The following is a 47,073-nucleotide window of genomic DNA, read 5'->3' on the forward strand; positions in this document are numbered from 1 at the left end:
CCACCCCGGACACCCCCACCATCGAGACCCTCGCCGCCTCCCTCGGCGTCCCCGCCTCCGCCACCCTGAAGAACCTCCTGGTCAAGGTGGACGGCGAGATCGTCGCCGTCGGCGTTCCCGGCGACCGCGAGGTCGACCTGGACAAGGTCGAGGCGCACTTCGCCCCGGCCGTCGTCGAGATGGTCACCGAGGCCGACTTCGCCGGACGCCCCGATCTGGTCCGAGGCTACGTCGGCCCGCAGGGCCTGCCGAAGGTGAAGTACGTCGCCGACCCGCGCGTCGCCCCGGGTACCGCGTGGATCACCGGTGCCAACAAGGCCGACACGCATGCCAGGAACGTCGTCGCCGGCCGTGACTTCGAGGTCGACGCCTACCTCGACGTCGTCGTGGTGCAGGACGGCGACCCCTGCCCGAAGTGCGGTACCGGCATCGAGCTGGACCGCGCCATCGAGATCGGTCACATCTTCCAGCTCGGCCGCAAGTACACCGACGCCCTCAAACTCGACGTCCTCGGCCAGAACGGCAAGCCGGTCCGCGTCACCATGGGCTCCTACGGTGTCGGCGTCTCCCGCGCCGTCGCCGCGCTCGCCGAGCAGACCGCCGACGACAAGGGCCTGTGCTGGCCCAAGGAGATCGCCCCGGCCGACGTCCACGTGGTCGCCGCGGGCAAGGCCCGGCAGACCGAACTCGCCCTCGACATCTCGGACAAGCTCGCCGCCGCCGGAGTCCGCGTCCTCGTCGACGACCGCGCGGGCGTCTCACCGGGCGTGAAGTTCACGGACTCCGAGCTGATCGGCGTTCCGACCATCCTGGTCGCCGGGCGGCGCGCCGCCGAGGGCGTCGTCGAGCTGAAGGACCGCCGCACCGGCGAGCGCGAGGAGCTCCCGGTCGACGAGGCGATCGCCCGCCTCACCGCCTGACGCCCGGGGCGGGGGGGCGTTCACCGCGTGTGAGCGCCCCCGCCACCCCGGCCTCCCGGGCGCTCCGGGGACGCCCGAGGCGCCGTCGCCCGGGAGGACGGGCTACAGGCCCGGGAGGACGGGCTACAGCCAGCTCGCGAACTCCATCAGCAGCTCCCCGTCCCGCTCCCGGCCGACGCGGCGCGCCCGCACGCCCGACTCCACCGCCCGGAACAGGGTCCAGCCGCGCAGCCGCTCCTGGTCCACCTCCAGCGACTCCGCGAGCCGCTTCACGCGCCGCCGCGTCGTCGCCGCCCCGGACGGCGAGGCGATCAGGTCCTCCACCCGGTCGCGGACCAGCCGGGCGAGGTCGAACGCGCACTCGCCGACCACCGGGTCCGGGCCCACCGCGAGCCACGGCATCCGCTCCCCGGCCAGCACCTTGCTCTGGCGGAACGTGCCGTGCAGCAGCCGGTGCTCCGGCGGGGCGGCCAGCAGCGCGTCCCGTGCCGCGAGCGCCTCCTCGACCAGCGGCGCCACCTCGGCATCCCGCTCCGCCGTCGCCCGCATCGCCTCCGCCTGCCGCCCGGTCCGCGCGGCCACGGTCTCGAACGGGTGGGCCGCCGCGCCGGAGGGCGGCTCCACCCACAGCCGGCGCAGCGTCCCCGCCGCCTCCAGCAGCGCCTTCGCCTCGGGCAGCGACCGCACCGACACATCGGGGTGCAGCCGCTCCAGCAGCAGCACACCCGGCTCCGGGTCCTTCGGGCCGTGCGGCAGGTCCTCCTGGAGCAGCCGTACGGCACCGCGGCCGGCCCAGTGGGCGAGCGCGGCCCGCTCCGCCTCGGGGCGGGCCCTGCGCGGCGCCAGCTTCAGCACCGCGGGCGTACCGTCGGCGCGCCGCACCAGCAGCACCAGGCTGCTCCGGCCGCCCGGCGCCTGCACCCGCTCGACGGTCAACTCGCGTAGCGCCACCGCGTGACGGGCCTCCTCCGGCAGCCTCTCCAGCCAGGCGTCCCCCTCCGGTGCCGTCTCACCGAGCGACCTGACCAGACGCCGCGGCGGTTCGAGAGCCATACGCGAGTCGTTCCCCTTCTGTGTCCGCTACGTGGTGGGTGCGGCGGTCGCCGAGGGCGACGCCGGTGCACCGGCGTTCGCCGTCCGTTCGGCGAGCCCAGGGAAGGCTACGCTCTTCCCGCGCCAGCGCACCGCCCGCACCGCGGCCTCGCGCAGCGCGCCCGCGGCCTCCCGCCGCCGCTGCCCCGCCGAGGCCCGCACGAGGTCGGAGTAGACGCCCGCCACGCGGTCCTCCAGCTCCGCGGCGAGCCGGACGGCGGCCGCCGCGTCCGGCACCGCGAACGGCAGCGCGTAACCGGCCGCCGCGGCGACCGGCGCACCGCCCAGGTCCCGCACCTCGCGCACCAGGGCGTCCCGGCGGGCGCGGTGGGCGTCGTAGGCGGCGCGGGCCTCGCCGCGGCGCACCTCGTCGATTTGCCCACCGACCACCCCGTAGCCGTAGGCCGCCGCGTGCTCGGCGGCCAGCGCAGCCTGGAGCGCCTGAAGTTCCTGTGTCCGGTCCTCGCTCACCCGGCCGCCTCCGTCGTCAGCAGGTAGACATGTGCCGCGCCCGCCGCGGCCACCGAGGCCAGCAGCCGCGCCAGTTCGCCGTCCACGTCGGCGAGCGTCTCCGTGCGCCGGTCGGCCAGTTCCTTCTCGGCGCCGGCGAGCAGGGCCACGGCCGCCTTCTCGTCCGCGGGGACGACGGGGGAGGCGTCCGGAGCGGTCACGGGAGAGCCGGTGGGGGAGGCGCCGGGAGAGCCGGTGGGGGAGCTCGTCGGCGACACGGACGGCGAACCCGACACGCCGGATCCCGCGGGCCGCGCACCGAACGCCTCCGCGTGCCGCACGGTCTCCGCCCGCAGCGGCGCGAGCCGCGGAGCGAGCGACGGATGGGCGGTGAGGACCGCGTCGTAGCGCCGGGCCAGGTCCGTGCTGTCCCGGGCGGCCCGCGCGCGGACGCGCTGGGCGAGGGACGGGGCGCTGGACCTTCCGCCACCGGTGTCCTCGGCGGTGGCCGAGCAGCCCACCAGGAGCGTGGTGCCCGCGGCCGAGGCGAGCAGGGTTCTTCTGCGCGGTCCCGAGGGGATGCGCGGCGGCGGGGTGAACGGCACGGCAGACGTCCTCGGAGAGCTCGTACGGAGGGACGGAGGACCCACAGGTCCGTGATCACGGTACCCGCGTGTCCGCTCGGCACCACTCACCGGCACCGTGCGTACACAGGTGGACGGCAACACCCCTCGGGACCGGATACCCTTTGACCTGACGCGCGACCATCCCACAACAGCACACGCGGCCGAGGAGTCACCCGGATGAGCACCACCCAGAGCGAGAGGCTGCGAGACCTTCTGGAGCCGCTCGTCGCCTCTCAGGGCCTGGACCTCGAAGAGATCGCCGTGGACTCCGTCGGACGCAAGCGTGTGCTGCGCGTCGTCGTCGACTCCGACACCGGAGCGGACCTGGACAGGATCGCCGATGTGAGCCGCGCGCTCTCGGCGAAGCTCGACGAGACGGACGCGATGGGCGAGGGCGAGTACACCCTCGAGGTCGGCACCCCGGGCGCGGAGCGCCCGCTCAGCGAGCACCGGCACTACGTGCGCGCCGTCGGACGGCTGGTGCGCTTCCAGCTGGCCGAGGGCGGCGAGCTGGTCGCCAGGATCCTCACCGTCGACGACGACGGACTCGACCTGGAGGTGCCCGGGGTCAAGGGACGCAAGGCCACCACGCGCAGACTCGTGTTCGGCGAGATCACCAAGGCACGTGTGCAGGTCGAATTCAACCGCAAGGACAAGAACGAGGAGGAGGCGTAGCCGTGGACATCGACATGAGTGCCCTGCGGGGCTTGGTGCGGGAGAAGGAGATCTCCTTCGACCTGCTGGTCGAGGCGATCGAATCGGCCCTCCTCATCGCCTACCACCGCACCGAGGGAAGCCGCCGCCACGCGCGTGTCGAGCTCAACCGGAACACCGGGCACGTGACCGTGTGGGCGAAGGAGGACCCGGACGACCTCGAGGAGGGCCAGGAGCCCCGCGAGTTCGACGACACCCCGTCCGGCTTCGGCCGGATCGCCGCCACCACCGCCAAGCAGGTGATCCTGCAGCGGCTGCGCGACGCGGAGGACGACGCGACGCTCGGCGAGTACGCCGGCCGCGAGGGCGACATCGTCACGGGAGTGGTCCAGCAGGGGCGCGACCCGAAGAACGTGCTGGTGGACATCGGCAAGCTGGAGGCCATCCTGCCGGTGCAGGAACAGGTGCCCGGCGAGCAGTACCCGCACGGCATGCGGCTGCGCTCGTACGTCGTCCGGGTGGCCAAGGGCGTGCGTGGGCCGTCCGTGACGCTGTCGCGCACCCACCCCAACCTGGTCAAGAAGCTGTTCGCGCTGGAGGTACCGGAGATCGCCGACGGGTCCGTCGAGATCGCCGCGATCGCCCGCGAGGCCGGCCACCGCACCAAGATCGCCGTACGGTCCACCCGTTCGGGCCTGAACGCCAAGGGCGCCTGCATCGGCCCGATGGGCGGCCGGGTCCGCAACGTGATGGGCGAACTGAACGGCGAGAAGATCGACATCGTCGACTGGTCGGACGACCCGGCCGAGATGGTGGCGAACGCCCTGTCACCCGCGCGGGTGAGCAAGGTGGAGGTCGTCGACATGGCAGCCCGGTCCGCCCGGGTGACCGTGCCCGACTACCAGCTGTCCCTCGCGATCGGCAAGGAAGGGCAGAACGCCCGGCTCGCGGCGCGGCTCACGGGCTGGCGGATCGACATCCGGCCGGACACCGAGCAGGCCGGACCGCAGGGCGGGGAATAAATCCCGGCCGCTGGTCGCTCAGATCACGACAGGTTTCGCACCAGCCAACTGTTCGCCTCCTGCCCCGAGGGGGTGGGGTGCCTACGGGGAGGTAGACTTAAGAGTGTCTGGCCGGACACGGGCCCGGGCATGCCCCGAACGCACCTGTGTGGGGTGTCGGGAACGAGCGGCCAAGGCGGAACTGCTGCGGATCGTGGCGATCGAGGGCGAGTGCGTCCCCGATCCTCGCGGTACGCTGCCCGGCCGGGGTGCGTATGTACACCCCGTCCCGGTCTGTCTCGACCAGGCGGTGCGCCGCCGGGCGTTCACCAGGGCGCTGCGCGTCCCGGGAGCGCTCGACGTAATGGCGTTGCGCCGGTACGTCGAGCGGGCAAAGGTTGCCGAGCAGGCAGCACGGTAGGAACACAGAACCGCGCGGAACCCCGCGCGGTTGGTACCTCGCGAGTCGAAAGCAGGTCGAGATTGCGATGAGCACTCGATGAGTACGCGATGAGTACGCCCATGAACTAGCGACGGTCCGGCATCACCCGGACCTCAGAGGAGCGAAGTGGCTAAGGTCCGGGTCTACGAACTCGCCAAGGAGTTCGGTGTGGAGAGCAAGGTCGTCATGGCCAAGCTCCAGGAACTCGGTGAATTCGTCCGTTCGGCGTCTTCGACCATCGAAGCGCCCGTTGTACGCAAGCTGACCGACGCCTTCCAGGGCGGTGGCAACGGCAAGTCCGCCGGCAAGCCCGCCCCGCGCAAGGCGGCGCCCAGGCCCGCCGCGCCCTCCCCGGCGCAGGCGGCACGTCCGGCTGCTCCGAAGCCGGGCGCCCCCAAGCCCCCCGCCGCGCAGACGCCCGCGGCCCCGTCGGCGCCCGCGCCGGCCCCGGGTCCGCGTCCGGTGCCGGGTCCGAAGCCCGCGCCGCGTCCGGCCCCGGCTGCCCCGGAGTTCACCGCTCCGCCGGCCGCCCCGGCCGCGTCCGGCGGTCCCAAGCCCGGCGGTCCGCGTCCGGGCGGCCCGAAGCCGGGCGCCCGTCCGGCGGGCCAGCAGGGCGGTCAGGGTCAGCGTCCCGCAGGCCAGGGTCAGCGTCCCGGCGGCTCCGCGCCGCGTCCGGGTGCCCGCCCGGCCGGTCCGCGCCCGGGGAACAACCCCTTCACCTCCGGCGGCAACGCCGGCATGGCGCGCCCGCAGGCTCCCCGCCAGCAGGGTCCCCGTCCGCAGGCCCCCGGCGGCCAGGGCGGTCCCCGTCCGCAGGCTCCCGGTGGTCAGGGCGGTCCCCGTCCGCAGGCTCCGGGCGGTCAGCGTCCGAACCCGGGCTCGATGCCCCGCCCGCAGGGCGGCCCGCGTCCCGGCCCGGCCGGTCCGCGCCCGAACCCCGGCATGATGCCGCAGCGTCCCGCTGCCGGCCCGCGCCCCGGCCCCGGCGGTCGTGGTCCGGGCGGCGGTGCGGGTCGTCCCGGCGGCGGTCGTCCCGGTGGCGGCGGCGGTTTCGCCGGTCGTCCCGGTGGCGGCGGCGGTGCGGGTCGTCCCGGTGGCGGCGGCGGTTTCGCCGGTCGTCCCGGTGGCGGCGGCGGCTTCGGCGGTGGCGGCGGCCGTCCCGGCTTCGGCGGCCGTCCCGGCGGTCCCGGTGGCCGTGGTGGCACGCAGGGCGCCTTCGGCCGTCCCGGCGGTCCCGCGCGTCGCGGCCGCAAGTCGAAGCGGCAGAGGCGCCAGGAGTACGAGGCCATGCAGGCCCCGTCGGTCGGCGGTGTGATGCTGCCTCGCGGCAACGGCGAGGCCATTCGCCTGTCGCGCGGTGCCTCCCTCACCGACTTCGCGGAGAAGATCAACGCCAACCCGGCGTCGCTCGTCGCGGTCATGATGAACCTGGGCGAGATGGTCACGGCCACGCAGTCCGTCTCCGACGAGACGCTGCAGCTCCTCGCCGACGAGATGAACTACACCGTTCAGATCGTCAGCCCGGAGGAGGAGGACCGCGAGCTCCTCGAGTCCTTCGACATCGAGTTCGGTGAGGACGAGGGCGACGAGGAGGACCTGGTGGTCCGCCCGCCGGTCGTCACCGTCATGGGTCACGTCGACCACGGTAAGACCCGACTGCTCGACGCCATCCGCAAGACGAACGTCATCGCGGGCGAGGCCGGCGGCATCACCCAGCACATCGGTGCCTACCAGGTCTCGACCGAGGTCAACGACGAAGAGCGCAAGATCACCTTCATCGACACCCCGGGTCACGAGGCGTTCACCGCCATGCGTGCCCGTGGTGCGAAGTCGACCGACATCGCGATCCTGGTCGTCGCGGCCAACGACGGCGTCATGCCGCAGACGGTCGAGGCGCTCAACCACGCCAAGGCGGCCGACGTCCCGATCGTCGTCGCGGTCAACAAGATCGACGTCGAGGGAGCCGACCCGACCAAGGTGCGCGGTCAGCTGACCGAGTACGGCCTGGTGGCCGAGGAGTACGGCGGCGACACGATGTTCGTCGACATCTCCGCCAAGCAGGGTCTGCACATCGACAGCCTCCTGGAGGCCGTCGTCCTCACCGCGGACGCCTCGCTCGACCTGCGGGCCAACCCGAGTCAGGACGCGCAGGGCATCTCGATCGAGTCCCGTCTCGACCGCGGCCGCGGTGCCGTGGCGACCGTCCTCGTCCAGCGAGGCACGCTGCGGGTCGGCGACACGATGGTCGTGGGCGACGCCTACGGCCGAGTCCGCGCCATGCTCGACGACAACGGCAACAACGTCGCCGAGGCGGGTCCGTCGACGCCGGTCCAGGTCCTGGGCCTGACCAACGTCCCGGGTGCGGGCGACAACTTCCTGGTGGTCGACGAGGACCGTACGGCCCGTCAGATCGCCGAGAAGCGTGCCGCCCGCGAGCGCAACGCCGCGTTCGCCAAGCGCACGCGCCGCGTCTCCCTCGAGGACCTGGACAAGGTGCTCAAGGCCGGCGAGGTCCAGCAGCTCAACCTCATCATCAAGGGTGACGCTTCCGGTTCCGTCGAGGCGCTCGAGTCGTCCCTGCTCCAGCTGGACGTCGGCGAAGAGGTCGACATCCGCGTCCTGCACCGCGGTGTCGGTGCGGTCACGGAGTCGGACATCGACCTGGCGATGGGCTCGGACGCCATCGTGATCGGCTTCAACGTCCGTGCGGCGGGCCGCGCGGCGCAGATGGCCGAGCGCGAGGGCGTGGACGTCCGCTACTACTCGGTCATCTACCAGGCGATCGAGGAGATCGAGGCGGCCCTCAAGGGCATGCTCAAGCCGGAGTTCGAGGAGGTCGAGCTCGGTACGGCGGAGATCCGCGAGGTCTTCAAGTCGTCCAAGCTCGGCAACATCGCGGGTGTCCTCATCCGCTCGGGCGAGGTCAAGCGCAGCACCAAGGCGCGCCTCATCCGCGACGGCAAGGTCGTCGCGGAGAACCTCACCATCTCCGGTCTGCGCCGCTTCAAGGACGACGTCACCGAGATCCGCGAAGGCTTCGAGGGCGGTATCAACCTCGGAAACTTCAACGACATCAAGGTCGACGACGTCATCGCGACGTACGAGATGCGCGAGAAGCCGCGGGTGTAGCGCCCACGGTGCCTGCGCTGGCCGGCGGGAGCACGCTCCCGCCGGCCAGCGTCCCTTTTCCCGCCCCACCCCGACTCGGGGCGCGGGGCGGGGACGGACCGGTGGGCGGGTCCCGGAGTACCCGGAACCCGCACGCCGCAGGTGGTCCGCCGACCGGTGCTGTTCCCGGGGAAACCCGGTCGAGTCGCCGGCGGGTACGGGGTACCGTTCATGATGTCCCCGGCCGCACGGACCCGGGGCCATCGATCCCGGACCGGCGGGTGAACCGGTTGCACACATGTATGTGGGGACGCTGTCCTTCGACCTCCTCCTCGGTGACGTACGGTCGCTGAAGGAGAAGCGCTCCGTCGTCCGCCCCATCGTCGCCGAGCTCCAGCGCAAGTACGCGGTGAGCGCGGCCGAGGTGGACCATCTCGACCTCTACCGGCGTGCCGAGATCGGCATCGCCGCGGTCTCCGGCGACGCGGGGCACCTCACCGACGTACTCGACCGGTGCGAACGGCTGGTCGCCGGCCGCCCCGAGGTGGATCTGCTGTCCGTGCGGCGGCGCTTCCACGGCGAAGACGACTGACCAGAGAACAAGACAGGAAAGAACGGGAGCTGGACCAGTGGCCGACAACGCGCGGGCGAAAAGGCTGGCGGACCTCATCCGGGAGGTGGTGGCCCAGAAGCTGCAGCGTGGGATCAAGGACCCGCGGCTCGGCTCGCACGTCACCATCACGGACACCCGGGTCACGGGCGACCTCAGGGAGGCGACCGTCTTCTACACGGTCTACGGCGACGAGGAGGAGCGCAAGGCCGCCGCGGCCGGACTGGAGAGCGCCAAGGGCATCCTCCGCTCCGAGGTCGGCAGGGCCGCCGGCGTGAAGTTCACGCCGACCCTGAGCTTCGTCGCCGACGCCCTCCCCGACAACGCCCGTACCATCGAGGACCTCCTCGACAAGGCGCGCGCCTCCGACGCCGCGGTGCGCGAGAGCGCCACCGGCGCGCGGTACGCCGGTGAGGCCGACCCCTACCGGAAGCCCGCCTCCGACGAGACGGACGACACCGCCGAATGAACGACCGCAAGCCCACCCCGCCCGACGGCCTCGTCATCGTCGACAAGCCGTCGGGCTTCACTTCGCACGACGTCGTCGCCAAGATGCGCGGCATCGCGCGCACGCGCCGCGTCGGCCACGCCGGCACCCTCGACCCGATGGCGACCGGCGTGCTCGTGCTCGGCGTGGAGAAGGCCACCAAGCTCCTCGGCCATCTCGCGCTGACCGAGAAGGAGTACCTCGGCACCGTCCGCCTCGGGCAGAACACCGTCACCGACGACGCCGAGGGGGACATCACCTCCTCCGCCGACGCCTCCGGGATCACCCGCGAGGCCATCGACACCGGCATCGCCAAGCTGACCGGCGACATCATGCAGGTGCCGTCCAAGGTCAGCGCCATCAAGATCGACGGCGTGCGGTCGTACAAACGGGCCCGTGAGGGCGAGGAGTTCGACATCCCGGCCCGGCCGGTGACGGTCTCCTCGTTCACCGTGTACGACGTCCGGGAAGCCGTAGCCGAGGACGGCACCCCCGTCCTCGACCTGATCGTCTCCGTCGTGTGCTCCTCCGGCACCTACATCCGCGCCCTCGCCCGGGACCTCGGCGCCGACCTCGGCGTCGGCGGCCACCTCACCGCGCTGCGCCGCACCCGCGTGGGGCCGTACAAGATCGACACGGCGCGGACGCTGGACCAGCTCCAGAAGGAGCTGGCGATCATGCCGCTCGCCGAGGCGGCGGCTGCTGCCTTCCCGCGCTGGGACGTGGACACCCGGCGCGCCCGGCTGCTCACCAACGGCGTCCGCCTGGAGATGCCCGACACCTACGCGGGCGCCGGGCCCGTGGCCGTCTTCGGCCCGGAGAACCGCCTCCTCGCCCTCGTCGAGGCGCAGAAGGGCAAGGCGAAGAGCCTGGCCGTCTTCGGCTGACGAACCCGCGGGCCCGGGCCGCGCGCCCGGCCCCGGGCCGGTTCGCCCGTGGAGCGGCGAGCACGGGGCATCACCTGCCGCCGCTCCACGGTCCCCCCTCGGTTCCCCCACCCCTAGGGTGTATCCAGCGTCCCCCGTCCATTCACCCGTCCGGGCGGGCGCTCGGAGTGAAGCGGGGGAGCGCAGAGGGGCGCGTTCGTCGAGCGATCTTGTCCCGCCGATCACGGCCTGCCTACGGTCGAAGACACAGGCAGGCGCAGGGCGGGAGGAACGACCATGTCGGGACGGGGCACGCGCACACGCACCCGGGCCGGGCACGGCCGGCCGCGCCCGGACGCCACCGAGGGCGGACCGCACCAGGGCGAGGCGCGGCGCGGACAGGACCGGGACGGCCCGGCGGACAGCGCTCGGCGGGACACCGGCGGTGCCCACGACTGCGGTCCGCAGGACCACCCGACGCACCCGCAGGCCCTCGGACCCGCTCTCGTCCATCTCCGGGACCCGGCCGGCCGCCCCCGCGGCCTCGGCTTCGCGGCCGACCACCTCGGCACCCTGATCACCAGCCACGAAGCAGTCGACGGCCTGACCCGGCTCGTGGTGCACACCGCCGACGACCGCAGCTGCGTCGTGACCGCCGACGCGGTGACCGCGCTGCCCCACCGCGGCCTCGCCCTCGTCCGCACCGAGGGACTCGGCCTCGACCCGCTCCCGGTCACCGCTCGGGACCGCATCGACAGCGGCACGTACGTCCGCGTCCCCGCCGGCTGCTGGCGTGAGGCCCGGGTGCTCGGCGCGACCGGCGCCACCTACACCGCCGCCGACCGCGCCCATCCCGTCGGCGACGCCCTGGAACTGGCCATCGGCACGGCCGGCCGGGACGCGCTGCGACCCGGCGGTGGCGCGGCCGGCGGGCCCGTGCTCGACGCGGCGACCGGTGCGGCCGTCGGCGTCGTGGTCACCGCCCTGCGGGCCGGTGCCACCGCCGCCGGGCTCGCCGTGCCCCTGCGCCCCGCCGCGGACGGCCCGCTCGCCGACGTGCTCGCCCGCAACGCGGCCACCGTGCCCGCCTACGGTGCGGATCTCAACCCGGCCGGGATGCTGGAACTCACCGCCGTCTGCGTCGGCCAGGACGGCCCGCCCGGCGCGCTGCCCGGACACGGACCGTCCCCCCGGGGCGCCGCGGACCCCGTCGAACGAGCCGTGCCGGCCGCCGCGTTCGCCGCCTTCACCGCCGGGGACGCCGCCGTCCTCGCGCTCGTCGGCGCCCCCGGCAGCGGCCGTACCACCGAACTCGCGGCGCTCGCCGCCCGCCGCAGCCGTGACCCGCTGCCCGCGCCCACCCTGTGGCTGCGCGGCGCCGACCTCCACGAGGACGACACCGGCGTCGCCGACGCCGCCCGCCGGGCGCTGGCCCGTGCCGCCCGCATCGTCGCCGTCTCCCGCGGAGGCGACCCGGCGGATCTCGGCGACCTCGGCCCCGAACACCTGGCCCGTCTCGCCCGCACCGTCGGCCGGCCCCTGCTGCTCCTCCTCGACGGCCCCGAGGAGATGCCCCCGGTCCTCGCCCACCGCCTGCCCGCCTGGACCGAGGGCACCGCGGACTGGCTGCGCCGGACGGGTGCCCGGCTCGTGATCGCCTGCCGGCCGGAGTACTGGGAGGGCGCCGGCGCGCACTTCCCCCGCGAACTCCTGCACACGGCCGAGCCCCCCGGGGACGGGACGCTGCCGCCCTGCGTCCCGCTCGGCGACCTCGTCCCCGAGGAGGCCCGGCTGGCCCGGCAGCGCCACCGCGTCCCCGAGGACGCCCTCCCCGGCCCCGACGCCCGCCACCCCCTCACGCTGCGCCTGCTGGCCGAGGTGCGTGCCGCGCTGCCGGAGGTCTCCCGGGTCCGCGCCGACCGCCACGACGTCCTCTCCGCCCACCTGGACCTGATGTGCCTGCGCGTCGCGGTCCGGCTCGCCGCCGAGAACGAACTGCGTGGCACCGCCGTACGACGGCTCGCGGCCAAGGTCGCCGGGCAGGTCCACGAGGCCGCCCGCCGCAGCCTCGGCCCGGGCCAGGGGGAACTGGACCGGCAGGCGTTCGAGACGGTGTTCCCCTGGGGGCCGGCCCCGACCCGGCTCGGCGGCGGCACCGGCTGGGCGTCCGCCGTCCTCGCCGAGGGCCTCCTCGTCCCCGCGGGCGGCGGCTACCGCTTCGCCCACGAGGAACTCTCCGACTGGCTCCAGGGCACGCACCTCGACCTCGACGAGGCCCTGCGCGCGCTCGTCCACCGCGACCCGCGTGAGGCGCATCCGCTGCCCGTCCCGCACCACCGCATCGGCCCCGTGGTGCAGGCCATGCTCGTCCAGGCCCGCCAGCACGGCACCCGCCGGCTCGCGCTGCGCCTCGACGAGCTGACCGACGCCCTGGAGGCGGACCCGGACTCCTGGTGGGCCGCGCGGCTGGTCACCGAGGTCCTCGCCCGCGTCCCCGACGCCACTCCGTACCTCGGTGTGCTGGGCGACCTCGCCGACCGGATCGCCGCACGGCGGCTGCCCCCGGCGCGCTTCGGTCCCGCCTTCTGGAGCGGACTCCCGCTGCGTGACGCCGACCGCCTCGACCTGCTGCGCCGCCTCGTGCTCGCCGACACCACGCCGCAGGACGGCGGCGCCCCCCGCTTCCTCGACACCACGGCCCGGCTCCTGGCCGGCGACCCCGCCACCGTGCAGCCCCATCTCACCCACTGGTTCGACGACGAGCGGCCCCTGCCCGCCACCCCTCACGCCACGGTCGCCACCGCCGCGCAGGCCCTGCTGCACACCCACCGGCACGGCGCGCTCGACGACCTGACCGAGGTCCTGGTCGACAGCGCCCACCACCGCGCCGACGAACTCCTCGCCGTCCTCGCCGAGGACGAGCCCTCCGCGCTCTGCCGGGCCGTCGAGCGGTGGGCCCGCGACGAACGGCCGGACCGGCGGGTGGCGGCCGTGGCGTACGGGCTGCGCGCCGCACCGTACGTCCGCAGCGACGCCGACCGGGAACTGCTGCGCCACGCCGCCCTCGCCCTCCTGGCCGGGTCCGCCGACGCCACATTGCACGGTGGCGCGCTCGCCCTCCTGGTCCGCGACCCGCGCACCCGGGCCCGCCACCTTCCGGAGGCGCTGCGCCGGTTCGCCGCAGGCGATCCTCACCTGCCGCCCGGCGCCCTGCTCACCGCCTTGGCCACCCACCCGGAACCCGTCCTCGACGCTTTCCGGACCCGGCTCGCCGCGCCGAACGCCGGGGACGCGCTGCGTGCCCTCGCCGAGGTCGGCGAGGCCGGACCGGCCCGCCGCGTCGCGGCGCTGGTCCGGGAGGCCGTGGCGGCACGCCCGGACGTCGCCGAGGACGTCGCCGGATACGTCGACCGGTGCCTGAACCGTGGACCGTCCGCCCGCGCCGTGCTGCTTCCCCTGGTCACGGGTCTGCTGCACGGCGGGCCCGAGCGGGTGCGGGCCGCCCTCGCCGCCGTTCTGGCCACCCCCGGCGCCCCCGCCTCCCGACCCCTGCGCGCGGAACTGCGCGGGTTCCTGCTGGCCCACGAGCAGGAACCCGCCGTCCTCGCCGCGTTGCTCCACGCCGCCGTCTACCAGGGCGGCGACGAGTTGCGCGACCTCCTCCACCGCACCGGCCTGCTGCTCGTCCGTACGCCGGAGGGCGCCTCCCGCCTCGACCGCGGCCTGGTCGACCTCGCCCGTCACGTCCCCGGTTTCGCCGCGCTCATGGCCGGTTGGCTGTCGGGAACCCCGGGGGACTGGGCGGCGGTCGTCGGTCCCAGCACCCGTCGCGTGATCGAGAACCTGGCGAGCGGACGGGTCCTCGTGTGAAGAGTCCGCGTCACGTGCGCCCCGTCACAGCCACCATGCCGATGCCGGGCGGTGGCGCGCGGCATGGCACCCTTAGACCTGCGTAACCAGGCACCGAAACACCAACGGCAGATACAGACACGGGTTCGAGGAGCGGTCACAGTGCAGCGCTGGCGTGGCTTGGAGGACATCCCCCAGGACTGGGGGCGCAGCGTCGTCACCATCGGCTCCTACGACGGAGTGCACCGCGGCCACCAGCTGATCATCCGGCACGCCGTGGACCGCGCTCGCCAACTCGGTGTGCCCGCCGTCGTCGTCACCTTCGATCCGCACCCCAGCGAGGTCGTCCGCCCCGGCAGCCACCCGCCGTTGCTCGCCCCGCATCACCGCCGTGCCGAGCTGATGGCCGAGCTGGGTGTGGACGCGGTGCTGATCCTGCCGTTCACCACCGAGTTCTCGAAGCTGTCGCCGGCGGACTTCGTCGTCAAGGTCCTCGTCGACCGGCTGCACGCCAGAGCCGTGGTCGAGGGCCCCAACTTCCGCTTCGGCCACAAGGCCGCGGGCAACGTGGAGTTCCTCACCGAGCAGGGCAAGGAGCACGACTTCGAGGTGGAGGTCGTCGAACTCCACCTCACCGGCGCGGCGGGCGGGGGCCAGCCGTTCTCCTCCACGCTGACCCGCCGCCTGGTGGCCGAGGGGGACGTCGCCGGCGCCGCCGAGATCCTCGGCCGCCCGCACCGCGTGGAGGGCGTGGTGGTGCGCGGCGCCCAGCGCGGCCGTGAGCTGGGCTTCCCGACCGCCAACGTCGAGACGCTGCCGCACACCGCCATCCCCGCCGACGGTGTGTACGCCGGCTGGCTGCACACGGGCGGCGAGGCGATGCCGGCCGCGATCTCCGTCGGGACCAACCCGCAGTTCGACGGCACCGAGCGGACCGTGGAGGCGTACGCCATCGACCGGGTGGGTCTGGATCTGTACGGCCTGCACGTCGCCGTGGACTTCCTCGCCTATGTGCGCGGTCAAGCCCGCTTCGACACGCTGGACGCGCTGCTGGAGCAGATGGCCGAGGACGTCAAGCGCTGCCGGGAGCTGGTGGCGGAGGCCGACGCCGAGGTCCGGTAGGGACCTGTACGACGCCGAAGGGCGGCCGGTGCCTGCTGGGCACCGGCCGCCCTTTCGTCGTACGCCGGGTTACTGCTGCGGCGGCTCGGGCTGGGCCGGGGGCTGTTCTCCCGGCTGTGGGTAGCCGTACCCCTCCGGCGGGCCCGGCTGCTGCGGGGCCTGCTGCTGTCCCGGCTGCTGCGGTGCGGGGTGGGGGTGCGGCTGGTGGCCGCCGGGCTGGCCGGGCTGTGCCGGGAACGGGGCGGCGGGTTGGCCCGGCTGCGGCGGGTACGGCTGGCCCTGCGGCGGGTACGGCTGGCCAGCCTGCTGCGGGTACGGCTGGCCGGGCTGCTGGGGGTGCGGCTGCGGCGGGTACGGCTGGCCGGGTTGTCCCGGCTGTCCGTACGACGGACCGGGGTGCCCGGGTTGCGCGTACGGCCGGCCGGGCTGTCCCGGCTGCGCCGGCATCCCGTGCGGTGCGTACGGTTGACCCGGCTGCTGCGGTTGCGGGACCTGCTGGCCCGGGTACGGCTGGCCCGGCATCGGCTGACCCTGACCCGGCATCGGCTGACCCTGGCCCGGCATGGGCGGGGCCGCCACGGGCGGCGGATTGCCGTCGCTGGTCCACAGGCCGTGCGCCTGCTGGTGCCGGGTGAAGTCCTCGGCGATCATCGCGGCGAGATGGAAGTACGCCTCCCGCACCTTCGGCCGCATCATGTCCAGATCGACCTCCGCTCCCGCTGCGAGGTGCTCGTCGAACGGCACGACGACGACGCCGCGGCAGCGGGTCTCGAAGTGGCCCACGATGTCCTCGACCTTGATCATCTTGCCGGTCTCGCGCACGCCGGAGATGACGGTGATCGAGCGGGCGACCAGGTCCTGGTAGCCGTGCGCCGACAGCCAGTCCAGGGTCGTGCTGGCGCTGGACGCGCCGTCCACGGACGGCGTGGAGATGATGATGAGCTGGTCGGCCAGGTCCAGTACACCGCGCATGGCGCTGTAGAGCAGGCCCGTGCCCGAGTCGGTGAGGATGATCGGGTACTGCTTGCCCAGGACGTCGATGGCGCGCCGGTAGTCCTCGTCGTTGAAGGTCGTCGAGACGGCCGGGTCGACGTCATTGGCGATGATCTCCAGGCCGGACGGGGCCTGCGAGGTGAACCGCCGGATGTCCATGTACGAGTTGAGGTACGGGATCGCCTGGACGAGGTCGCGGATCGTCGCGCCGGTCTCGCGCCGCACCCGGCGGCCGAGTGTGCCGGCGTCCGGGTTGGCGTCGATGGCCAGGATCTTGTCCTGTCGCTCGGTGGCGAGCGTGGAACCCAGCGCGGTGGTGGTCGTGGTCTTGCCGACACCGCCCTTGAGGCTGATCACGGCGATGCGGTAGCAGGACAGCACCGGTGTGCGGATGAGGTCGAGCTTGCGCTGCCGCTCGGCCTCCTCCTTCTTTCCGCCCAGCTTGAACCGGCCCCCGCCCGCGGCCGGACGGCTGCTCTTGGTCCGCTGCTTCTTGTTGTTGAGCAGCCGGTCGGATGACAGTTCGACCGCCGCGGTGTAACCCAGCGGTGCGGCACCGGGGTTGGTGGGCTGGCGCTGGTCGTGCTGCACCGGCTGCGGCCAGGCCGCCCCGGTGCGCGGGTCGACGGGCGGCACCGGCGCGCCCGGCCCCGGCTGCGGTGCCTGCGGGGCGGCCTCGGGCGGCTGCGGCGCACCGTGCTGCTGCGCCGGGGGCGGGAAGCCGTGACCGTCCTGGGAGTCGGGCACCGGGGGCGGCGGGAAGCCGTACCCCGAGGGCGCCGGGCCGGTCGGCTGCTGTGCGGGTGCGCCCGGCGGCGGGAAGCCGTAGCCGGGCTGCGCCTCGGGCGCCGGGGCGGGCGGCCGAGGCGTGGCGGGCGGCGCGGTGGGCCGGCCGCCTTCCTGCGGGAATCCGGGGCCGGTGGGCGGCGGGCCCTGCGGGCCCGGGGCGGGCGGCGGGTTCCAGGCGGCCGGGGCGGGCTGCGGCGCCTGGGGAGGGAAGGGCTGCTGGGGCGCCTGCGGGTGTGCGGGCGCCGAGGGGTCCGGCTGCGGAGCCGCAGGGACCCCGCCCTGGTGCGGCACCGGGGCGGGGCCCTGGGGCTGCGGAGCTGCGGGGCCCGCCGGGTGCGGCTGCGCGGTCCAGTGGGCGGCCGGGGCCGGGGCGGCGGGCTCGTACGACGGCGGCAGCGGTGGAACGCCCTGCTGCGGCGCCGGCGACCCGGTCCGGTCCGGGGCGGGCTGCACGGCACGGGGGTCGGGGGCGGCGCCTTCGGTGACCGGCGCCTCGCCGGGGCTCGCGGGGGCGTCCGCGACGGAGGTGCCGACGGCGACGGGCGCGTCCGCCACGGGCGCGTCCGCCACGGGTGCGCCGGTGTCACCGGGTGCGACGGCTTCGGGTGCGTCGACGCCGTCGCCCTCGGCGGACGAGGGGGCGCCGGCGCCGGCCTCGGCGGTGTCCTGGGCGGTGCTGTCCGTGGCGCCCTCGGGGTCCTCGGCCGCGGCGACGTCCTCGCCCTCGCTCGTGGCGGGGTCCGCGACGTCGGCCGCGCCCGGGATGCCGTCGACAGAGAAGGCGTCCACGGGCGGGGTGTCGGCGGTGTCCGCGTGGGCGGCGGCCGGCCCGTCCGCCGACGCTCCGGCTCCGGCAGCCACGCCGGTCCCGACGGGCGCGGCAGGTCCTCCGGACTCGCCGGTGCCGGTGGTTTCGGCCGAGGCGGCGGGCGCGGGGGGCTCGGCGGGCTCCGCGGTGCCGGGGTGTCCGGCCGCGGCCGCGGGGTCCTGCGCCCCGTCGGAGGCCTCGGCGGGGCTCTCGCCACCCTGCTCGGCGGCGGCCCGCTCGTCGATCTCACGCTTGAGAGCCGACGCGGAGATGCGCATGGTCGCCCCGCTGACGAGGTCGCCGTTGCCCGGTTCCCCGGCCTCCGGCGGCACGGGCGCCGTGGCCGGTGCCGGCTGCGCGACGGGCGCGTCGGGCGCTGTGGGGGGAGCCGGTGCGAACGCCGCGTCGGGTCCGGCCGGAGGAGCGGACGCCTCAGGCGCGGGCGGGTACGCCGGAGGGTACGCCGCGTCGGGCGCGGGCGGGGGTGTGGGTGCCCAGGCCGGCTGGAAGCCGCTGCCCGGAGGCAGGTCGGGCACGGACACCGGTGGGCCCACGGGCGGAGGAGGCGTGGCCGGACCGGGCGCCGGCGGCGGCACGGGTGCCGGGGACGACGGCGCGGGCGTCTGACCCGACGCGTTCTGCGTGTACCAGGCGGGCGGCGCGTAGTCGATGGTGAACTCGCCCGTCATCTCGATGGCGGACTCCGCGTCGGTCTGGTCGTCGTCGGGTGTGTCCCAGCCCCCGCGGATCCCGTCCCGATCGCTGTTCACAGTTCCTCCTGGTGTGGTCGAACGCCCTCATGCAGTGCTGGGGGGTGACCGTTCCTGTCGTACATTCCCCGGGTTGTTCCCCCGGGCCGTTCCCCGGTGGCCCCGGACCCTGTCGTCGCGGGACGCGCAGGCCCCGCTCACGGGTACACGTGACGTGCCCTGCCCCAGCCTAATCACGAACACCGCGACCCCGGCAGGCCCGCCCACCTCTTTCCCCGCGCCCGAGGTGCCGCACCGCCCGGAGAACCGCCGCGAGACGCCCCTACGTTCACCGAACCGTGACGAGCGGCGGCCCCCAACCCGCCTCCGGCAGGGCATCGATGCGCCGCTCGGCGGCGGAACGGACGTGCTACGCACGGGAGATACGGTGCAAGACGAGGAGGAACGGGACAGGCAGGGTGAAGATGCGACGAGCCTCGTGAGACCGGGCAGAGCGGCGGAGGTGGGCGCCCGCCGCGGACCGTTCGGCAGCGGGGTCAGTCCATGCGCCGCGCCACGCCCAGCAGTCCGACCTCGGGATCCGTCGCCTGCGTCATCACGTACTGCCGGTCGCGGTCGGTGCACCACAGCGTGACGCCGTCCGGGAGCGAGGGCAGCGACTCGATCTCGGGGCGCGGCAGCCCGATCACCCGGCCGATCTCCGCCGCCTCGTCCGGCGACACCCGCTGCACCCCCACCAACCGGGCCTGCCGCATCAACCGCGGTGCGACGGGGCTGAGATACGGCAGCAGCGTGAGCACCGACTGCCAGGGCGCCGACGCCACACGCCCGCGCGGAGGGCGCATCCCGCAGTCCCGCACCACGAGGACCGGCGTGCCGGCGGACGCGCCCTGCGGAGGCACCCGGCCGACGTCGTACACCGCGAGGCCGTTCTGCCCGCCGCCCATGGCGTGCACCATCGGCATCCACGCCTGCGCGCGCCCCGTCTCCACGGCCACCCGGGCACCGGTCGCTGCCGCGCGCAGCGCGAGGACCTGCGCGGTCCACAGGCCGCCGATGAGCGCGATGTCGTACGGTGTGGGGCGGTTGACGCCGAGCACGGCGGGCCGGCCCTCGGTGTCCACCCCGACCACCACGCCGTCGTCGCCGATCGGCAAGGACAGCGCGTCGGCCTGCTCCACGGTCAGTGTGTGCCGCGGATGCCGCGGGCCCAGCAGGCCGAAGCCGGTGCGCAGACGCTCCCCGAAGGACGGGTCCGCGGCATGGGTCGTCGTCGCCATCAGCGGGCACCTCCGAGCGGCAGGGTCGCGAGGACGGCGGGCAGCTGTTCACGGTCCAGCCGGGCCAGACCGGTCTTCGCGGCCCGCGCCGCCTGCTCCAGTTCGCGGCGGGCGTCGGTCAACTCCTGGTTGCTGCGCCCGGTGATGCGCACGTGACCGGTGAGCGTCACGTCCTGCCGACCGCCCTTGGCGAGCGTCAGGCTGAACGTCGTGGCCAGTGCGGGAACCGAGGTCAGCTGCGCCACCAGCTGCGCCAGCGAGGTGCTCTCGCCGCCCAACTGCGGCCAGCGCCGCACCCAGTACGTGGTGTGCCGTCGGTTGTCGCAGCGCCAGCTGCGGCTGGACTCCTCCGTCCGCGGCTGCGGCGCCTCGCCGCGGCCGGCCTGCGCGGCCTGCGCGGTCACCATCGGGTTGGCACACGCGGAGGTGGCGATGGCCGCCGTCAACTCCTCCTCGTTCAGCACGTTCGCCCGGAACCCGGCGCCGGTCAGCCGGCTCGCCAGATGCTCCGCGGCCCGCGCCAGGCACTTCTGCGCACCGACCAGACCGCCGCCGCGTGCGGCGACCGCCTCCGGGCACAGCTCGGGATCCAGCTTCAGCGCGATCCAGGTGATGCGCACCGCGGGGGAGCCCGTCTGGGCCTGCAGCGGAGCGTAGTTGCTCACCACCACCGACTGCTGCGGCAGGTGCAGGGCGGGCGCGGGCTGCGTGTGCACCACGATCTGCGCCGACTCCAGCAGGATCCCGTCGACCTCCAGCACGTCCCGGACGACGGCGACGGGCAGCGGTCTGCGTCCGCGCTCGGCACGCAGCGCACCGGCGTCCGACTCCACCTGGAGCACGGCGGTCAGGAAACCTCCGTCGCCCACCATGCCGATCGGGCGCTGGTCGTGGTCGTCGCCGCGGCTGTGGCTGTAGGTGCGCAGATTCGGGTCGCACTCCACGGCCGGCGCGAGACCCGAGTCCGTGTCCGGCGGCACCACGGCGCCGGCGGCGCGGCGGCGTCGCGCCCGCAACGCCAGCAGCGTGCCCAGCCATTCGGGAAGGGAGCGGCCGCGGCGCCGTACCACGGCGAGCACGACGAGCAGCGCCGCGACCACGCCGGCCGGCACCAGCACGTACGTCCCGGCGATCCAGCCGCACACCACGACCGCCGCCGCGGCCTCCAGCAGCACCAGCCGCTGCACGGCGAACGAACCCCCGCGTCCGGAACGCGACTTCGGATGCGGGGTGACGGAGCCACGCTGGGACCCGGGGGCCGGGTGCCCGGCCCCTTGTGGGGAGGGGGAGGCCGCGCCGCGGCCCTGCGGCCGGCGCGGGCCGGCCGATCGTGAGCCCGATTGCGATCGCGACCGGGTCCGCGTCGCGGAAGCCATCACTCCAAAACCCCCGAAGTCTCCCGAAAACCCTTGCGCTGCGGTCTCGTCAAGTCCCGAGCACCCTACCCGTGCCATGGACACGGCCGCGCAACAGGCATAGTAGGGGGCGGCTCTGACAGTCGAGGCATCAGAGGCGAACGAGGACGGGGGACGGATCTGCACAGGTCCCCCACGGCTCCGCAACGGGGAGAGAGCGGACACAGATGGCATCACGGCGCGACGAACTCAACGCCTACACCTTCGCGAAGCGCCGCACGCTCGCGTCATTTCTGCAGCCTGCGCCCTCCGGCTCCGAGGAGGGCGCGCCCAAGCCGCTCGGCGCCCTGGTGCCCGGCCTTGTGATCGGCGTCGTGATCCTCGCGGTGTTCGGCGCGATCGGCATGTTCAGCCCGACCGCACCCAAGGGCTGGGACAGCCCCGGTGAACACGTCATCGTCGCCAGCAAGTCGACCACCCGCTACGTCGTTCTCAAGACCGGCAAGGAGACGCAGCTCCACCCGGTGCTGAACATGGCCTCCGCCAAGCTGCTGCTGGACCCGAGCAAGAACAGCGTCATCACCGTCGACGAGAAGGTCCTCGACAGCGGAAAACCCCCGCACGGCGCCACGATCGGCATCCCCTACGCCCCCGACCGCCTGCCGTCCTCCGCCGAGGCCGAGTCCGCCAAGCGCTGGGCGGTGTGCGAACGCCCCGGCGACGGCGGGCGCGCCATCCAGAAGGCGGCGTTCGTCCTCGCGAAGAAGGAGTGGGCCAGGACGGAGGGCGGCAGCCGGCTCACCGGCGGCGACCTGATGTACGTCGTCGGACCGGACGGCAGGACGCAGTACGTCGTCGACGCCGAGGGCACCAAGTACCAGCTGGCCGACCCGGCCGACAAGGAACTGCTCAAGGCCCTCGACACCCAGAGCCGCGCCCCGCAGCGCGTCTCCCAGGAGTGGCTCGACACCCTCCACACCGGCGACCCGGTCGCCGTCCCCGGCATCGACGGCACCCCCGGCGCGACCGCGGGCGCCTCCGCCGCCCTCGGCGAGTACGACAAGGTCGGCGAGGTCATCAAGGCCTACGACGGCCGGGTCATGCAGTACTACGTGGTGCTGCGGGGCAAGGTCGCCCGCATCTCGGAGTTCACCGCCACCCTCCTGCTCAACAGCGGCGACCTCGTCGCCGTCGGCCAGGCCGGTGAGGCCCAGCAGGTCAGCCCCGGCGCCGTGGCCGACAGCACCAGCTTCGACGGCACCAAGAACTGGCCGACGTACAGGCCGCGCACGGTCAACGACGGCGCGAGCACGACGTCGGGCCGCAACACCGTCTGCAACGTGCTGCGTTCGGTGAACGCGGGGAACGGCCGGACCACCCTGTCCACCTGGGTGGGCACCGACTTCCCCGCCCAGCTGCCCACCGGTTCCTCCAGCGCCTACGTCACCCCCGGCTCGGGCCAGCTCTACCGCCAGTTCCAGGGCACCGAGACCAAAGCCGGCGGCGTCTTCCTCGTCACCGACACCGGCCTGCGCTACGCCCTGCAGTCCAACAGCGACAGCGCCACCGACGACAAGGGCATCGGCACCTCGGCCGAGCAGCGCAAGCAGGAACTGAACGAGGCGAGGATCGCCCAGACCCGCCTCGGCTACGAGAAGGTCGACCCCGTCCCGATCCCGGTGGAGTGGTCGACGTTCCTGCCGACCGGCCCGCGCCTGTCCGAGGCGGCGGCGCGGCAGCCGCAGGGCTCCTAGGGCCGGACCACCAGACCACGGGACACGAGCGCACAGGACACGAGGGCCGGAGGGCGACGAACTCATGCTGAAGGCAAGGACGCGGGGGCGTGCGCGGGCCGCGTCGGCCCTGGCGGCGGGAACGGTGCTGACGACCGCCCTGGTCGCGCTGCCCGCGCCCGCGTGGGCGGAGGACGGCGGTCAGTGCACCTTCCCGTCGAAGCCCTACACGGCCCGCCCCTGGGCGTTGCAGCGCGTCAACCTCGACGAGCTGTGGGCGCAGTCAACCGGCAAGAACGTCCAGGTGGCCGTCATCGACACGGGTGTGGACATCAGGAACCCGCAGCTGAAGAAGGCGGTCGACGCGTCGAAGGGCGAGAACCTCCTGAAGAAGAAGAACGACAAGGGCGAGGACGTCGACCGGGGCAACGACCAGGGCACCACGGACACGGTCGGCCACGGCACCCGCGTCGCCGGCATCATCGCCGCCCGCCCGGCCAAGGGCACCGGGTTCGTCGGTCTCGCGCCCGACGCCACGATCATCCCCGTCAAGCAGAACGACGCCGAGGGCAACGGCACCGCGGCAACCCTCGCGACGGCCATCCGCGACGCGGTCGACAAGGGCGCCGACGTCATCAACATCTCCCAGGACACCGCCAACGCCGTCGAGCCCGACGCCCGGCTGAAGCAGGCGGTCGACTACGCCCTCGGCAAGCGGGTCGTGGTCGTCGCCTCCGCCGGAAACGACGGCCTCGGCGGCAACGTCAAGGTCACGTACCCGGCGTCGTACGACGGGGTGCTGGCGGTGGCCGCGTCCGACCGCAACAACGAACGCGCCGCCTTCTCCCAGTCGGGAGAATTCGTGGGCGTGGCCGCACCGGGCGTCGACATGATCTCCACCGTCCCGGGCGGCGGCCACTGCTCCGACAACGGCACCAGCTTCTCCGCGCCCTACGTGGCCGGTGTGGCGGCCCTGCTGAAGTCCAAGTACCCCGACTGGACGGCCCGGCAGGTCGTCGCCCAGATCGAGCAGACGGCCGAGCGCTCCATCCCCGGCCACGACCGCCTCGTCGGCTGGGGCGTCGTCGACCCCGTCAAGGCCCTCACGAACGTCGACCCGGCACACCCGGTCGAGTCGCCCCGGCCCGACAACGGCGTCACCGGCGCCGAGGCCCCCTACGTCGCTCCCCTCCACTTCGGCGAGACCGCCGACGAACGCAACACCCGCATGGCCACCTACGTCGTCGTCGGCGGCCTCGTCCTGGTCGCCGGCCTCGGCGGCACGGCGGTGGCACTCCGGGACGCCCGGCGGCGCCGCGAACGGCTGGCGGGCGGTCCGGGCCCCCGCTGACCGAGCCGACCGCCCGGCGACGACGCCCCGCTCAGCCCTGCCGCGGTGGTGGCGACCGCCTCGCTCTGGTCATCCAGCCCAGCTTGGCACGACCGACGCGGGCCCTGCCGTCGGGCTCAGTCGTCCTTCTTCAAACACGGCTGCTGCTTCTTGAGCGCTGCCGTGTAGCCGGACATCAGTTCCTTCATGGCTGTCTCGTCGCGTCGTCCGGGCTTCCAGTTCTCGATGAAGGTGCTGATGTCCTCCTCTTCGACGTCCGTGCCGCGGCACTGGATCAGCGATACGGCGGCATGGTCGCTGTAGGCGATCGAGCCCCCCTCCGCGGACTTCGGGTCCCCGGTACGCGCGCGGTGCAGGAGGATTCTCTGCGCCGAAGAGCCGATGGTGATGCGCTCCGTGCTGACGACCAACACCTCGGTGCTGTCGACTGAGACATGGCATAGCCCTGTTCCCTCGGCCGCGCCGTCGACCTGATTGTCCGACACCTTCTGACCAGATGCCGGCAGGAGTCGTGACAGCGGGCCGGTCGGGACAGGTACTCCGCAGAGTGCCTTCGGAATTGTGAACTCTTGCTTGGGCGGGTTCGACGAGCACCCAGCTGCCGTCATGGCGGCGCAGAGCACTGCAACGCTGCGCACAAAAAGGGTCTGAGGGTTCATTTGTGGCTGCTCCTCACGCCACCTGGAGCGCCTCGTTCCTGCGGCGCATCCATGTAGGTGGAGGTCAGGCCTTCTACGGCGGACACGAGGCCCGGCTCCACCGCCCAGAGGTTGGCGCTGACGGGGTTGCCTCGGCGCGCGATGTCCGGCACGGCAGGCTGCTGCTTCGGGGACGCCTCGCTCGTCATCTGCAGGCGATAGAGGGGAAAATACGTGGTCTGATATCGCGATGCTGCACACCACCGTCGGCACGGTGAACGCGCATCGCTGGTCGCCCGACGAGTAGCCTTCTGCAACCAGGGAACGACAAGGCAGTGAGTCGCCCCCCGCAGTAGGCTTTCTGGGGCGCTCAACCGCGGCCCTCCGATGTCCACTGCGCGCCGTCCGTGTGACTGACACCTGCCGATGTGCGAGCGGCCCGGCGGAGGTCCTTGGCGGTCTCGGCATCGATGTCCTGATTGTTCACCAATGCGTGATCGACGGCAGCCCCGGCAGAGTCGATGGCGGCTGTGCGACCCTGTGTGTAGTTTGTGCTGGCCTCGCTCTGGGCTTCTGTCACCGTGTCCTTCTCGATGCTCTTCATGACGGATTCCTGGATGTCCTCCGAGGCCCATTCCAAGGCGGTGCCGGCGATGGGGACACGTTCGCCTGCCTTCTCGATGCCCATGCCCAGGACGCGGTTCACCCATTTCTGCTTGTCGGCCGCTGCATCGTTGTACTCCTGGTCCGACGCCGTGTGGTACTCGTAGATCGCGTGGGCCCGGGCATCGCTCATGATGCCCGCGATCGCCGACCCGGGAGCGACGGCGGCACCCACGCGTCCGTCGAGCGACGCCGTCGAGTCGCTGTCGCCGTTGATGACGTGGTCCACCACGTCCGCCGTGTAGGCCTGCTGCGCGGTGGTGACGGTGGCGTAGGCGTCGGGGTCCTGGCCCACCTCGGCGAGGAATCGGTTGACGTTGCCCGAGTCGAGGTCGGCCGCGGCCCCGAAGGTGGGGAGGAGGTCACTGCTGGGATCCTCCCGGTACATCGCCCGCTGCATGTCCCCCATGTACTCCGCCGAGATGTCGCCGAGGCTCGCGCGCAGGCCGTAGAGGGGGCCGGTGTCCTCGTCGATGTCCCCGTTCTCGTTGTGCCGGATCAGCTCGGGGTGCCGGCCGAACCTGTCGACGATCTCGCGGACCAGGCCGGCCCGGGCCTCCGTGTGCTTGACGGCGTCGGCGGTGTCGTCGCTGTCGTACGGGCGGCCCGTCGTCGCCGCTTCAAGGGCGTGGCCGAGGGCCTGGGGGCCCAAGGCGAGGGCCGCACGCCTCTTGTCCTCGTCGGCAAGGGTGTTGACGTCGTTGGTGTCGACCGACCACTCGAAGTCCTCGTCGGTGAACAGATCGAGGTAGGACGTGAAGCCGGGGTCGCCGCCCTGCTTCACCGTGCCGTCCCGGTTGTACGCGGTCGGCGGCTCGGTGAAGAGCTTCTCCGCGGCCTCGGGACTGTGCCCGAGCGCCTCCAGGACGCTGTTGACCGGGGAGAAGCCGGTGCCGAGGTCGCCCGACGGGTTGAAGCCGTAGGTGTCGGGCATGCCCGCCTGCCTGCCGTGCAGGAAGAAGTCCGGGTCCTCCTGGTGGACCTGGGTGATGTGCTCGGCGATGGGGGTGAGGAACCGGGCGTCGTAGTCGCCGTAGCGCAGCAGACCGCCGAGGACCTGGTAGCCGTAGGGCTTGTCGAACTGGCCGGGGGCCCAGCTGATCTGCTGGGTGCCCAGGCGCCGGAACTCCGCGTTCCAGCTGTCGGGCAGGTGGTGCCGGTGATCGGGGTCGGTGGCGTTGGCCAGTGTGTAGCCCATGGCCTTCTGCAGGTCCTGCACCGCGGCCAGCCGGTGCTTGGAGGCGTCCGGACCGGTGCCGTCGATGGCCATGTCGGCGTAGAACTGCAGCGCCTTCTCGGGCCCGCCGAGCCCCTGGTAGAACTCGGTGGCGAACTCGCCGTCCTTCTCGTCGGAGTTGTAGGTCAGCAGGTCGTCGAACTCGCGCAGCTCGGCGTCGGTCATCCTGTGGCCCTTGCGGGCCAGTTCGAGGGCGCGCTCGACCTCGGCGTCGTTCAGGGACCCGTAGTGGGAGTGTCCGGCGTTGTGGGCGTCGTTGCCGTGGCTCTTGCCCAGGGCGCGGGCGACGGAGGAGTCGATCTCCCGGGCGTGGCCGAGGATCAGGTTGATCCGGTCCTCCAGTTCCTGCCGGGCGTCCAGCTGTTCCTGGGTGCGTTCGTCCGTGTCGCCGCGCACATGCGGGAAGAAGCAGCGGACCTTGCCGTCCCCGAGTTCCTGGACGCGGATCCCGAGTGTCGCGGCATCGTCCTGCGCCGCCTGCCGGAGTTGCTTCTGGAGCGCGGTGAGTTCCGTGTGCCCGTCGTCGAGCACCTGGTGGATGCTGTCCGCCTCGGTGTGGAGGTCCGCGATCTCCTCGGCCGTCCTGGTGATGAACTCGCGGGTCACCGTGGCGTTGACGCCGGCCCACCGGGCCCGGTCCGACTTGGCCTGCATGCCCTGCCGGGCGTCGTCCGCCGCCTTCTTCAGCGCGGCGACGGTCTTCTTCCAGTCCGCCACGGCGGTGCCGAGCCTGCCGAGGTCGACCTCGACGAGGTCCGTGAAGCTCAGAGCCATTGCGGATCCCCCTACTTGAAGTACTCGTCCAGCTGCGACACGGACACGGTCGAGCCGTCGCTGCCGCGGAGCACGGTCCCGATACGGGCGTCGTCCTGCGCATGGAGCCTGCGGCTGTAGTCGAGGTGGTCGGAGATGTGCGCACAGGCCTGCAGCACCGACTTCAGCTGCGACGACCAGACCTCGACGGTCTTGTGCAGAGCGGCGCCGGTGGCGAAGTTGTGCGTGTCCAGGGCGGAGGCCGCCTGCGCGGTGGAGCCCGCCCCGTCCTTGCCCGCTCCCGCCGTGGAGATGTCGGCCTCCTTGCGGACGTCCTCGAACAGCAGGTGGGCGTCGTGGCCGACGGCACCCAGGTCGTCCTGGTGCACGACCAGGTCACCGCCTCCGCCTCCGCCTCCGCCGTCCGCGGGCAGCTGGTTGAGGCGCATGTGCGTGGACTGCCGTTCGGCGGCCTGTGCCTTCAGTTGCTCCCACTCGTCCCATGCCATGTGCAGGACCTTCCCCGTGAGTGTGGCGTGCGTCCGTACGATGATGTGCGTGTGCGACCGTGGCGTGCTCGTCGTGCCGCCGCTCATGTCGCCCAGTGCCGCAGGGAGAACAACGAGCACGCTAGCAAGCCGAGTTGCCGGCGGCCCGGACGGGCGCGGAGCCGTGACGGCCGGAGTGTGGAAATTTGATGGAGAGCCGCGGGGCGCGGCGGGCGGCGCGCTCCGGCGGCGGCGCCGGAGTGGTGTGGCCTCGGGGAGCGACGCGGTCCCGACTGCCATGGCTGACCGGCAAATCAGGCGATCTGCGGCAGCTGTGTCGAACCGGTAACTGAGTTGGGTCACACCTCGGTTGGTGCGATTGTTCGGGTTGACTAAAGTGGTGAACGCGTTGTCGGTCGCGGCTCGCTTTGCGATCGTACGGCGGGTGGTTACAACGGCCGGGCCGGACATCGGCACGGGACCGTACGGGGAAACGGGGAGGAGCGTCGTGCTTGTGAACGGCATGGCGGGGAGCGTCTCGGCGACCAGCGCGGCCGACCGGCCGCCAAGGCTCTGAACAGGTCTGCCCGGTTTTCGCATCAGCCTCGTCACAAGTCACCGTGACGACTTCAGCGGTCGGCCCGGCGGCGGAACGATCGACTGGAGCCCCGCGTACCAGGTGACGAGGCGGCTCACCGAGCTCGGCGACGAGCACCGGCAGCAGCGGCGGTGAGCCGGAACAACTGCATCAGGAAACAGACGAGGAAAGGCAGGAGGCTGGTCATGGCCGGCTCGCAGAAGCTCCAAGACGAAGCAGTCATCGCGCTCCAGAAGCAGATGGCCGAGAAGTACGAGAACACCCTCAAGCGGGTGCACCGCCTCCAGGGTGTCATCGACGGCCTCGAGGGCCAGTGGCACGGCATCGGTCGCGCCGAGTTCGACCGGAAGCAGATCGAGATCAACGAGTCGATCCAGAACATCGGCAACATCCTCGGCCAGGTCATCGACTCCATGACCAAGACCCGCAACATCAAGGACAGCAAGGAGGACGAGGTCCGCGCTGCCGCTGCCCGCATCGACATCGCCGACGGCGCCTCCACGACTCCCCCGTCCGCGCTCAGCTCCTACTGAGCCGAGCGGTCGTCACCTCACCAGGCACACACCAGCGAGACAAGGTAGGCAGGCATGAGCCGTAACGCCGACGGGCTGCAAGTAACGTACGACGGCCTGGACACGGCCGCGACCACGATCGGCAACGAGGCCAAGGCCCTCGAGCAGGACCTCCAGGAACTGCGGCGCATGGTCGTCCAGAGCCAGGAGTACTGGGCGGGCGAGGCCCAGGGCACCTTCCACCAGAAGCTGCAGCGCTGGGACAAGGAAGCCAACGACATCCACCAGGCGCTGACCGGCATCGGACACGTGGTCCACCAGGCCGGCGGCGACTACATGGAAGGCGACAAGAAGGCGGCCTCCTACTTCCAGTAGGACTCGGCCGATACGACAGCACCGGGGTGGGCGCGCACGGGAGGCGCCCACCCCGGCGTCATGTCCGGGCCCCCTTGCCGGCTCCGGGGCCGGGGGAGGCCCTCCCGGCCCGTCCTGGGCCCGTTTCACGGCCTTCGGCGGGTCCCAAGGACCCGCGGCGGGCCGACGGGGCGGCTACGGCAGGCCCGGGGCACGCGCAGGCGTCCGGTACAGCCGCGAGGTCCGCGGTGAGGCGAGGCACCGGGGCCGCACGTGCCGCGGCGGGCGGCCCCGGACCGGTGGTGCGTCAGGCCTGAGGGTCGTCGGCCAGACCGACCTGCACCAGCGGCCGTCCCCGCTTGCGCGACACGAACACGCCCCGCCCCGCCGGCATCGCCCGCGGGCGCACCCCGCCCAGCAGATCGCCCTCGGCCGGGTCACCGGCCAGGACCACGCCCTGGGCGCCGAGTTCCTTGATGCGCTGCATGAAGTTCTCGTACCCGGCGCGCCCGGCGCCGGCCGTGGAGCGGGCGATGATGAAGCGGACGCCGACGTCGCGGGCGAACGGCAGCATCTCCGTCAGACCCGCCAGCGGGTTGCCGCTGGAGGTGGAGACGAGGTCGTAGTCGTCGATCACGACGAACACCGTCGGCCCGCGCCACCAGCTGCGGTCGCGCAGTTGCTCCGGCGTGACGTCCGCGGTCGGTGTCCGCCGCTGCATCAGGTCGGCCAGCGCGTCCATGTGGTGCTGCATCTGGTTCGACATCGGGACGTACTCCGCCAGGTGCGAGGGCGGGGTCACGCCCAGCAGCGAGCGGCGGTTGTCGATGACGAACAGCTTGCAGTCGTTGCCGTCGTAGCGCTCGGCGAGCCCCTTGATGAGCACCCGCAGCACATTCGACTTGCCGGACTCGCTCTCGCCGAAGACGAGGAAGAACGGGTCCTGCTCGAAGTCCACGAAGACCGGTTCGAGGTTGTCCTCGTCGATGGCGAACGAGACGCCGCGGTCCGCGAAGCGGTTGCCGGGTGGCAGCTGGGCCGCCGGGAACGAGCGGGGGAGCAGGCGGACCTCCGGCGCACCGGGCTGCTGCCAGTGCCGCGTGACCTCGGCTGCCAGGGCCTGCGTGGCCTCCGCCAGGTCGGTGTCCGAGGACAGGCCGTCGATGCGCGGGACCGCTGCCATGAAGTGCTGCTTCTGCGGGGTCTGGCCGCGGCCGGGCACGCCCGTGGGCACGTTGGCCGCGACCTTGCGGTCGAACTCCGAGTCCATCGGGTCGCCGAGCCGCAGCTCCAGGCGGTTCATCAGATGGTCCTTGAGGTTGGAGCGGACCTCCATGGAACGGGACGCCGTGAGGATCACGTGGATGCCGTAGCCGAGACCGCGCGCCGCGATGTCCACGACCAGCGGCTCCAGCGCCTCGTAGTCCGTGCGGAAGTTGCCCCAGCCGTCGATGATCAGGAAGACGTCGCCCCAGGGCTGGTCGGTCACCGAGATGTCGCCGCGCGCGCGCCGGGTGCGGAACTCGGCGATGGAGGAGATGCCCGCCGAGCGGAAGTACTCCTCGCGGCGGGTCAGCACGCCGTACACCTCGGCCGTCGTCCGGCGCACCTTCTCCGGGTCCAGACGGGAGGCGACCCCGCCGACGTGCGGCAGACCGGCCACCGACGCCAGACCGCCGCCGCCGAAGTCCAGGGCGTACACCTGCACTTCGTGCGGCGTGTGGGTGAGCGCGAAGGACGCGACGATCGAGCGGAGCAGCGTCGACTTGCCGGACTGCGGGCCGCCGAGGATCTGCATGTGGCCGGCGGCGCCGCCGAAGTCCACCCACAGCGGGTCGCGACGCTGCTCGTACGGCTTGTCGACGATGCCGACGGGGACGACCAGCCGGCCCGCGCCCTCGTAGCCCGGCTGGGTCATGCCACGGCCGGGCACCGGCGCCAGGCCGGGCAGCAGCGCGTCCAGCGACGGGGGGCTGTCCAGCGGCGGCAGCCACACCTGGTGGGCCGCCGGCCCCTGCGCCTCCAGACGCCGCACGATCACGTCGAGGACCGTGTCCGCGAGCGCCTCGTCCTTCTCGTCGGGCTCCGGCTCCTGCCGCTGCTGCGGCATCGCCACGTACTGCACGGGCACCTCGGCCGCGGTGAACAGCACCGGCCTGCGGTCGACCGGCAGCGGCCCGCCGAGCGCGGCGGCCTGCTGGGAGCCGGAGCGGTACACACCGGAGACGTAGGCGGCCTTGAAGCGGACCATCTCGCCGGTGCCGAACTTCAGGAAGCCCGACCCCGGCACGTTCGGCAGCTCGTAGGCGTCCGGGACGCCGAGCGCGGCCCGCGACTCCGCCGCGGAGAACGTCCGCAGACCGATGCGGTACGACAGGTAGGTCTCCAGGCCGCGGAGGCGGCCCTCCTCCAGACGCTGCGACGCCAGCAGCAGGTGCACGCCCAGGGAGCGGCCGATACGGCCGATCTGCACGAACATCTCGATGAAGTCCGGCTTGGCGGTCAGCAGTTCGCTGAACTCGTCGATGACGAGGACGAGGGACGGGATCGGCTGGAGCGGGGCGCCCGCCGCACGCGCCTTCTCGTAGTCGTGGATGTTGGCGTAGTTGCCCGCGTCGCGCAGCATCTCCTGGCGGCGGTTGAGTTCGCCCCGGATGGAGTCGCCCATGCGGTCGACCAGGGTCAGGTCGTCGGCGAGGTTGGTGATGACGGCCGCCACGTGCGGCATCTGGGACATGCCCGCGAACGTCGCACCGCCCTTGAAGTCGGCGAGGACGAAGTTCAGCGTCTCCGAGGAGTGCGTCACCGCCAGGCCGAGCACCAGCGTGCGCAGCAGCTCCGACTTGCCGGAACCGGTCGCGCCGACGCACAGGCCGTGCGGGCCCATGCCCTCCTGCGCGGCCTCCTTCAGGTCCAGCATCACCGGCCGGCCGTCCTCGCCGAGACCGATCGGCACACGCAGGCGCTCCGCCTGCGACCGCGGGCGCCAGGTCCGCTTCGGGTCGACGGAGGCCGCGTCACCGAGGTTCAGCAGGTCGGTGAACTCCAGGTTCGCCAGGAGCGGTTCGTCGTCGTCGCCACCCGTTCCCACGCGCAGCGGCGCGAGTTGCCGCGCGAGTGCCTCGGCGGCCTCGTACGACAGCACGTCCGGAGTGCCCTCGTAGACCATGCCGTGCGCCGACTCCAGCCGCAGCTCCCCGGGGCGTACGACCACCGAGAGGTCGCCGTGGCCCGCGGCGAGGTCGCCGGGCGCGACCTCGACGACGGTGACGCCCTGCAGACCCTCGGGGCCGGCCAGCATCGCCGCCGGCGGCAGGGACACACCGTCGAGGACGACCACCAGGTGCGGCTGATCGGGAACGGGCGGCGCGGCCGGATGGAAGCGCGGGCGGCCCTGCAGACGGGCGGCGAGCCGCTCCTCCAGCTCCATCGGGTCGGTGGAGATCAGGCGCATGCTGCCGGCGCCGTCCGCGAGCCCCGATGTCTGCACGTGCGGCAGCCACTTGGCCCACTCCCACTCGGGTGCGGACTCCCGGCCGGTGGCGACGGCGACGACCAGGTCCTCGGGGGAGTGCAGGGAGACCAGGGAGGCGGTCAGGGCGCGGGCCGTGCCGCGCACGGTCTGCGGGTCGCCGCTGATCGTCACGTGGTAGAAGGCGCGCAGCGACACCGCCATCGGCAGGTCGTCGAGGGTGCTGTGGGTGGCCAGGAAACGCTGCATGGCGCCCGCGGTCAGCGGCTCCAGCTCGTCGACCGGCGCTGTCTGCGGCGGGACCAGCGCGGTGGCCAGGGCCTGCGGGCCCAGTCCCACCCGCACCTGCCCGAAGTCCTCGTCGGCGGTGCGCCGTTCCCACACCCGGCTGCCCTCGGCGACCAGCGCCCACAGTTGCTCCGGTGAAGGATGCAGGTAGTACTGGGCGTCGCGCTGCGCCCCGGCGGTCTCCACCGCTCCGCGCCGGGTCTGCGACAGGTACCGCAGGTAGTCGCGGCGCAGATCGGCCATCTGCCCCTGGCTGCCCCGGCGGTAGCGCACCAGCATGGAGATGCCCATCGCGATCGTGGACGCCACCATCACCATGCCCATGATCTTCATGAACGGCTGGGCCTGCGGATTGAAGAAGAACACCACGGAGCCGCCCATTCCGAGCATGGGCAGGAGCTGCATCAGAGCGCCCTCCTGCTGCCCGCGCGGAAGTTCCGGCGGCGGCTGGAGCACGACCTCGTCCGTGGGCACTTCCTTCGGCAGTGCCCGTGGCGGGCGCTTGACGACGATGTGGCTCACTACGCACCAATTCCCTTGCCGGACCGAGATTTTTCGTCCACCGCCCCGTGTCAGGCGGACGTCGATCGCGAAGCGCGATCCTACTGACAACCGTCGACACCGACGGGCGGTAGGGTGCCCGTGAGACGTGTGAACAGTTGCGAACCGCCCCTGGAAAAAGGGGCAATCCGCAACGGTTCGAATCAAGTGCCGTCCCGTGAGCCCCGGGCGCAGCCGCAGGGCCGACCGGTGGCGGGAGCGGCGCGGCACGACCTACACAGGATCTTTACCGGTGGAGCGGGTGCGGCGGTTCCGCGCAGCGCCCACCACCGACGAGGGGGAACACCAGGTGAGCATGACGGCCTCCGCGCCGGCCGGCGCGACCCGCGGACCGGGCACCGGCGCCCCTTCCGGGGCGGGCACGGGCTTCGGCTTCTGCCGGGTCACCATCGTGGCGCCCGACAGCCGCATCGACGTGGCGCTGCCCGACGACGTCCCGGTCGCCGACCTGTACCCGGAGATCCTGAGGCTCTCCCGGCAGAGCCCCGACGAGGGCGCGCCCGTCGGCTACCACCTGGTCCGCCGCGACGGCACCGTCCTCGACGGCGCCCGCTCCTTCACCGCCCAGCGCATCCTCGACGGCGAACTGCTCACGCTGCGCCCGTTCGCCGAGTCGCTGCCGCCCGCGGTCCTGGACGACGTCTCGGAGGCGGTCGCCTCCGCCGTCACCCGCGACCGCACCCTGTGGAACGGCGACCTGACCCGCGCCGCCGGGCTCGTCGCCGGCGGCATCCTGCCGGCGCTGCTGGCGTTCGTGGCCTGGAGCTCGCAGATCCGCCACGACATGCACAGCCTCCAGGGCATCCTGGCCGGCGTCACCGGCCTCCTGCTGGTCCTCATCGCCGGCGTACGGGCACGTGTCTACGACGACCGCGGCTCCGCGGTCGCCCTCGGCCTCGGCGCCCTGCCGAACGTCGCCGTCGCCGGCTCGGGGCTGCTGCCGCTCGCCGCAGGCCAGGGCATCGGACGGCTCCAGTTCCTGCTCGCCTGCACGGCGGTCCTGATCGCCTCCGTGGTCCTCACCCTGGTCTCGCCCGGCGGCGACGGCCCCTTCGTGGCGTTCGTCCTCGCCTCCGCGATCGGCCTGGTCACCACCTTCGTCGCGATCCTGACCGACCTGAGGCCCATCGAGACGGCCGCGATCTGCGCGCCCCTGTCCGTCGTCGCGCTGGCGTTCCTGCCGGGTCTGTCCATGCGGTTCGCCCGGCTGCCCATCGGCTTCGAGCCGCCCAGCCCCGCGCGCGGCGGCTACGGCACCGCGGAGTCCGGCGACCAGGGCCCCATCGACGCCGAGCGCATCGCCGCCCAGGCCCGCCGCGGCCACGAACTCCTCATCGGCCTGGTCGGCGGCTGCGCGCTGGTCGCCGTGGGCGCCTCCATCGTGCTCGGCTTCTCCAGCAACCTCTGGGCCCAGTTGCTCGCCCTCGCCACGGGCGTGGGCATGCTGATGCGCGCCCACCTGTTCCGCTACACCGCGCAGGTCGCCGCCACCCTGGCCGCAGGCCTCTCCGCCGTCGTCTTCCTCGGCCTCGGGCTCGCCCTGAACCCGCCGCGGGACTACCTCGTCGACGCGTTCCAGGGCGACACCACCGCCCTCGACATCCGCAGCGTCTGGCTCGTCGCGGCCGTCGCCGCCGCGACCGCGCTGGTCACCGCGATCGCCCTGATCACCCCCGAGCGCGGCGTCACCCCTTTCTGGGGACGCTTCCTGGAGATCGCCGAGAGCTTCGTCCTGCTGACGCTGATCCCGCTGGCCCTCGCCGTCTTCGATGTCTATGCGCGGGCGCGCGCGATGACGAGCTAGTGCCGCGGCAGGCAACGTTCGCCCCGTCGCGACGCCCGGCACGCACTCTCGCTGCACCGGACGAAAGCCCGAGTACATCCAGTACGAGGGCTTCCGGCCGGCACACCGGGAGCACGCACCGGACGCCGCTCCTCGACGGGCGAACGTTGCCTGCCGCGGCACCAGCGCCGAGCCCACCGGCGCTGCGACCGGCCGCCGTGGCCGCGGGTACAGGAAGGGGCGGTACGCGCGCGTACCGCCCCTTCCCCGTCCTCCGTCCGCCCGCTCCCGCGCCCGATGGGCTCGACGGGGCCCCGGCCCGGCGCGGCCCCTGGGATCACCGCGGGGCGGGCCCCTCGCCGCCGGGTGGCGACTCGAGATCGAACTCGCCGTCCCGGGCCCCCAGCACGAAGGCCCGCCACTCCGCCTCGGTGTACCGCAGCACCGTGCCGGGATCCAGGGAGGAGCGCATGGCGACGGCGCCACCGGGCAGGTGGGCGATCTCGACCCGCTCCTCGTGCCCCTCGGTCCCGGGCGCGCTCTCCCACTCCGCACCGGAGATGTCGAGTGCGTACAGTTCGTCCCGCTCCCGTGTCTTGCGCGCCTCGATCTCCTCAGCCGTCTCCGCCATGCCCCAGCGACCCCTTCCGGACGTACGAACGGTGCTGGTCCTCACCCTAGTGGCCGCCCCCGTCCGGCCGGGCGGTTCACCGGACCGGGGCAACGACCCCGGCCCCGGCCTGGTACCCTCAGTGACGGCCGTTCGTGTACGCGCCCCCGGAAGCCCTCCAGGGCCCTGGTGGCCGCGCCCAGCGGATCCCGCCTCCGAGTAACGGAAGCTCCCCCGAGATGCAGACCGGGGGCACTCGGTGGCCGCTCACAGACTATGAGGAGTACGCGTGTCGCTCGACGCCGCCACGAAGAAGCAGATCATCTCCGAGTTCGGTACCAAGGAGGGTGACACCGGCTCCCCCGAGGTCCAGGTCGCCCTTCTGTCCCGCCGGATCTCCGACCTGACGGAGCACCTCAAGACCCACAAGCACGACCACCACTCCCGCCGCGGTCTGCTGATCCTGGTCGGCCAGCGCCGCCGCCTGCTGCAGTACCTCGCCAAGAAGGACATCCAGCGCTTCCGCGCGCTGGTCGAGCGCCTCGGCATCCGCCGCGGTGCGGCGGGCGCCAAGTAGCACGCCGTGAAGGGAGCGGTTCCCGGGAGGATCGGGAGCCGCTCCCTTTGCCGTACGTGCGGGGACATGCGGAGTGTCACTCACGCTTTGTAGTGTGGTAGCACAACGCCATACGCACGACATCGAACGAACGACGCGACCGCGCGAGACGACCGCGCGGCGCACGACAAGGAGAAGCGCACGTCGCCGCCGCCGGTCCTCGGTAGTGGCCCCCGGGGGAAGCGAGCCCCGGGTGCTTCGATCGAAGACCGGCACGCACCAGAAGCGACGCTTCTCCGCCACCGTCCCCCGCCACACGGGCGAGGAGGGACGAAAGACGACAAGCAACGGAGAAAACGCTAGTGGAGAACGAGACCCACTACGCCGAGGCCGTGATCGACAACGGCACATTCGGCACCCGCACCATCCGCTTCGAGACGGGCCGCCTGGCCAAGCAGGCCGCCGGCTCCGCCGTCGCGTACCTGGACGACGACACCATGGTGCTGTCGGCCACCACCGCCTCCAAGCAGCCCAAGGACCAGCTCGACTTCTTCCCCCTCACGGTGGACGTCGAGGAGCGGATGTACGCCGCCGGCAAGATCCCCGGCAGCTTCTTCCGCCGTGAGGGCCGTCCCTCCGAGGACGCCATCCTCACCTGCCGCCTGATCGACCGCCCGCTGCGCCCGTCCTTCAAGAAGGGCCTGCGCAACGAGATCCAGGTCGTCTGCACGGTCATGGCGCTCAACCCCGACCACCTGTACGACGTCGTGGCGATCAACGCCGCGTCCGCGTCCACGCAGCTGGCCGGCCTGCCCTTCTCCGGCCCGATCGGCGGCGTCCGCGTCGCGCTGATCCGCGGCCAGTGGGTCGCCTTCCCGACGCACACCGAGCTCGAGGACGCCGTCTTCGACATGGTCGTCGCGGGGCGTGCCCTGGAGGACGGCGACGTCGCGATCATGATGGTGGAGGCCGAGGCCACCGACGGGACCATCAAGCTGGTCGAGGGCGGCGCCGAGGCTCCCACCGAGGAGATCGTGGCCGCCGGCCTGGAGGCCGCGAAGCCCTTCATCAAGGTCCTGTGCAAGGCCCAGTCGGACCTCGCCGCCAAGGCCGCCAAGCCGACCGGTGAGTTCCCGATCTTCCTCGACCACCAGGACGACGTCCTGGAGGCCCTGACGGCCGCGGTCAAGCCGGAGCTCGCCCAGGCGCTCACCATCGCCGGCAAGCAGGAGCGCGAGGCCGAGCTGGACCGCGTCAAGGCTCTCGCCGCCGAGAAGCTCCTGCCGGAGTTCGAGGGCCGCGAGAAGGAGATCTCCGCCGCGTACCGCTCCCTGACCAAGACCCTGGTCCGCGAGCGCGTCATCAAGGAGAAGAAGCGCATCGACGGCCGCGGTGTCACCGACATCCGCACCCTGGCCGCCGAGGTCGAGGCCATCCCGCGGGTCCACGGCTCCGCCCTGTTCGAGCGCGGTGAGACCCAGATCCTGGGCGTCACCACCCTGAACATGCTCCGCATGGAGCAGCAGCTGGACACCCTCTCGCCGGTGACCCGCAAGCGCTACATGCACAACTACAACTTCCCGCCGTACTCCACCGGCGAGACCGGCCGCGTCGGCTCCCCGAAGCGCCGCGAGATCGGCCACGGCGCCCTCGCCGAGCGCGCCCTGGTGCCCGTCCTGCCGACGCGCGAGGAGTTCCCCTACGCGATCCGCCAGGTCTCCGAGGCCCTCGGCTCCAACGGCTCGACGTCGATGGGCTCCGTCTGCGCCTCCACCATGTCGCTGCTGAACGCCGGTGTGCCGCTGAAGGCCCCGGTCGCCGGTATCGCCATGGGCCTGATCTCCCAGGAGATCGACGGCGAGACGCACTACGTCACCCTCACCGACATCCTCGGTGCGGAGGACGCGTTCGGCGACATGGACTTCAAGGTCGCCGGCACCAAGGAGTTCGTGACCGCCCTCCAGCTCGACACCAAGCTGGACGGCATCCCCGCCTCCGTCCTGGCCGCGGCCCTCAAGCAGGCCCGCGACGCCCGCCTGCACATCCTCGACGTGATGATGGAGGCCATCGACCGGCCCGACGAGATGAGCCCGCACGCCCCGCGGATCATCACCGTCAAGATCCCGGTCGACAAGATCGGTGAGGTCATCGGCCCCAAGGGCAAGATGATCAACCAGATCCAGGAGGACACCGGCGCCGAGATCACCATCGAGGACGACGGCACGATCTACATCGGTGCCGCCGACGGTCCGTCCGCCGAGGCCGCCCGCACCACGATCAACGGCATCGCCAACCCGACGATGCCGGAGGTCGGCGAGCGCTACCTGGGCACGGTCGTCAAGACCACGACGTTCGGCGCCTTCGTCTCGCTGCTGCCCGGCAAGGACGGTCTGCTGCACATCTCGCAGATCCGCAAGCTGGCCGGCGGCAAGCGCGTGGAGAACGTCGAGGACGTCCTCGGTGTGGGCCAGAAGGTCCAGGTCGAGATCGCCGAGATCGACTCCCGGGGCAAGCTCTCGCTCGTCCCGGTCATCGAGGGCGAGGACGACGAGCAGAAGGACGACACCGACAAGTGACGTCTCGCGGCTCCAAGGCGACGGCCCGCCCCTCTTCGGAGGCGCGGGCCGTCGCCCGTACCCAAACGCTCATCAAGGGCACCGACGGCACCGGCACCGTCCGCAGGACCGTCCTCCCCGGCGGCCTGCGCATCGTCACCGAGACCCTGCCCTCCGTACGCTCGGCGACCTTCGGTATCTGGGCGCACGTCGGCTCCCGCGACGAGACCCCGTCCCTGAACGGCGCCACGCACTACCTGGAGCACCTGCTCTTCAAGGGCACCTCGCGCCGCAGCGCACTCGACATCTCCTCCGCCCTCGACGCCGTCGGCGGCGAGATGAACGCGTTCACGGCGAAGGAGTACACGTGCTACTACGCGCGCGTGCTCGACACCGACCTGCCGCTGGCCATCGACGTCGTCTGCGACATGCTGACCGGTTCCCGGATCCTCGAGGAGGACGTCGACGTCGAGCGCGGCGCGATCCTCGAGGAGATCGCGATGACCGAGGACGACCCGGGCGACTGCGTGCACGACCTGTTCGCGCACACCATGTTCGGCGACAACCCCCTCGGCCGTCCGGTCCTCGGCACCGTCGACACGGTCAACGCCCTCACCGCCGACCGCATCCGCCGCTTCTACCGCAAGCACTACGACCCGACCCACCTGGTCGTGGCGTGTGCCGGCAACGTCGACCACGCCAAGGTCGTCCGGCAGGTCCGCGCGGCCTTCGAGAAGGCGGGCGCCCTCAGGGACTCCGCGGCGCAGCCCATCGACCCGCGCTCCGGCCGGCGCTCCCTGCGCACCGCGGGCCGCGTCGAGCTGCTCGCCCGCAGGACCGAGCAGGCGCACGTCGTCCTCGGCATGCCCGGCCTGGCCCGCACCGACGACCGCCGCTGGGCGCTCGGGGTGCTGAACACGGCGCTCGGCGGCGGCATGTCGTCGAGGCTGTTCCAGGAGGTCCGCGAGAAGCGCGGCATGGCCTACAGCGTGTACTCGTACACCTCCGGCTTCGCCGACTGCGGCCTCTTCGGCGTGTACGCGGGGTGCAGGCCCTCGCAGGTCCACGACGTGCTGAAGATCTGCCGCGACGAACTGGACCACGTCGCCGAGCACGGCCTGTCCGACGACGAGATCGGCCGCGCCGTCGGCCAGCTCCGGGGATCCACCGTCCTCGGTCTGGAGGACACCGGTGCGCTCATGAACCGCATCGGCAAGAGCGAGCTCTGCTGGGGCGAGCAGATGTCCGTCGACGACATGCTGGCCCGGATCGCCGAGGTCACCCCCGACGAGGTCCGCTCGGTCGCCCGTGCCGTCCTCGGGCAGCGGCCGTCGCTGTCCGTCATCGGACCGTTGAAGGACAAACAGGCCTCCCGACTGCACGACGCGGTCGCCTGAACCCTCCGGTCAATCCCCGTCGGTCGTAAGGAAGCAACAGACATGAGCAAGCTGCGTGTGGCGGTCCTCGGAGCCAAGGGCCGGATCGGTTCCGAGGCGGTCAAGGCGGTCGAGGCCGCCGAGGACATGGAGCTGGTCGCCGCCCTCGGCCGCGGAGACCGGCTGGAGGCGCTGGAGGAGTCCGGCGCCCAGGTCGCGGTCGAACTGACCACCCCCGACTCGGTCATGGACAACCTCGACCACTGCCTGCGCCACGGCATCCACGCCGTCGTCGGGACGACCGGCTGGACCGACGAGCGCCTCGCACAGCTGGGGGACTGGCTCACCCGGTCCCCCGGAACGGGCGTGCTCATCGCACCGAACTTCTCCATCGGCGCCGTGCTGACGATGAAGTTCGCCCAGCTGGCCGCCCCGTACTTCGAGTCCGTCGAGGTCGTCGAGCTGCACCACCCGAACAAGGTGGACGCCCCGTCCGGCACCGCCACGCGTACCGCCCAGCTCATCGCCGCGGCCCGCCGCGAGGCCGGAACGGCACCCGCGCCGGACGCCACCGCCACCGCCCTGGAGGGGGCGCGCGGCGCGAACGTCGACGGGGTCCCGGTGCACGCGGTCCGCCTGCGAGGCCTCCTGGCCCACCAGGAGGTCCTGCTCGGCGGCGAGGGGGAGACGCTGACCATCCGTCACGACTCACTGCACCACAGCAGCTTCATGCCGGGCATCCTGCTGGGCGCCCGCCGCGTCGTGACCACTCCGGGCCTCACCTTCGGCCTGGAACACTTCCTGGACCTGAGCTGAGCAGCGGATCATCATGCGCGCGAAGATCTCCTACGCCGTCACGGCCGCCGTCCTGGTCTTCTACTTCGTCCTGGTCGGCAGCCGCGGAGTGATGCTCATCCAGTCCGGCACACTCCTCACCGTCACCTTCGGGGCCGCGGTGCTGATCCTGCCGGTGATCGGTGTGTGGTTCCTGTGGAAGAACACCCGGTTCGTACACAAGGCCAACCAGCTCGCCGCCGAGCTCGACGCCGAGGGCGGCCTGCCCGTCGACGAACTGGTCCGCACCCCGAGCGGCCGGATCGACCGCGACTCCGCCGACGAGGTCTTCACCCGGCGCAAGGCCGAGACGGAGGCGGCCCCCGACGACTGGCGCAGCTGGTTCCGGCTCGCCGTCGCCTACCACGATGCCCGCGACACCCCGCGGGCCCGGAGGGCGATGCAGCGGGCGATCGCCCTGCACGAGGGCCGACAGCCGGCGGCCTGAGCCTTCCGGGCGACCGCCCGGCCCCGGTACGCCCGCCGCGCGCACCACCGGTGCACGCACGCGACGCCGTACGGGGCCGTCCCGCCGGTTACGTGGAAGGGGCCGGTCCGCACCCGAGCGGACCGGCCCCTTCCACGTACCGGCGCGGGATCAGCCGCGCGCGTTCTCCGCGGCCCACGCCTCGATCGTGTCCGCGGCCCGTTCGAAGGCCTCCGCCCGCGCCAGGAAGTCCGCGTTGTGCGTCGTCATCAGAGCCGGCGCGTCCTGCGCGCGGCCCCGCCCGACGAGCAGCAGCGCCTGACCCTGGACCGTGCGCGGCAGCCCCAGCCAGCGCACGGGCTGCTGCACCGTGCGGACGCTGGCCACCTGGTCCCACGGGACGGTCCGCGTGACGAAGAAGCCCACCTGCCGGAGGCCCTGGCCGCTCACCCACACGCCCATCCGCAGCAGCCGCAGGGCCGCGGCGATCACCACCGCAGCAACGCCGAAGACGGCACCGGCGCCGCCCGGCGTGCCGGTCAGCGCGATGACGACGGCCGCGAACAGCACGTAGGAGGAGAGCAGCAGGCTCAGGGCCGCCGCCCCCACGCGCCACGGTCCGGGCCGGTAGGGGCGCCGCCAGAGGTCACGGTCCTCGTACGGCAGCGGGACGTCGTCCGCCGCGTCGAAGGTACGGTCGGCCGTCAGGAAGGGCAGGGGCACGGCTGGTCCTCACTCGTCCAGGCATGGGCTGTGCCCGGTGAGGCTATCCGCCTGTGCCCTCGCTCACCACCATCGGGGCCCGAGGAACGCTCAGTGTCCCTGGGACGCCTGTGACTGCTGGGGCGAGGTGGAGGAGCGGTCGACGGACAGCGCCGGCATCCCGAGAAGCAGGGACCCGACCAGTCCGGCGACGATGGTCAGGCCCAGGAGCCAGCGTCCGGCCGACCGCCCGAACCCGGGCCGCTCGCGGGGCGGGGGAGCGACATTGCTGCGGAACCCGTCCGCCTCGGCGGACAAGGTGAACGGGACGGGGGCATACCGACCGGCCATCTGCGGGTTTCTCCCTTCCAGGTGCTTCGACGCGTGCGGATGCCTCCGGACGCGAACGGTGCGTCGTCATCCATGGAGACGTGTGAACGCCCCTTCGGGTGCCGTTCTGTCGCGGACGTCACCGGCATCATCGGCTTCGCGGGCTTCGCGGGCTTCGCGGGCTTCGCGGGCTTCGCGGGCTTCGCGGGCTTCGCGGGAATCGCCCGTCTTCGCTGGGTGCCCGCACCGAACGCCCGTGCTGTCACCGGTGAGCCGTAGAGTGGCGTCGCCAAGAGACGAGACGGGAAGGCCCTCCACCACCGTGACCGACACCCCCACCGACGACCTCAAGCCCAGCTACCGCGGCGACGTCACCGTCGAGCTGGTCAAGCACACCGCGTCGGACGCCGACGTGCTCTTCGCCGCCCGCGTCTCCACCAAGGGCGAGCAGTCCCTGGAGGAACTGGACAAGGACCCCGAGCGCTCCAAGGGCCTGATCAACTATCTGATGCGGGACCGGCACGGCAGCCCCTTCGAGCACAACTCGATGACCTTCTTCATCAGCGCCCCGATCTTCGTCTTCCGCGAGTTCATGCGTCATCGCGTCGGCTGGTCCTACAACGAGGAGAGCGGGCGCTACCGCGAGCTGCAGCCCGTGTTCTACGTGCCCGACGAGTCCCGCAAGCTGGTCCAGGAGGGCCGCCCCGGCCAGTACCGGTTCGTCGAGGGGACCCAGGCCCAGCAGGAGCTGGTCGGTCGGGTCATGGAGGACTCCTACCGGCAGTCGTACGAGGCCTACCAGGAGATGCTCGCCGCCGGCGTCGCCCGCGAGGTCGCCCGGGCGGTCCTGCCCGTCGGCCTGTTCTCCTCGATGTACGCCACCTGCAACGCCCGCTCCCTGATGCACTTCCTCGGCCTGCGCACCCAGCACGAGCTGGCGAAGGTGCCGTCCTTCCCGCAGCGGGAGATCGAGATGGTGGGCGAGCGGATGGAGACCGAGTGGGCCCGGCTCATGCCGCTCACCCACGCCGCCTTCAACGCGAACGGCCGTGTGGCACCGTGACGCACTCCCTTTCGACGGCCGGGCACGGATGTACGGTTCAGCCTCGTGAAGTGTCCGTATTGCGGCATTTGGAGAAGTTCATCTAGCCTGATCAAACGGACCCGGCACTGCTTGAACCCCCGAGCAGGCAGTGCCGGGCTCCATCTTTGTCCTGACTTTCCCGATACCCCGAGGGCAGACCACGTGGTGAGCAACGAGTAGCGTGTAACCCATGGCTCCGACCTCCACTCCGCAGACCCCCTTCGGGCGGGTCCTCACCGCCATGGTCACGCCTTTCACGGCGGACGGCGCACTCGACCTCGACGGCGCCCAGCGGCTCGCCACCCACCTGGTGGACGCAGGCAACGACGGCCTGATCATCAACGGCACCACCGGCGAGTCCCCGACGACCAGCGACACGGAGAAAGCGGAGCTCGTACGAGCGGTCCTGGAGGCGGTCGGCGACCGGGCCCACGTCGTCGCCGGTGTCGGCACCAACGACACCCGTCACAGCATCGAACTGGCCCGCGCCGCCGAGAAGACCGGCGCACACGGGCTGCTCGTCGTCACGCCGTACTACAACAAGCCCCCGCAGGAAGGCCTGTACCAGCACTTCAAGGCCGTCGCCGACGCCGCCGACCTGCCGGTGATGCTCTACGACATCCCCGGCCGCAGCGGCGTACCGATCAGCACCGAGACGCTCGTCCGTCTCGCCGCGCACCCGCGGATCGTCGCCAACAAGGACGCCAAGGGCGATCTCGGTCGCGCCAGCTGGGCCATCGCCCGCTCCGGCCTCGCCTGGTACTCCGGCGACGACATGCTGAACCTGCCCCTGCTGTCCGTGGGCGCGGTCGGCTTCGTCTCGGTCGTCGGCCACGTCGTCACCCCGGACCTGCGCGCCCTGGTCGAGGCGTACATCTCCGGAGACGTACAGAAGGCCACGGAGATCCACCAGAAGCTGCTTCCCGTCTACACGGGCATGTTCCGCACCCAGGGCGTCATGACGGCCAAGGCCGCCCTCGCCCTGCGGGGTCTGCCCGCCGGCCCTCTGCGCGCGCCCATGGTGGAGTGTTCGCCCGAGGAGATCGGGCAACTCAAGATCGATCTTGCCGCGGGCGGGGTACAGCTCTGACATCGGACTTCGCGCGCGCAGGCACGCACACGCACTTCACAACTGAATAGGCGGGCCACCGGTGCCCGCACCCCACAACAACAACTGCTTCTGCACGAACGTCATGCGCGCCACGTGCCCGACCGGTACGTGGCGTGCATGGTGAGGAGAGTCTTTTGAGTCATCCGCATCCTGAACTCGGTCCGCCGCCCCCGCTCCCCGAGGGCGGCCTGCGGGTCACGCCCCTCGGCGGCCTCGGCGAGATCGGCCGCAACATGACGGTCTTCGAGTACGGCGGCCGCCTGCTGATCGTCGACTGCGGAGTGCTCTTCCCCGAGGAGGAGCAGCCCGGCATCGACCTGATCCTGCCGGACTTCACGTCCATCCGGGACCGCCTCGACGACGTCGAGGGGATCGTCCTCACCCACGGGCACGAGGACCACATCGGCGGCGTGCCCTTCCTGCTCCGCGAGAAGCCCGACATCCCGCTGATCGGCTCCAAGCTGACGCTGGCGCTGATCGAGGCGAAGCTCCAGGAGCACCGCATCCGCCCGTACACCCTGGAGGTGGCGGAGGGACACCGCGAGCGCGTCGGCCCCTTCGACTGCGAGTTCGTCGCCGTCAACCACTCCATTCCGGACGCCCTCGCAGTCGCCATCCGCACGCCCGCCGGCATGGCGGTCCACACCGGTGACTTCAAGATGGACCAGCTCCCGCTGGACAGTCGCCTCACGGACCTCCACGCGTTCGCACGTCTGAGTGAAGAAGGCATCGACCTCCTCCTCTCCGACTCCACCAACGCCGAGGTCCCCGGCTTCACGCCGCACGAGCGGGACATCTCCAACGTCCTGCGCCAGGTCTTCGCCGGTGCCCGCAAGCGCATCATCGTGGCCAGCTTCGCCAGCCACGTCCACCGCATCCAGCAGATCCTGGACGCCGCGCACGAGTACGGCCGCCGTGTCGCCTTCGTGGGCCGCTCGATGGTCCGCAACATGGGCATCGCCCGGGACCTGGGCTACCTGAAGGTCCCCCCGGGCCTGGTCGTGGACGTCAAGACGCTGGACGACCTCCCTGACCACGAGGTGGTCCTGGTCTGCACCGGCTCCCAGGGCGAGCCGATGGCGGCACTGTCGAGGATGGCGAACAGGGACCACCAGATCCGGATCGTCCAGGGCGACACGGTGATCCTGGCCTCGTCGCTGATCCCCGGCAACGAGAACGCGGTCTACCGCGTGATCAACGGCCTGACCCGCTGGGGCGCCAACGTCGTCCACAAGGGCAACGCCAAGGTCCACGTCTCGGGTCACGCCTCGGCCGGCGAACTGCTGTACTTCTACAACATCTGCCGCCCGAAGAACCTGATGCCGGTCCACGGCGAATGGCGCCACCTGCGCGCCAACGCCGAACTCGGCGCGCTCACCGGTGTCCCGCACGACCGCATCGTCATCGCCGAGGACGGCGTCACCGTCGACCTCGTCGAGGGCAAGGCCAGGATCTCCGGCAAGGTCCAAGCGGGATACGTCTACGTCGACGGCCTGTCCGTGGGTGACGTCGGCGAGCCGGCGCTGAAGGACAGGAAGATCCTCGGCGAGGAAGGGATCATCTCGGTCTTCGTCGTCGTGGACTCCTCGACCGGCAAGATCACCGGCGGCCCGCACATCCAGGCCCGGGGTTCCGGTATCGACGACGCGGCCTTCGACGGGGTCGTTCCCAAGATCTCCGAGGTGCTGGAGCGCTCGGCCCAGGACGGTGTGGTCGAACCGCACCAGCTGCAGCAGCTGGTCCGCCGAACCCTCGGGAAGTGGGTCTCGGACACCTACCGCCGCAGGCCGATGATCCTCCCTGTCGTGGTGGAGGTCTGACGCTCCGACAGGCGGGAACACGCAGTGCGTCCGAGCGGGGCGGCCCCCATTGCCGCGGGGCGCCCCCCGCCCCCA

37 protein-coding genes (1 of these 37 cut by a window edge) are annotated in these 47,073 nt (G+C 72.4%); 24 read left to right on the top strand and 13 right to left on the bottom strand.

All coding sequences use genetic code 11. The features are described from left to right. On the top strand, nt 1-920 hold the 3' portion of the coding sequence (locus JS756_RS27910) for a proline--tRNA ligase (protein ID WP_205386000.1). Its footprint begins 781 nt before the window's first position; only the last 920 of its 1,701 coding nucleotides appear in the window; the start codon falls outside the window, past its left edge; it ends in the stop codon at nt 918-920. A gap of 123 nt (nt 921-1,043) precedes the next feature. On the opposite strand, the gene JS756_RS27915 is transcribed toward JS756_RS27910, so the two are convergent. Genes JS756_RS27915 through JS756_RS27925 form a run of 3 tightly spaced genes read right to left on the bottom strand, consistent with a single transcriptional unit; the run spans nt 1,044 to nt 3,067 of the window. Next, nucleotides 1,044-1,973: an aminoglycoside phosphotransferase family protein gene (locus JS756_RS27915; RefSeq protein ID WP_205386001.1), complete on the bottom strand. Its 930-nt coding sequence runs from the start codon at nt 1,971-1,973 to the stop codon at nt 1,044-1,046. Between the two features lie 27 nt (nt 1,974-2,000). Then, nucleotides 2,001-2,483 carry a ferritin-like domain-containing protein gene (locus JS756_RS27920; protein WP_205386002.1) on the bottom strand — a complete coding sequence of 161 codons (483 nt, stop codon included), beginning with the start codon at nt 2,481-2,483 and terminating at the stop codon, nt 2,001-2,003. Further along, entirely contained in the window at nt 2,480-3,067 is a 588-nt protein-coding gene (locus tag JS756_RS27925; protein WP_205386003.1) for a hypothetical protein, read from the bottom strand. Before JS756_RS27925 ends, JS756_RS27920 begins: the two co-directional genes overlap by 4 nt. Nucleotides 3,068-3,265: 198 nt before the next feature. Here JS756_RS27925 and rimP point away from each other — a divergent pair, with 198 nt between their 5' ends. From rimP to JS756_RS27970, 9 genes are all read left to right on the top strand, one after another. Further along, nucleotides 3,266-3,763: a ribosome maturation factor RimP gene (rimP, locus tag JS756_RS27930; RefSeq protein ID WP_205386004.1), complete on the top strand. Its 498-nt coding sequence runs from the start codon at nt 3,266-3,268 to the stop codon at nt 3,761-3,763. A 2-nt stretch (nt 3,764-3,765) separates the two neighbouring features. Continuing rightward, nucleotides 3,766-4,764 carry a transcription termination factor NusA gene (gene nusA / locus JS756_RS27935; protein ID WP_205386005.1) on the top strand — a complete coding sequence of 333 codons (999 nt, stop codon included), beginning with the start codon at nt 3,766-3,768 and terminating at the stop codon, nt 4,762-4,764. A gap of 103 nt (nt 4,765-4,867) precedes the next feature. Continuing rightward, nucleotides 4,868-5,164, top strand: coding sequence for a YlxR family protein (locus JS756_RS27940; protein ID WP_205386006.1), 297 nt, complete (start codon nt 4,868-4,870; stop codon nt 5,162-5,164). A 147-nt stretch (nt 5,165-5,311) separates the two neighbouring features. After that, a complete protein-coding gene (gene infB, locus JS756_RS37865) occupies nt 5,312-8,314 on the top strand; it encodes a translation initiation factor IF-2 (RefSeq protein WP_205386007.1) in 3,003 nt (1,000 codons plus the stop codon). Nucleotides 8,315-8,591: 277 nt separating this feature from the next. Next, a complete protein-coding gene (locus JS756_RS27950) occupies nt 8,592-8,885 on the top strand; it encodes a DUF503 domain-containing protein (protein ID WP_205386008.1) in 294 nt (97 codons plus the stop codon). Nucleotides 8,886-8,922: 37 nt separating this feature from the next. Then, the gene (gene rbfA / locus JS756_RS27955; protein WP_205386009.1) at nt 8,923-9,372 is read left to right on the top strand and encodes a 30S ribosome-binding factor RbfA; all 450 of its coding nucleotides are present in this window, start codon (nt 8,923-8,925) and stop codon (nt 9,370-9,372) included. After that, nucleotides 9,369-10,277 (top strand): tRNA pseudouridine(55) synthase TruB, encoded by a 909-nt coding sequence (gene truB, locus JS756_RS27960; protein ID WP_205386010.1) that lies wholly within the window; start codon nt 9,369-9,371, stop codon nt 10,275-10,277. The genes rbfA and truB overlap by 4 nt, the downstream gene beginning before the upstream one ends. Nucleotides 10,278-10,553: 276 nt before the next feature. Further along, nucleotides 10,554-14,126: a trypsin-like peptidase domain-containing protein gene (locus tag JS756_RS27965; RefSeq protein WP_240204473.1), complete on the top strand. Its 3,573-nt coding sequence runs from the start codon at nt 10,554-10,556 to the stop codon at nt 14,124-14,126. A 141-nt stretch (nt 14,127-14,267) separates the two neighbouring features. Further along, nucleotides 14,268-15,227 carry a bifunctional riboflavin kinase/FAD synthetase gene (locus tag JS756_RS27970; RefSeq protein WP_205386011.1) on the top strand — a complete coding sequence of 320 codons (960 nt, stop codon included), beginning with the start codon at nt 14,268-14,270 and terminating at the stop codon, nt 15,225-15,227. 69 nt (nt 15,228-15,296) lie between these two features. On the opposite strand, the gene JS756_RS27975 is transcribed toward JS756_RS27970, so the two are convergent. The 3 genes from JS756_RS27975 to eccE all read right to left on the bottom strand — a co-directional run bounded on the left by JS756_RS27975 (nt 15,297) and on the right by eccE (nt 21,183). Continuing rightward, a complete protein-coding gene (locus JS756_RS27975) occupies nt 15,297-18,587 on the bottom strand; it encodes an SCO5717 family growth-regulating ATPase (protein WP_205386012.1) in 3,291 nt (1,096 codons plus the stop codon). Nucleotides 18,588-19,063: 476 nt separating this feature from the next. Beyond that, nucleotides 19,064-19,807, bottom strand: a complete 744-nt coding sequence (locus JS756_RS27980) for a hypothetical protein (RefSeq protein WP_205386013.1) — start codon at nt 19,805-19,807, stop codon at nt 19,064-19,066. Further along, a complete protein-coding gene (eccE, locus tag JS756_RS27985) occupies nt 19,807-21,183 on the bottom strand; it encodes a type VII secretion protein EccE (protein ID WP_205386014.1) in 1,377 nt (458 codons plus the stop codon). The genes JS756_RS27980 and eccE overlap by 1 nt, the downstream gene beginning before the upstream one ends. Before the next feature lie 206 nt (nt 21,184-21,389). Between eccE and eccB the strand changes: the two genes are divergently transcribed. Both eccB and mycP read left to right on the top strand, forming a co-directional pair. Further along, nucleotides 21,390-22,916, top strand: coding sequence for a type VII secretion protein EccB (gene eccB, locus JS756_RS27990; protein WP_205386015.1), 1,527 nt, complete (start codon nt 21,390-21,392; stop codon nt 22,914-22,916). 64 nt (nt 22,917-22,980) lie between these two features. Further along, complete coding sequence (mycP, locus tag JS756_RS27995) at nt 22,981-24,246, top strand: type VII secretion-associated serine protease mycosin (RefSeq protein ID WP_205386016.1); 1,266 nt, start codon at nt 22,981-22,983, stop codon at nt 24,244-24,246. Between the two features lie 116 nt (nt 24,247-24,362). Here the strand turns inward: mycP and JS756_RS28000 are convergent, their stop codons facing one another. The 3 genes from JS756_RS28000 to JS756_RS28010 all read right to left on the bottom strand — a co-directional run bounded on the left by JS756_RS28000 (nt 24,363) and on the right by JS756_RS28010 (nt 28,166). After that, complete coding sequence (locus JS756_RS28000) at nt 24,363-24,905, bottom strand: hypothetical protein (RefSeq protein ID WP_205386017.1); 543 nt, start codon at nt 24,903-24,905, stop codon at nt 24,363-24,365. 349 nt (nt 24,906-25,254) lie between these two features. Continuing rightward, a complete protein-coding gene (locus JS756_RS28005) occupies nt 25,255-27,558 on the bottom strand; it encodes a DUF6571 family protein (RefSeq protein ID WP_205386018.1) in 2,304 nt (767 codons plus the stop codon). A gap of 11 nt (nt 27,559-27,569) precedes the next feature. Continuing rightward, on the bottom strand, nt 27,570-28,166 hold the full coding sequence (locus tag JS756_RS28010) for a hypothetical protein (RefSeq protein WP_307791135.1): 597 nt from the start codon (nt 28,164-28,166) through the stop codon (nt 27,570-27,572). A 642-nt stretch (nt 28,167-28,808) separates the two neighbouring features. On the opposite strand from JS756_RS28010, the gene JS756_RS28015 reads away from it, so the two are divergent. Together JS756_RS28015 and JS756_RS28020 are read left to right on the top strand one after the other, a co-directional pair. Next, nucleotides 28,809-29,156 (top strand): WXG100 family type VII secretion target, encoded by a 348-nt coding sequence (locus JS756_RS28015; RefSeq protein ID WP_205386019.1) that lies wholly within the window; start codon nt 28,809-28,811, stop codon nt 29,154-29,156. A 54-nt stretch (nt 29,157-29,210) separates the two neighbouring features. Then, nucleotides 29,211-29,510 carry a WXG100 family type VII secretion target gene (locus JS756_RS28020; protein WP_205386020.1) on the top strand — a complete coding sequence of 100 codons (300 nt, stop codon included), beginning with the start codon at nt 29,211-29,213 and terminating at the stop codon, nt 29,508-29,510. Nucleotides 29,511-29,796: 286 nt separating this feature from the next. Here the strand turns inward: JS756_RS28020 and eccCa are convergent, their stop codons facing one another. Beyond that, nucleotides 29,797-33,771, bottom strand: a complete 3,975-nt coding sequence (gene eccCa / locus JS756_RS28025) for a type VII secretion protein EccCa (RefSeq protein WP_205386021.1) — start codon at nt 33,769-33,771, stop codon at nt 29,797-29,799. Nucleotides 33,772-34,105: 334 nt separating this feature from the next. On the opposite strand from eccCa, the gene eccD reads away from it, so the two are divergent. Then, a complete protein-coding gene (gene eccD, locus JS756_RS28030; RefSeq protein ID WP_205386037.1) occupies nt 34,106-35,614 on the top strand; it encodes a type VII secretion integral membrane protein EccD in 1,509 nt (502 codons plus the stop codon). 316 nt (nt 35,615-35,930) lie between these two features. On the opposite strand, the gene JS756_RS28035 is transcribed toward eccD, so the two are convergent. Next, nucleotides 35,931-36,224, bottom strand: coding sequence for a DUF397 domain-containing protein (locus JS756_RS28035; protein ID WP_205386022.1), 294 nt, complete (start codon nt 36,222-36,224; stop codon nt 35,931-35,933). A 268-nt stretch (nt 36,225-36,492) separates the two neighbouring features. Between JS756_RS28035 and rpsO the strand changes: the two genes are divergently transcribed. The 5 genes from rpsO to JS756_RS28060 all read left to right on the top strand — a co-directional run bounded on the left by rpsO (nt 36,493) and on the right by JS756_RS28060 (nt 41,972). Next, a complete protein-coding gene (rpsO, locus tag JS756_RS28040; RefSeq protein WP_205386023.1) occupies nt 36,493-36,780 on the top strand; it encodes a 30S ribosomal protein S15 in 288 nt (95 codons plus the stop codon). 341 nt (nt 36,781-37,121) lie between these two features. Continuing rightward, nucleotides 37,122-39,335, top strand: a complete 2,214-nt coding sequence (locus tag JS756_RS28045) for a polyribonucleotide nucleotidyltransferase (protein ID WP_205386024.1) — start codon at nt 37,122-37,124, stop codon at nt 39,333-39,335. Further along, nucleotides 39,332-40,711, top strand: coding sequence for a M16 family metallopeptidase (locus tag JS756_RS28050; RefSeq protein ID WP_205386025.1), 1,380 nt, complete (start codon nt 39,332-39,334; stop codon nt 40,709-40,711). The genes JS756_RS28045 and JS756_RS28050 overlap by 4 nt, the downstream gene beginning before the upstream one ends. 42 nt (nt 40,712-40,753) lie before the next feature. Further along, complete coding sequence (gene dapB, locus JS756_RS28055; protein ID WP_205386026.1) at nt 40,754-41,506, top strand: 4-hydroxy-tetrahydrodipicolinate reductase; 753 nt, start codon at nt 40,754-40,756, stop codon at nt 41,504-41,506. A 13-nt stretch (nt 41,507-41,519) separates the two neighbouring features. After that, entirely contained in the window at nt 41,520-41,972 is a 453-nt protein-coding gene (locus JS756_RS28060) for a tetratricopeptide repeat protein (protein WP_205386027.1), read from the top strand. Between the two features lie 150 nt (nt 41,973-42,122). On the opposite strand, the gene JS756_RS28065 is transcribed toward JS756_RS28060, so the two are convergent. Further along, nucleotides 42,123-42,674, bottom strand: coding sequence for an SCO5741 family PH domain-containing membrane protein (locus tag JS756_RS28065; protein ID WP_205386028.1), 552 nt, complete (start codon nt 42,672-42,674; stop codon nt 42,123-42,125). 90 nt (nt 42,675-42,764) lie between these two features. Further along, a complete protein-coding gene (locus JS756_RS28070; RefSeq protein ID WP_205386029.1) occupies nt 42,765-43,004 on the bottom strand; it encodes a hypothetical protein in 240 nt (79 codons plus the stop codon). A 72-nt stretch (nt 43,005-43,076) separates the two neighbouring features. On the opposite strand from JS756_RS28070, the gene JS756_RS28075 reads away from it, so the two are divergent. The 4 genes from JS756_RS28075 (at nt 43,077) to JS756_RS28090 (ending at nt 46,998) form a co-directional block, all read left to right on the top strand. After that, a complete protein-coding gene (locus tag JS756_RS28075; protein WP_205386030.1) occupies nt 43,077-43,262 on the top strand; it encodes a hypothetical protein in 186 nt (61 codons plus the stop codon). Between the two features lie 43 nt (nt 43,263-43,305). Beyond that, on the top strand, nt 43,306-44,046 hold the full coding sequence (gene thyX, locus JS756_RS28080; protein ID WP_205386031.1) for an FAD-dependent thymidylate synthase: 741 nt from the start codon (nt 43,306-43,308) through the stop codon (nt 44,044-44,046). Between the two features lie 211 nt (nt 44,047-44,257). Next, nucleotides 44,258-45,157 carry a 4-hydroxy-tetrahydrodipicolinate synthase gene (gene dapA, locus JS756_RS28085; protein WP_205386032.1) on the top strand — a complete coding sequence of 300 codons (900 nt, stop codon included), beginning with the start codon at nt 44,258-44,260 and terminating at the stop codon, nt 45,155-45,157. A 155-nt stretch (nt 45,158-45,312) separates the two neighbouring features. Continuing rightward, entirely contained in the window at nt 45,313-46,998 is a 1,686-nt protein-coding gene (locus tag JS756_RS28090) for a ribonuclease J (protein ID WP_205386033.1), read from the top strand. Nucleotides 46,999-47,073: the final 75 nt, after the last annotated feature.

Source organism: Streptomyces actuosus (assembly GCF_016921115.1).
Lineage (GTDB): Bacteria > Actinomycetota > Actinomycetes > Streptomycetales > Streptomycetaceae > Streptomyces > Streptomyces actuosus_A.

Bases quoted from the DNA above. Each gene is read 5' to 3' on its own strand.
- dapB (WP_205386026.1), top strand. From the start codon at position 40,754: ATGAGCAAGCTGCGTGTGGCGGTCCTCGGAGCCAAGGGCCGGATCGGT.
- JS756_RS28070 (WP_205386029.1), bottom strand. From the start codon at position 43,004: ATGGCCGGTCGGTATGCCCCCGTCCCGTTCACCTTGTCCGCCGAGGCG.
- eccB (WP_205386015.1), top strand. From the start codon at position 21,390: ATGGCATCACGGCGCGACGAACTCAACGCCTACACCTTCGCGAAGCGC.
- mycP (WP_205386016.1), top strand. From the start codon at position 22,981: ATGCTGAAGGCAAGGACGCGGGGGCGTGCGCGGGCCGCGTCGGCCCTG.
- JS756_RS28060 (WP_205386027.1), top strand. From the start codon at position 41,520: ATGCGCGCGAAGATCTCCTACGCCGTCACGGCCGCCGTCCTGGTCTTC.
- JS756_RS28020 (WP_205386020.1), top strand. From the start codon at position 29,211: ATGAGCCGTAACGCCGACGGGCTGCAAGTAACGTACGACGGCCTGGAC.
- JS756_RS28015 (WP_205386019.1), top strand. From the start codon at position 28,809: ATGGCCGGCTCGCAGAAGCTCCAAGACGAAGCAGTCATCGCGCTCCAG.
- JS756_RS27980 (WP_205386013.1), bottom strand. From the start codon at position 19,807: ATGGCGACGACGACCCATGCCGCGGACCCGTCCTTCGGGGAGCGTCTG.
- JS756_RS27965 (WP_240204473.1), top strand. From the start codon at position 10,554: ATGTCGGGACGGGGCACGCGCACACGCACCCGGGCCGGGCACGGCCGG.
- dapA (WP_205386032.1), top strand. From the start codon at position 44,258: ATGGCTCCGACCTCCACTCCGCAGACCCCCTTCGGGCGGGTCCTCACC.
- JS756_RS28075 (WP_205386030.1), top strand. From the start codon at position 43,077: ATGGAGACGTGTGAACGCCCCTTCGGGTGCCGTTCTGTCGCGGACGTC.
- JS756_RS27950 (WP_205386008.1), top strand. From the start codon at position 8,592: ATGTATGTGGGGACGCTGTCCTTCGACCTCCTCCTCGGTGACGTACGG.
- eccD (WP_205386037.1), top strand. From the start codon at position 34,106: ATGACGGCCTCCGCGCCGGCCGGCGCGACCCGCGGACCGGGCACCGGC.
- JS756_RS27915 (WP_205386001.1), bottom strand. From the start codon at position 1,973: ATGGCTCTCGAACCGCCGCGGCGTCTGGTCAGGTCGCTCGGTGAGACG.
- JS756_RS28005 (WP_205386018.1), bottom strand. From the start codon at position 27,558: ATGGCTCTGAGCTTCACGGACCTCGTCGAGGTCGACCTCGGCAGGCTC.
- JS756_RS28000 (WP_205386017.1), bottom strand. From the start codon at position 24,905: ATGAACCCTCAGACCCTTTTTGTGCGCAGCGTTGCAGTGCTCTGCGCC.
- JS756_RS28035 (WP_205386022.1), bottom strand. From the start codon at position 36,224: ATGGCGGAGACGGCTGAGGAGATCGAGGCGCGCAAGACACGGGAGCGG.
- truB (WP_205386010.1), top strand. From the start codon at position 9,369: ATGAACGACCGCAAGCCCACCCCGCCCGACGGCCTCGTCATCGTCGAC.
- rimP (WP_205386004.1), top strand. From the start codon at position 3,266: ATGAGCACCACCCAGAGCGAGAGGCTGCGAGACCTTCTGGAGCCGCTC.
- eccE (WP_205386014.1), bottom strand. From the start codon at position 21,183: ATGGCTTCCGCGACGCGGACCCGGTCGCGATCGCAATCGGGCTCACGA.